At 69.1% G+C, this 57,494-nt stretch carries 45 protein-coding genes (1 of these 45 running past the window's edge); 11 read left to right on the top strand and 34 right to left on the bottom strand.

Features of this window, described 5'->3' with window-relative positions; translation table 11 throughout:
- Together FN976_RS17810 and FN976_RS17805 are read right to left on the bottom strand one after the other, a co-directional pair.
- A protein-coding gene (locus FN976_RS17810) for a beta strand repeat-containing protein (protein WP_145894400.1) crosses the window boundary here: on the bottom strand, window positions 1–1,653 show its 5' end (the start). 3,276 nt of this gene lie to the left of the window's left edge; the window shows 1,653 of its 4,929 coding nt (coding positions 1–1,653); it begins with the start codon at window positions 1,651–1,653; its stop codon lies off the left edge, out of view.
- Between the two features lie 87 nt (window positions 1,654–1,740).
- Window positions 1,741–6,600 carry a beta strand repeat-containing protein gene (locus tag FN976_RS17805; RefSeq protein WP_186510959.1) on the bottom strand — a complete coding sequence of 1,620 codons (4,860 nt, stop codon included), beginning with the start codon at window positions 6,598–6,600 and terminating at the stop codon, window positions 1,741–1,743.
- 300 nt (window positions 6,601–6,900) lie between these two features.
- On the opposite strand from FN976_RS17805, the gene FN976_RS17800 reads away from it, so the two are divergent.
- The gene (locus FN976_RS17800) at window positions 6,901–7,848 is read left to right on the top strand and encodes a GlcNAc-transferase family protein (protein ID WP_186510957.1); all 948 of its coding nucleotides are present in this window, start codon (window positions 6,901–6,903) and stop codon (window positions 7,846–7,848) included.
- On the opposite strand, the gene FN976_RS17795 is transcribed toward FN976_RS17800, so the two are convergent.
- The 3 genes from FN976_RS17795 to tsaB all read right to left on the bottom strand — a co-directional run bounded on the left by FN976_RS17795 (window position 7,845) and on the right by tsaB (window position 9,783).
- On the bottom strand, window positions 7,845–8,399 hold the full coding sequence (locus FN976_RS17795; protein WP_432417874.1) for a uracil-DNA glycosylase: 555 nt from the start codon (window positions 8,397–8,399) through the stop codon (window positions 7,845–7,847). The genes FN976_RS17800 and FN976_RS17795 overlap by 4 nt on opposite strands.
- Before the next feature lie 233 nt (window positions 8,400–8,632).
- Window positions 8,633–9,097: a ribosomal protein S18-alanine N-acetyltransferase gene (gene rimI / locus FN976_RS17790; protein WP_145894397.1), complete on the bottom strand. Its 465-nt coding sequence runs from the start codon at window positions 9,095–9,097 to the stop codon at window positions 8,633–8,635.
- A complete protein-coding gene (gene tsaB, locus FN976_RS17785) occupies window positions 9,097–9,783 on the bottom strand; it encodes a tRNA (adenosine(37)-N6)-threonylcarbamoyltransferase complex dimerization subunit type 1 TsaB (protein ID WP_145894396.1) in 687 nt (228 codons plus the stop codon). The genes rimI and tsaB overlap by 1 nt, the downstream gene beginning before the upstream one ends.
- A gap of 34 nt (window positions 9,784–9,817) precedes the next feature.
- Here tsaB and dacB point away from each other — a divergent pair, with 34 nt between their 5' ends.
- Both dacB and FN976_RS17775 read left to right on the top strand, forming a co-directional pair.
- The gene (gene dacB / locus FN976_RS17780; RefSeq protein WP_255440548.1) at window positions 9,818–11,206 is read left to right on the top strand and encodes a D-alanyl-D-alanine carboxypeptidase/D-alanyl-D-alanine endopeptidase; all 1,389 of its coding nucleotides are present in this window, start codon (window positions 9,818–9,820) and stop codon (window positions 11,204–11,206) included.
- Complete coding sequence (locus tag FN976_RS17775) at window positions 11,203–11,466, top strand: SemiSWEET transporter (protein WP_255440547.1); 264 nt, start codon at window positions 11,203–11,205, stop codon at window positions 11,464–11,466. The genes dacB and FN976_RS17775 overlap by 4 nt, the downstream gene beginning before the upstream one ends.
- A gap of 2 nt (window positions 11,467–11,468) precedes the next feature.
- On the opposite strand, the gene FN976_RS17770 is transcribed toward FN976_RS17775, so the two are convergent.
- The gene (locus tag FN976_RS17770) at window positions 11,469–11,837 is read right to left on the bottom strand and encodes a response regulator (RefSeq protein WP_145894393.1); all 369 of its coding nucleotides are present in this window, start codon (window positions 11,835–11,837) and stop codon (window positions 11,469–11,471) included.
- Between the two features lie 308 nt (window positions 11,838–12,145).
- Between FN976_RS17770 and FN976_RS17765 the strand changes: the two genes are divergently transcribed.
- Window positions 12,146–13,453: a lipase family protein gene (locus FN976_RS17765; protein WP_145894392.1), complete on the top strand. Its 1,308-nt coding sequence runs from the start codon at window positions 12,146–12,148 to the stop codon at window positions 13,451–13,453.
- Between the two features lie 92 nt (window positions 13,454–13,545).
- Here the strand turns inward: FN976_RS17765 and FN976_RS17760 are convergent, their stop codons facing one another.
- Genes FN976_RS17760 through purE form a run of 4 tightly spaced genes read right to left on the bottom strand, consistent with a single transcriptional unit; the run spans window position 13,546 to window position 17,241 of the window.
- Window positions 13,546–14,511, bottom strand: a complete 966-nt coding sequence (locus tag FN976_RS17760) for an SGNH/GDSL hydrolase family protein (RefSeq protein WP_145894391.1) — start codon at window positions 14,509–14,511, stop codon at window positions 13,546–13,548.
- A gap of 54 nt (window positions 14,512–14,565) precedes the next feature.
- Entirely contained in the window at window positions 14,566–15,555 is a 990-nt protein-coding gene (locus tag FN976_RS17755; protein ID WP_145894390.1) for an L-threonylcarbamoyladenylate synthase, read from the bottom strand.
- A gap of 11 nt (window positions 15,556–15,566) precedes the next feature.
- Window positions 15,567–16,724, bottom strand: a complete 1,158-nt coding sequence (locus FN976_RS17750; protein ID WP_255440545.1) for a 5-(carboxyamino)imidazole ribonucleotide synthase — start codon at window positions 16,722–16,724, stop codon at window positions 15,567–15,569.
- Between the two features lie 10 nt (window positions 16,725–16,734).
- A complete protein-coding gene (gene purE, locus FN976_RS17745; RefSeq protein ID WP_145894389.1) occupies window positions 16,735–17,241 on the bottom strand; it encodes a 5-(carboxyamino)imidazole ribonucleotide mutase in 507 nt (168 codons plus the stop codon).
- Window positions 17,242–17,291: 50 nt separating this feature from the next.
- Here purE and trxA point away from each other — a divergent pair, with 50 nt between their 5' ends.
- The gene (gene trxA, locus FN976_RS17740; protein ID WP_145894388.1) at window positions 17,292–18,197 is read left to right on the top strand and encodes a thioredoxin; all 906 of its coding nucleotides are present in this window, start codon (window positions 17,292–17,294) and stop codon (window positions 18,195–18,197) included.
- Between the two features lie 86 nt (window positions 18,198–18,283).
- Here the strand turns inward: trxA and FN976_RS17735 are convergent, their stop codons facing one another.
- From FN976_RS17735 to def, 9 genes are all read right to left on the bottom strand, one after another.
- Window positions 18,284–18,718: a hypothetical protein gene (locus tag FN976_RS17735; protein WP_145894387.1), complete on the bottom strand. Its 435-nt coding sequence runs from the start codon at window positions 18,716–18,718 to the stop codon at window positions 18,284–18,286.
- A 128-nt stretch (window positions 18,719–18,846) separates the two neighbouring features.
- Window positions 18,847–19,752, bottom strand: coding sequence for a phosphoribosylaminoimidazolesuccinocarboxamide synthase (locus FN976_RS17730; protein WP_145894386.1), 906 nt, complete (start codon window positions 19,750–19,752; stop codon window positions 18,847–18,849).
- The gene (gene fba / locus FN976_RS17725) at window positions 19,749–20,813 is read right to left on the bottom strand and encodes a class II fructose-bisphosphate aldolase (RefSeq protein ID WP_145894385.1); all 1,065 of its coding nucleotides are present in this window, start codon (window positions 20,811–20,813) and stop codon (window positions 19,749–19,751) included. Before fba ends, FN976_RS17730 begins: the two co-directional genes overlap by 4 nt.
- Window positions 20,814–20,912: 99 nt before the next feature.
- Window positions 20,913–22,346 carry a pyruvate kinase gene (gene pyk / locus FN976_RS17720; RefSeq protein ID WP_145894384.1) on the bottom strand — a complete coding sequence of 478 codons (1,434 nt, stop codon included), beginning with the start codon at window positions 22,344–22,346 and terminating at the stop codon, window positions 20,913–20,915.
- Between the two features lie 78 nt (window positions 22,347–22,424).
- Complete coding sequence (locus tag FN976_RS17715; RefSeq protein WP_145894383.1) at window positions 22,425–23,618, bottom strand: phosphoglycerate kinase; 1,194 nt, start codon at window positions 23,616–23,618, stop codon at window positions 22,425–22,427.
- Window positions 23,619–23,673: 55 nt separating this feature from the next.
- Window positions 23,674–24,012 carry an AzlD domain-containing protein gene (locus FN976_RS17710; RefSeq protein WP_145894382.1) on the bottom strand — a complete coding sequence of 113 codons (339 nt, stop codon included), beginning with the start codon at window positions 24,010–24,012 and terminating at the stop codon, window positions 23,674–23,676.
- On the bottom strand, window positions 24,009–24,749 hold the full coding sequence (locus FN976_RS17705) for an AzlC family ABC transporter permease (protein WP_145894381.1): 741 nt from the start codon (window positions 24,747–24,749) through the stop codon (window positions 24,009–24,011). Before FN976_RS17705 ends, FN976_RS17710 begins: the two co-directional genes overlap by 4 nt.
- Window positions 24,749–25,708 (bottom strand): methionyl-tRNA formyltransferase, encoded by a 960-nt coding sequence (fmt, locus tag FN976_RS17700; protein ID WP_145894380.1) that lies wholly within the window; start codon window positions 25,706–25,708, stop codon window positions 24,749–24,751. The genes FN976_RS17705 and fmt overlap by 1 nt, the downstream gene beginning before the upstream one ends.
- A gap of 7 nt (window positions 25,709–25,715) precedes the next feature.
- Window positions 25,716–26,228, bottom strand: a complete 513-nt coding sequence (gene def / locus FN976_RS17695; RefSeq protein ID WP_145894379.1) for a peptide deformylase — start codon at window positions 26,226–26,228, stop codon at window positions 25,716–25,718.
- 149 nt (window positions 26,229–26,377) lie between these two features.
- Here def and FN976_RS17690 point away from each other — a divergent pair, with 149 nt between their 5' ends.
- The 3 genes from FN976_RS17690 (at window position 26,378) to FN976_RS17680 (ending at window position 29,317) form a co-directional block, all read left to right on the top strand.
- Complete coding sequence (locus tag FN976_RS17690; RefSeq protein WP_145894378.1) at window positions 26,378–27,604, top strand: LysM peptidoglycan-binding domain-containing protein; 1,227 nt, start codon at window positions 26,378–26,380, stop codon at window positions 27,602–27,604.
- Window positions 27,605–27,610: 6 nt separating this feature from the next.
- On the top strand, window positions 27,611–28,729 hold the full coding sequence (gene dprA, locus FN976_RS17685; protein ID WP_145894377.1) for a DNA-processing protein DprA: 1,119 nt from the start codon (window positions 27,611–27,613) through the stop codon (window positions 28,727–28,729).
- A 96-nt stretch (window positions 28,730–28,825) separates the two neighbouring features.
- On the top strand, window positions 28,826–29,317 hold the full coding sequence (locus FN976_RS17680; RefSeq protein WP_145894376.1) for a Smg family protein: 492 nt from the start codon (window positions 28,826–28,828) through the stop codon (window positions 29,315–29,317).
- Between the two features lie 6 nt (window positions 29,318–29,323).
- On the opposite strand, the gene FN976_RS17675 is transcribed toward FN976_RS17680, so the two are convergent.
- The 5 genes from FN976_RS17675 to FN976_RS17655 form a co-directional block, all read right to left on the bottom strand.
- Complete coding sequence (locus FN976_RS17675; protein ID WP_186510956.1) at window positions 29,324–32,107, bottom strand: DUF1631 family protein; 2,784 nt, start codon at window positions 32,105–32,107, stop codon at window positions 29,324–29,326.
- A 54-nt stretch (window positions 32,108–32,161) separates the two neighbouring features.
- Window positions 32,162–33,115: a protein translocase subunit SecF gene (secF, locus tag FN976_RS17670; protein ID WP_145894375.1), complete on the bottom strand. Its 954-nt coding sequence runs from the start codon at window positions 33,113–33,115 to the stop codon at window positions 32,162–32,164.
- Window positions 33,116–33,121: 6 nt separating this feature from the next.
- A complete protein-coding gene (gene secD, locus FN976_RS17665) occupies window positions 33,122–35,005 on the bottom strand; it encodes a protein translocase subunit SecD (protein WP_145894374.1) in 1,884 nt (627 codons plus the stop codon).
- A gap of 58 nt (window positions 35,006–35,063) precedes the next feature.
- The gene (gene yajC / locus FN976_RS17660; protein WP_145894373.1) at window positions 35,064–35,396 is read right to left on the bottom strand and encodes a preprotein translocase subunit YajC; all 333 of its coding nucleotides are present in this window, start codon (window positions 35,394–35,396) and stop codon (window positions 35,064–35,066) included.
- A 110-nt stretch (window positions 35,397–35,506) separates the two neighbouring features.
- Complete coding sequence (locus FN976_RS17655) at window positions 35,507–39,070, bottom strand: indolepyruvate ferredoxin oxidoreductase family protein (RefSeq protein ID WP_145894372.1); 3,564 nt, start codon at window positions 39,068–39,070, stop codon at window positions 35,507–35,509.
- Between the two features lie 183 nt (window positions 39,071–39,253).
- On the opposite strand from FN976_RS17655, the gene FN976_RS17650 reads away from it, so the two are divergent.
- Entirely contained in the window at window positions 39,254–39,745 is a 492-nt protein-coding gene (locus FN976_RS17650; RefSeq protein WP_145894371.1) for an Lrp/AsnC family transcriptional regulator, read from the top strand.
- A gap of 28 nt (window positions 39,746–39,773) precedes the next feature.
- Complete coding sequence (locus FN976_RS17645; RefSeq protein WP_145894370.1) at window positions 39,774–40,553, top strand: class I SAM-dependent methyltransferase; 780 nt, start codon at window positions 39,774–39,776, stop codon at window positions 40,551–40,553.
- A 25-nt stretch (window positions 40,554–40,578) separates the two neighbouring features.
- On the opposite strand, the gene FN976_RS17640 is transcribed toward FN976_RS17645, so the two are convergent.
- The 7 genes from FN976_RS17640 to FN976_RS17610 form a co-directional block, all read right to left on the bottom strand.
- A complete protein-coding gene (locus tag FN976_RS17640) occupies window positions 40,579–42,426 on the bottom strand; it encodes a sulfatase-like hydrolase/transferase (protein ID WP_145894369.1) in 1,848 nt (615 codons plus the stop codon).
- Between the two features lie 7 nt (window positions 42,427–42,433).
- Window positions 42,434–43,102, bottom strand: coding sequence for a class I SAM-dependent methyltransferase (locus tag FN976_RS17635; RefSeq protein WP_186510954.1), 669 nt, complete (start codon window positions 43,100–43,102; stop codon window positions 42,434–42,436).
- Window positions 43,081–44,268 carry a murein transglycosylase A gene (mltA, locus tag FN976_RS17630; protein WP_145894367.1) on the bottom strand — a complete coding sequence of 396 codons (1,188 nt, stop codon included), beginning with the start codon at window positions 44,266–44,268 and terminating at the stop codon, window positions 43,081–43,083. The genes FN976_RS17635 and mltA overlap by 22 nt, the downstream gene beginning before the upstream one ends.
- A gap of 170 nt (window positions 44,269–44,438) precedes the next feature.
- Complete coding sequence (locus FN976_RS17625; RefSeq protein ID WP_145894366.1) at window positions 44,439–45,065, bottom strand: response regulator transcription factor; 627 nt, start codon at window positions 45,063–45,065, stop codon at window positions 44,439–44,441.
- Window positions 45,066–45,070: 5 nt separating this feature from the next.
- Window positions 45,071–47,101, bottom strand: coding sequence for an ATP-binding protein (locus tag FN976_RS17620; RefSeq protein WP_255440540.1), 2,031 nt, complete (start codon window positions 47,099–47,101; stop codon window positions 45,071–45,073).
- Window positions 47,098–47,907 (bottom strand): carbon-nitrogen hydrolase family protein, encoded by an 810-nt coding sequence (locus FN976_RS17615; protein WP_145894365.1) that lies wholly within the window; start codon window positions 47,905–47,907, stop codon window positions 47,098–47,100. Before FN976_RS17615 ends, FN976_RS17620 begins: the two co-directional genes overlap by 4 nt.
- Before the next feature lie 12 nt (window positions 47,908–47,919).
- Window positions 47,920–52,029, bottom strand: coding sequence for a YhdP family protein (locus FN976_RS17610; protein WP_145894364.1), 4,110 nt, complete (start codon window positions 52,027–52,029; stop codon window positions 47,920–47,922).
- 20 nt (window positions 52,030–52,049) lie between these two features.
- Here FN976_RS17610 and glnE point away from each other — a divergent pair, with 20 nt between their 5' ends.
- On the top strand, window positions 52,050–54,836 hold the full coding sequence (gene glnE, locus FN976_RS17605; protein ID WP_145894573.1) for a bifunctional [glutamate--ammonia ligase]-adenylyl-L-tyrosine phosphorylase/[glutamate--ammonia-ligase] adenylyltransferase: 2,787 nt from the start codon (window positions 52,050–52,052) through the stop codon (window positions 54,834–54,836).
- A 468-nt stretch (window positions 54,837–55,304) separates the two neighbouring features.
- Here glnE and FN976_RS17600 read toward each other — a convergent pair whose 3' ends face one another.
- The 3 genes from FN976_RS17600 to FN976_RS17590 form a co-directional block, all read right to left on the bottom strand.
- A complete protein-coding gene (locus FN976_RS17600) occupies window positions 55,305–55,727 on the bottom strand; it encodes a hypothetical protein (protein WP_145894363.1) in 423 nt (140 codons plus the stop codon).
- A gap of 83 nt (window positions 55,728–55,810) precedes the next feature.
- Complete coding sequence (locus FN976_RS17595) at window positions 55,811–56,365, bottom strand: hypothetical protein (protein WP_145894362.1); 555 nt, start codon at window positions 56,363–56,365, stop codon at window positions 55,811–55,813.
- Between the two features lie 106 nt (window positions 56,366–56,471).
- Window positions 56,472–57,029: a hypothetical protein gene (locus FN976_RS17590; RefSeq protein ID WP_145894361.1), complete on the bottom strand. Its 558-nt coding sequence runs from the start codon at window positions 57,027–57,029 to the stop codon at window positions 56,472–56,474.
- Between the last annotated feature and the right edge of the window lie 465 nt (window positions 57,030–57,494).

Raw genomic sequence — 57,494 nt, 5'->3', positions numbered from 1 at the left:
GCTGGTCGACTTGTCGGACTGGATGGTGATGTTGCCGTTATTGCTCGTCAGGGGCCCGGCGACGAGCACCTTTCCTTCGGGGGGAAGGGCAGGAGATCCGCTATGGCCGGCGTGCAATGTGATGGCGCCGCCCAACGTCGTGATGGCTCCGTTGGTTGTGACGGTCACGTTGCGTCCGGCCTCGGCCAGGAAACTCTGCCCGGTGTTCGTGAACACCACAGGTTCATTGACAGTGATGTCCAGAGAGGCGCGCAATTCCACATTGCCAGGCTGCCCCGTCAGCGCGTCCGCATCGATGACGAGAGCGCCGGTGCTGCCATCAAACAGGATGGGCCCACTGTAGGTGCCGGGGCCCAGGTTATCAACGGTAATGGTGTCTGGGTCGAGCAGGAGGGTCCCCAGCTTCCCCTTCGGCGCCGAAGTATCGACCTTGGCGCCGAATTGCAAGCCGTTCTTGCCCGAGACCTCGACGAAGCCGCCGTCTCCTCCCTGCGGGCCGCCACGAGCACTGATCGTGCCGTGGCCCTGCGTGGTGTTGTCAGCCCACACGATGACCTTGCCGCCGTCGCCCTGCGCCGTGGCGTCGGCCTGGATGGAAGCCTGGGGATCGACGTAGGTCCGCTGCGCGTTCGGCACCTCGGCGTTCTTGCCCTGGTAGTCGCCACCCACGCGCACCGTGCCGCCGCCGGCCGCGCCGCTGGCGTCGAGCGAAGCGCCGGCCAGCAGGCCCACGCGGTTGCCGAGCACGTCGATGCTGCCGCCTTTGCCGGTGGCGGACGTGGCGCTGACGGCACCGTCGACCAGGGCGTCCCCGGCCGCGGCCTTCAGCACGACGCGGCCGCCTTCGGTGGCGGCGGCATTGGCCTGGATCAGGCCGCTGTGCTTGAGCGTGTCCGCGAAGATGCCGACGGCGTCGCCCTTGAGCGTGCCGAGGTTGCGCGCTTCGCTGCCCGCCTGCACCTCGAGGCGGATGCCTTCGAGGCCGCGGCCGGTGATCTCGACCTTCTGGCCGGCCGCCAGGATGGTGGAGCCGCCCTCGGACTGGACGACCGCGTTGGCGCCCGTCTGCACATTGGGGGCGATCAGGACGACATCGCCGTTCTTCGCCACGATCCGCCCGTCGACCTGCAGCGCGCCGGAACCGCCATCACCGAACACCAGCCGGCCGGCCAGCGCGTCGGCATCGCTCATGCGCAGCGTGGAAGCCGTGAAGCCCGCGGTGTCGACCACCGCGCCCGCGCCCACCGTGATGCCGGCGGGGTTGACGAGCACCAGCCGGCCGTTCGAGGACAGCGTGCCGAAGATGGCGGAAGGATCGGAGCCGACGACGCGGTTGACCGACAGGCTGGAAGCCGTCGGCTGCTTGAACTGCGTGACGCTGCCCGCGGGCACCGAGAAGCTTTGCCAGTTGATGGCCGAATGGCCCGTCCCCGCGCCGTTGGTGGTGGTGACCACCAGGTTGTTGCCGTTGCGCGCCAGGCTGGCCGCGCCGTGGATCGCCTGGGCACCGGCGGGCTGCGCCAGCAGCGCGGGCGCATGCAGGCTGAAGGCCGCGGCAACCGCCAGCACCCCCACCGCGGGTCGGAAACCTGCCGCCGCGGGACTGGCCGCGGGACGACGGCCGCGGGTGGACGGGATGGGACGCTTGGACATGTGACGGCTCCGCTCGCGCCCAAGGGGCGCACTTCGAGATATTGTCCTTGAATACTTACAAGTCTCAAGGGTTGAAACAACACCTCATCAGGGTTTGCGTGGAGTTTTGGTCAGATCGCACGAATTTGCTGCGATGTCCAGCGGCCGGTTCGGGTTCGGGAGGACGCAGCGGCGCTGCCGGGCCTCCGAAATGACGCAGGCGTCCGCGGCTCCGCCGCCATTGGCGGCGGGGGCACAAAGCACTTCAACGCGCTGGCATGGTTCACAGCTCTGTGGCGCGGCGTGCACAACCAGTTCGGCCGTCGACGAAGTGTCGCTTTCTTGCCGCACCCGCACCGAGTTGTGGAACGACTCGGCGAACCGAACGGCATCGTTGCCCGGCGGCGGACTGCCGCCCGAGGTGGGTGCAGGTGCAGGTGCAGGTGCAGGTGCAGGTGCAGGTGCAGGTGCAGGTGCAGGTGCAGGTGCAGGTGCAGGTGCAGGCGCTGGGGCAGGCGCAGGGCCGGGTGCTGGCGCGGGGGCCGGAGCTGGTGCCGGGGCAGGCGCTGGCGCTGGCGCTGGCGCTGGGGCTGGGGCAGGCGCCGGCGCGGGGGCAGGCGCTGGCGCTGGCGCGGGGGCAGGCGCTGGCGCTGGCGCGGGGGCAGGCGCCGGTGCGGGGACCGGGCCGGGCGCTGGTGCCGGAGCCGGCGCGGGTGGGGCCGGCGGCACCGTCAGTTCCAGCGAACCGAAACTCAGCGACGACCCGGCGGGCGCGCCTTGCAGCAGTGGCAGGACGCCGTTGCCCTGGCCCGTGACGATGACGTAGGTTCCGGGGTCGGAGGGGCCCAGTTCGGTTACCTGGACCTGGCCGCCGAGATAGTTCGCCGCGCCGCTGATCCGGATCTGGTCCCGCGAACTCTGGTCGAGGTCGATCTTGAGGATGGTGGTCGCGCCGAAGTTGATCGTGGCCGCGTTCAGGAACAAGGTGCCGATTGCGCCGGTATTGCCCGGATCGATGGTGCCGTTGTTGTTCAGCGTGCCGTTGATCATGCGCAGCGTCCCCGACCCGCCGATGGTCCCCGCCGCGCTGTTGGTCAGGTTGCCGCTGTTGGTGTCGAGCGTGCTGCCGCCCGCGATGAGCACCCGGCCCTGGTTGGTGGGGAACGTGAAGCCGCCGAATGTGACGTTGCCGGCCGCCAGGTTCAGCAGCGCGCCGCTCGAATTGGTGAAGTTTCCGAGGAAAGTCAGGGTCCCGGCGCCGGTCTTGTTGAAGGTCCCGGCATTCGCGAACACGCCGGACTCCCCCGCCAGGGTGAAGCCGCCCTGGGCCTCGAACGTCGCCCCGGCCTGGTTGGTAAGCGTCCCGTCCAGCTGGAACGCGGTGCCATTGGCGACGGTGAGCGTGCCGGCATTGGCGACCTGCAGCCCCAGGCGGACGTTGCCGGAGACGTCGGTCGCGCCGCCCAGGGTCACGCCGCCGTTGGCCTCCAGCGATCCACCGCTCCACGCGAAGCTGGTGGGAACCGAGAGCGAGCCGGTGCCGCTGATGACGCCGCCGGTCATGTCGAGGCGCGGTACGGTCGCCGTACCAGCCACGTCCAGGGTTCCGGCGCTCACCTTCAGAACAGGCCCGGTCGCATCCAGTGAGGTGCTCAACCGCATCGTGCCGCCCACCAGTTCGGCAGCTCCCCCTGCGGTGAGCTTGGCGCCACCCGCGCCGGCCAGGCCGGAGCTGCCGGCGAAACGGATGGCGCCGCTGGCCACCAGCTCGGCGCGGCCGTTCTCGGCATTGACCAACCCGTTGACGAGCAGGTCGCCCCCCGCCGACTTCACCGCGACGCCGTTACCGCTGACGGCACCGGCCGACGTGATGGTGAGCCCGGCGGCAGACTCGATGTCGGCCCGCCCGGTGCCCGCCTCGACGGGACCCGCGACGCTGAGCGGCCCGGTGTTTCGAAAAGTGATGTTGTTGCCGCTCGCGCGCATTTGCGTGACCTCGTCGATCTGGTTCGCCGCGTTCGAGAGTGCGATGCCGCCGGTGCCTATGGCGCTGAAGCGCGTTTCGGTGATGGAGCCCGTCTGCGTGATCGTGCCATCGGTGACCAGGCGCAACGCCGTCGTACCCGTCGGGGCGATGTTGCTGTCGATGGTGATGCCGGCCGTGTGGCCCGCCATGCCGACGACCAGCGCCGTGCCGGAAAGCAGGTTGACTTCGGCCGCGGTCAGGTTCAAGGCACCGGCTTCGTCCGTGCCGCCCAGGGAGATCAGCCGCCCGGTGCTGGCCGGCTGCACCAGCACCTGGCCGCCGGTCGAACCCACGGGCCCGGCCAGTGCCACCACGTCACCGATGACGCGGGCTTCGCCGACGCTGCTGGCCGAGGAGCCGGCTGCCACGTCCACGCGCTTGCCGGCCGTGGTGGCCCGGAGCTGGAGTGCGCCCGCTCCGTTGTTCGTCAGGGTGCTGGCGTTCTTCAGCACCAGGTCGCCGCCAATGGCCCGCAGGTCGAGCGATGTCGATGCGGTGATCGTTGCGCCGTCGAGTTCGATGGCCGGGGCGGCCGCCGCGGTCTCGCCGGTGACGGTGACGACACCTCCCTGGACGGTGGCGCCCTTGACCTCGACGCGCTGGGCTGAACTGACCGTGAAGGCCCCGCCGCCTGTGCCGAGGTTGCCACCCTCGATCAGCACGCCGACGGCGCCGCCGCTCGTTCCGGCCAGGCTGAAGCTGCCGGTGCGCGTCACCAGCGAATCGATCAGCACGACACCGGGGGCATCGCCCCGCGTCACCGTGCCGTCCACGATCATCGCCCCCGTGCCGCTCAGAACGCCGCACGAGCAGTCGATTCCGACCCCGGCGCCGGTGACGCCGGTGGTCGCGCTCGGCAGCTCCATCAGCCCGGTCACCCGCGTCGTGACAGCGGTCAGTTCGGTCGGACCAATCAACAACACCCCGAAAGAGGCGTCGCTCGAGGTGCGGCCGCTCAAGGTGATGTTGCCGGCGGCGGCGCGGACGGTGGACTCGACGACCTGGACGCCGTCGAAGGCGGGCGCGGCATTGGCCTGCCCGCCCCGCACCGTGATATTGCCGGCTGACGACGTCAGAGTGGACAAGGCGACCAAGGCGGATTCCGCGCCTTCGATCGTGATGTTGTTTTCCGCCTCGACGACGCTGCTGGCCATGAGTGCCAGGCCATCGGCCCCCGAAGCGCTGAGCGTGACGCTGGCGCCCTTGATCAGACCAGCGTTGATGACCGCGACCGGCCCGGGGGCTTCCAACCTGAGGGCACCGGCGGTGCCGGCGTTCAGGCTGGCGAGCACGGCGATGCCGGTCGAGGAAGTCGCCGCGGGCGCGACGACCAGCGAAACCGGCGCACCGCCAGGGAATCCCCCGCTGGTGGTGTCGATGGCGGCGGTGACGGTGATGCCCGCCGACGCGGATGCCGCGCCGGACGCGGGATCGCCGGCCGTCAGGGAGACAGCACCGCCGCGCGTCGTGATGGTGCTGCCGACGGTGATGCTGCCTCCCGCCTGCGCCGTGATGCCAATGCCATCGTTGACCATGGCCACTGCGTCGCTGAAGGTGATGTCGCCCGTGGCCAGCAATTGCACCTGGACTCCCGCGTTGGCGAGCGAAGCCGCGCTGAACGTGAAGTCGCCACCGCCGAACGGCTCCACCGTGTATGCGTTCGCTCCCGTGATCTCGATGTTGTCCGGGTCGAGCAGCAACGTGCCGATCTTGCCCCGCGGCGCCGACGCATCGACTGCCGACGCGAACAAGAGCCGCTGCTTGCCCGAGACCTCGACGAAGCCGCCGTCGCCGCCGCGCGGCCCGCCGCGGGCCTGGATCGCACCCAGGCTCTGGGTCTGTTCGTCCGCCCAGACAATGACGCGGCCGCCGTCGCCCTGGTCGGTGGCGTCGGCGCGGATGGACGCGTCGGCATCGAGGTAGGTCCGCCGCGCATTCGGCACGCCGGCATTCTTGCCCTGGTAGTCGCCGCCCACGCGGATGTTGCCGCCGCCTGTGGCGCCGCTGGCGTCGAGCCGCGCGCCGGCCATCAGCCCGACGCGGTTGCCCAAGACGTCGATCGCGCCTCCGCGGCCCTGCAAATTGGTGGCGGCGATGGTCCCGCTGACCAGGCTGTCCCCCGCGCTGGCCTTGAGCACCACCTTGCCGCCTTCGATGGCGACGGCGTCGGCCTGGATGTGCCCGCTGTGCTTCAGGGTGCCGGCGAAGATGCCGACCGCATCGCCGGACAGCCGGCCCAGGTTGACGGCTTCGTTGCGGGCCTGGACCTCGAGCAGGATGCCTTCGAGGCCGCGGCCCGTGAGGTCGGCCTTTTGCCCGGCCAGCAGCAGCGTCGCGCCGCCCTCGCTGCGGATGACGGCGTGCTCGCCGGTGCGCACCTGCGGCGCGAGCAGGACGACATCGCCGCCGCGCGCCAGGATGCGTCCTTCCACGCCTAGGGCCGCGACGCCGTCCTGGAAGCGCAAGCGCCCGGCCATGGCGTCGGCGTCGCTCATTTTCAGCGTCGAGGCGGTGAATCCGGCCGTGTCGACCACCGCGCCCTGGCCGACGGCGATGCCTGCCGGGTTGACGAGCACCAGCTTGCCGTTGGAGCTGAGCGTGCCGAACAGGGCGGACGGGTCCGGCCCGGTGACGCGGTTGATCGAGGTGCTGGCCGCCGAGGGTTGCTGGAACCGCGTGACGCTGCCCGCGGGCACCGAGAAGCTTTGCCAGTTGATCGTGGAGTGCTGGGTCCCTGCTCCGTTTTGCGTGGTGACGAGCAGGTTGCGGCCGTTCGACGAGAACGCGGCCTGGCCGTGAATGACATGCGCGCCCGCCGGTTGCGCATGCACGGATGGGAGGCCGAAAGCGGCCGCCACCGCGAGCGCTGCCAGGGCGGGGTGGAATCCCGCGGCGGCCGGCGTTGCGGCGAGCCGGCAATGGACCGTGCGGTGAGAAGTCATGGTGACCGGCCTCGACGGAGATGCAAGTGGTTCGCCGTTGCTTACGTCCGGATACAGACAGCATTCACAACGGCACGAGCCCGCAGTGTTGGCAAGTCGCGCGCCAGAATCACATTTGATGTGCGTTTTCAGTCTGAATGGACTGGGTGCGAAATCCCGATGTGTGGCGTGTGCCGGACACTTGTCGCGCGCTTGGTAACATGCCGTGAACTTGTGCCGCGCTGCCGGCGCAGGCGCTCCGTTCGCCGGTCGCCGAATGCGTCCGCCTCCCGACATTTGTGTCGCCACGAAGTCAGATTCATGTCCATCTTCGTCAACATCGCTTCGTACTGCGACCCGGTGCTGCCCTTCACGCTGGACCGCGCCATTGCGATGGCCGCGCAGCCGGACCAGCTGCACTTTGGCGTGGCCGACCAAAGCCCGGCAACTGCACCGCGGGTCGTGCAGCTGGCGCAGGGCGCGCGCCTGAGCCTGGTGCGGGTGGACCCGCTGGACGCGCGCGGCCCCTGCTGGGCGCGCGCGCTGGCCAATTCGCTTTACAACGGGGAAGACTGGTATCTGCAGCTCGATTCGCACATGGATTTCGAGCACCACTGGGACCGCAAGCTGATCGAACAGACCCAGGCGCTGCAGGCGCGCAACCCGGGCGTCGTCGTCTCCTCCTATCCCAACTCGTTCGCCTTCGAGAACGGGCAGCCGGTGCGGCGCGGCGTCACCGACAAGGTGCTGGTGCACGTGGTGAAGCCGGCCGAGACCTTCCAGCTGGACCACCTGGTGCTGCATTTCGAGGGGCATCCGGTGGAGCAGGACACGCCGGTGCGCGGCTTCCACGTGGGCGCGGGTTGCCTGTTCGCGCCCGGGCGCTTCGCGTACCAGTTTCCGTACGACCCCTGGTACTACTTCCATGGCGAGGAGCAGGCGCTGTCATTGCGCCTCTACACGCACGGCTGGGACATCTTCCACATGCCGGGCCTGCCCATCTACCACCTGTACAACAACGCGGAATCGGGCGCGCCGCCGCGGCCGATGCACTGGGATTCGGCGCTCGATGCGCAGCGCAAGGTCGGCTGGTGGGACCTGGAACAGCGGGCGCGCGCGCGGCTCGCCACGCTGGCCGCGGGCGGCGACCTGGGCGTCTTCGGCCTGGGCAGCGTGCGCACGGTGGCGGAGTATTCGGCGTTCAGCGGCATCGATTACGCGGCGCGGACCATCGCGCCGGAAGCGTACAAGCCGAAGACGGAAGGCTAAGCCTCGGCGCGCAGCAAAGCCTGCGCCATGCACAGGTCGGCCCAGGCCTTGGCCTTGTCGGGCAGGTTGCGCAGCAGGTACGCCGGGTGGTACGTGACGATCACCGGAACGCCGTTGTAGACATGCGTGCGTCCGCGCAGCTTGCCGATCGGCTCGGTGGTCTGCAGCAGTGTCTGCACCGCGAAGCGCCCCATCGCGAGGATCACGCGCGGCTGCACCAGGGCCACCTGGCGGCGCAGGAACGGCTCGCACTGCGCCACTTCGTCGGGCTCGGGGTTGCGGTTGCCCGGGGGCCGGCACTTCAGGACATTGGCGATGTAGACGTGCTGGCGGCGATTCAGGCCGAGCGCGGCCAGCATGTTGTCCAGCAGCTTGCCCGCCTGGCCGACGAAGGGCTCGCCCTGCAGGTCTTCGTTCTCGCCGGGCGCCTCACCGATCACCATCCAGTCGGCGCGCTGCGGCCCGACCCCGAACACCGTGTTGCGGCGGCCGTCGCACAGCTTGCAGGCGCGGCAGGCGGCGACCGTTTGCGCGAGGGAGTCCCATGCCATCTCTTCCACACCGCCGGGTCGCGCCTGTCGAACGGGAGCGACCTGCACGTCCGGAGATCCAGGGCGGCGATTCGGCATGGCCGATCCTGCGGGCCGCAGGTCCGCGGCCCCACCCGCTTGGCGGGGGGCGTTGGGGGGGGTACCGTCAACTCGCCCAGGATGGGAGTTTGGGTCGAAGACCCGAACTCCCATTTCTTCGAGCATGGCCCGCTGGCGCTCGTCGAGTTCCAGGCTCACAACTTCAAGCTCATGACGATCGCGTCCTCGCGGCCGTGGTCGGCGGGGTAGTAGTTCTTGCGCTCGCCGACCCGGCGGTAGCCGTAGCGCAGGTAGATCTGCTGCGCGCGGGCATTGCTGGTGCGCACTTCGAGCCAGAGCCACTGCGCGCCCTGCGCGCGCGACCAGAGCGTCAGTGCGTCCAGCATCACGCGGCCCCAGCCCTGGCCCTGGTGCTGCGGTGCGACCGTGATGTTGAGCAGGTGCACTTCATCGACGCCCTTCATGGCAACGAAGTAGCCAAGCACCGTGGCGCCGCCGCACAGCAACTGCGCCTGGTAGCCCGAACGGATGGAGTCGGCGAAGTTGCCGCGCGTCCAGGGGTGGCGGTAGGCGCGGCCTTCGATGGCCACGACTTCGTCCAGCCGGGCCTCCGTCATGGGCTCGAAGCCCGCCTCCACCGCCTTGAAGACTGCGCTCATCATTTGCTGGCGCGGATGGCCGCGCGTTCAGCGCTAGTTTGCGCGACTTTGTCGCGCACGTAGAGCGGAAGCGCCTGGGCGGCAGGCGCCGCCAGACCGGCGGTCAGCAGGGCGGGGGCGAGCCGCAACAGGGCCGCGGCGGTCGGCCAGGCCTCGACCCGACCGCCTTCCGCCGTCAACCGGGCGGCGTGCAAGGCCAGCGCATTGCCGGCCAGCGTGGCCCCGGACGGCACTTGCACGTCCTCTGGAGCGCCGAGCAGCGGGCCACCCGATGCTGCCCAGGCACCGGCGCTCCAGGCGTACCTGGCCCAGTACACCTCATCCATGCGCGCGTCGAGGACGGCCACCACCTGGGTCGCGCCGCTGGCCGCACGCGCCTCCTCGGCGACGGCCAGCAGCGTGTCGACGGCCAGCACCGGCACGCCCGAGCCGAAGCCCAGGCCCTGCGCGACCGAACAGGCGGTCCGCAGCCCGGTGAATGAACCGGGCCCCCGGCCGAAGACGATGGCGTCGAGCTGGCCCAGAGCCAGCCCGGCCTGCGCGAGCAAGTCCTGGATCGCCGGGATCAGGCTGGCCGACGTCTGCGCGCCGCCACCGCCTTCAAAGCCGAGCACCGGCCCGGCCAGGCCGGCGCGGACGGCGACGGACATGCGCTCGGTGCTGGTGTCGAAGGCGAGGAGGTTCAACCCGCCATTATCGAAGCTTCTCCATAATCCAGCCATGCCGCGCCGTCTTCGCCATGCCTGTGCCGCGCTGCTGCTGGCCGCGGGCACGGCCGCGGCCCAGGGCCTGCCGGCCGAGGTGGAGGCGGCGCTGGCACGCGGCAAGCTGCCCCGCGATGCCGTCGTGATGCTGGTCGCGCCGGCGGGTGGCGGCGCGCCCCGGGTGGCGCATCGCGTCGACGCACCCGTCAACCCGGCGTCCGTGGCCAAGCTCACGACCACCTTCGCGGCCCTCGAGCTGCTGGGTCCGACGTACACCTGGAACACGACCGTGGCCGTCGACGGGCCGGTGCGCGACGGCGTGCTGCAGGGCAACCTCTATCTCAAGGGCCAGGGCGACCCCAAGCTCGTGATCGAGCGCTTGTGGCTGCTGCTGCGCCGTGTGCAGGGGATGGGCGTGCGGTCCATCAGCGGCGACATCGTGCTGGACCGCAGCGCCTTCGAGGTGCCCGCGGTGGACCCGGGCGCTTTCGACGGCGAGCCGCTGCGGCCCTACAACGCCGCGCCCGATGCGCTGCTGGTCAACTTCAAGTCGGTGGTGCTGCACTTCACACCCGAGGCGGGCCAGGCGCGCGTGCAGGCTGAACCGGCCCTGGCCGGCGTGCAGTGGCCGGCCAGCATCGCCTTGGCATCAGGCGAATGCACCGACTGGCGCGCCGGCCTGCGGGCCAACTTCGCCGATCCGGCGCGGCCCCGCTTCGAAGGCGTGTTCCCGGCCGCTTGCGGCAGCCTGAGCTGGCCCCTGGCCTTTCCGCAGCCCGCGAGCTACGCGGCGCGCGCGGTCGCCGGCACCTGGCAGGAGATGGGCGGCCAGCTCACCGGCCAGGTCCGCGAGGGGCGCATGCCGTCCGGCGCCAGGGTGGCTTTCGAATGGCCATCCCTGCCGCTCGCGGAGATCGTGCGCGACGTCAACAAGTTCAGCAACAACGTGATGGCGCAGCAGCTGTTCCTCACGCTCAGCCTGCAGCAGCGCGGCAAGGGCACTTTCGAGGGCTCGCGCGAAATCATCCGAACCTGGTGGACGGACCGCTTCGGCGGCGAAGCGCCGGTGATGGACAACGGCTCCGGCCTGTCGCGCAGCGAACGCATCACGGCGCGCCAGCTGGGCCAGCTGCTGCAGGCCGCCTGGGCCTCCCCCTTGATGCCCGAGCTGGTGAGCTCGCTGCCGGCGGCGGGACTCGATGGAACGCTCAGGCGCGGCCGCCGCAACGTCGGGCTGGCCCACCTGAAAACCGGCAGCCTGCGCGACGTCGCGGGGGTGGCCGGCTTCGTGCACGGGGCCCAGGGCCGCCGCTACGTCGTGGTGGCGCTGGCCAATCACGGCAACGCTGTAGCGATCCGCCCCGCGATCGACGCGCTGGTGGAATGGACGGCGCGCGAACCTTGAACGCGGCGCAATGGCAAGACTGGGTGGGCTCCGCGGCGGCCATCCTGACCACCTGCAGCTTCGTGCCGCAGGCCTGGCTGACATTCCGCACACGCGACGTGCGCGGCATCTCGCTCGGCATGTACAGCGTCTTCACCGCCGGCGTGGCACTGTGGCTGGTCTACGGCTGGCTGCTGGGGGCCTGGCCGGTGATCATCTCGAACGCCGTCACGCTGGCGCTGGCCTGCGGCATCCTGGTGATGAAAATCCGGTTCGGTTAGGGTCAGACGCCGGTGACCCGCCTGCGGGTGCGCAGCGACACCAGGTACTGGAGCATGCCCTCGGTGCCGGACTTCTGGAAGACGGCATCGGCCCCCAGGTCCATGCAGCGCTGCTTGACCTCCGGCGTGACGAAGCCGCTGTAGACGATCACCGTCCGGCCCGCCGCCGCCTTGAGCTTGGGGATGAGGTTGAATCCCGAACCACCCTTGAGCATCAGGTCGACGATGGCGATCTCCCAGCCGTCGTCGTGGCCGGTCAGCCACTCCGTCGCTTGCGATTCGCTGGCGGCCATCCCGGCAAGTTCGAAGCCCGGCATGGCCGACAGCAATTCGGCGAACGTCTCCCGGACTGGCTCGGAGTCCTCGACCATGAAAACGGATAGCGGTACGGTGGCTTGGATCAATCTCGCGGGGTTCCGTTGTGCGTTTGCTCAAGCATGACTGTAAACGCGTGCCTGGTCTGTAGGCCCGGCCTTCGGCCCCTGTGGGAATGCGCCTACCGCTAAACGAGTAATCCGCCCATCGCCAGGGCTGTGTTTCTGCGGCAGGCCCGTAGCCGAGGAGATGGCGCCAGCGGGAAAACCCCGGTGCCGGCAGCTGTGCGCCGCCTGCGCCCGGCGGCTACGATGGAAAGCCCAAAAAAGAACGACCGTTCTATTCACTCCAAGGAGAACACGGCATGCAAAGAAGACTGATGTTGACGGCCGTCGCGGCGGCCGCCCTGCTGGCCGCCTGCGGCGGCGGCGATGACGAATACCGGGGCAGCCTGGTCGAGGATCCGGTGACCATCACCACGCTCACCGCCGCACAGATCAACGCCGGCACCGCCTCCAGCGGCCTGCAACCCATCACCGGCCTGGCCAAGTGCGACGTGCGCGTGGTCGCGCTCAACTACCGGACGCCGGGCGCCAAGGGCGAGCCGTCCAATTCGTCGGGCGCGCTGCTGGTGCCGGCCGGTGCCTGTGCCACGCAAAGCCACCCGCTGGTGGCCTACGCCAAGGGCACGGACGTGCAGAAGCCGCGCACGCTGGCCAACCCGGCCGACGGCGAGACCTTCCTGCTGGCCGCGATGTACGCCGCCCAGGGCTATGCCGTGGTCGCCACCGACTACCTGGGCTTCGCGAAGTCGGCCCACACCTACCACCCCTACCTGCACGCGGAGTCGGAAGCGACGACCGTCATCGATTCGATCCGGGCCGCGCGCCGCGCCGCCGGCATCCAGGGCGCCACGCTGAATGGCCGCGTGATGCTGACGGGCTATTCGCAGGGTGGCCATTCCTCCATGGCGGCCCATCGCGCCATCGAGGCGTTCCATGCCGGCGAGATCAACGTCGTCGCGGGCGCCCACCTGGCGGGCCCGTACAACCTGTCGGGCTCCTTCAAGCTGCCCGACGCCATCGCGGGCTACCAGTTCTTCGTGCCCTACCTGGTCACGGGCTACCAGAAGATCTACGGCAACATCTACGCCGACCCGACCCAGGCGTTCAAGGCCCCCTACGCCTCCTACATCGAGTCGCTGCTGCCCAGCCCCGACCTGACGTACACGACGCTGGTCACCACCGGCAAGCTGCCGGGTGGGCCGGGGGTCACGCCGAACCAGGCGCGGGATGCGATCTTCCAGCCGGGATTCATCAGCGATTCGCAGACCAACCCGAACAACAACCTGTTCCTGGCCGCGAAGCGCAATGACTTGCTGGGCTGGACCCCGAAGGCGAAGACGCTGCTGTGCGGCGGCGCCGGCGACCCGACCGTGCCGCCCGCCGTGCACATGACGGTGGCCAAAGCCGACTTCGACGCGCGCGGCGTGACCACGGTGTCCGTGGTCGATGTGGACCCGGCGATCCGCGCCGCCTTCGGTGTCGGCGGCGCCGCCCCGACGAACCCCGCCAGCGCGGAGTTCGCCACCTACTACGGCAACTACCACGGCACCTACGAGCCGCCGTTCTGCCATGCGCAAGCACGCGGCCTATTTGACACCGTCAAATAAGGACGAAACAAGGCCCGCCTAGGGCGGGCCTTGTCCTTGCGAGGTGAGGAAGGGCGCATGCGCGCCCTTTTTCGCTGGCGCGCCAGCGCCCCCTACCAACGTTCGCGGATCCGGTTGAACGCGTATTCCCCGAACAACCGGTGCCCGCGCGGCGTCGGGTAGATCCGGTCCGCGAACAGGTATTCGTCGCGCGTCACGTTGGCCGCCAGGCTCAGCGTGTTCGTGTTGCACAGGTTGGAATTCACCTGGTTCGTGCCGGTGCCGATGCCGGGACCCGGGTCCACGGAATTGCAGGCCGGGTCTTCGTCTTTCTCGATGTCGTACGACGCCGGCGATGACGTGACGAGGTTGAAGTAGAGCGCCGCGTCCACGTACAGCACGTTCGCGCCGAGGTCCACAACCGACACCAGCAGCTGCTCGTTGAAGCGCGACGAAGCGGCCTCCAGCAGCGACGTGGCCTGGGTCACCTTCACGCCCCAGGGCGAACGCCCCAGGTTGTAGGGGCCGACCACGACGACATGGTTGGCCCCGGCTTGGACGAGCCGGCGCACCTGGGCGCCGAGATCACGACCCGCCTGGCCGACCGCCGTCAGCATCTGGTCGCGCGTCTGCGTGCCCGCGACCGCCGAGGCCGCCTGCACGATCACGTCGCTGGTGCCGGCATTGACGATGACCAGGTCGGTGGTGCCCAAACTGTTGGCCGCCAGGAAGGTGTCGATCTGGTCCTTGACCGTCGGCGTCGCCGCGTTGCCCGCCGCGTCCGGCTTCTGGAGCACGCGGGCGTTGCCGGTGGCGTACGACAGACCGCCCGTCGACGAGGCCGAAAGGCTGCGCCCGAACGCCGTGGCGACGAACGTCGTCCAGTTGTTCACCGTGCCGTCGTTGATGGTGTAGCGCGCGCCGTTCTGCCCCTGGTCGGCGAACGCGTCGCCGAAAGCCACGAGGCGGGACGGACTGAGCTGCGACTCGATGCTGCCCGAGCCGCAGGACGCCAGCAGCCCGGCCGCAGCGCACGCGGCCAGCCAGCGCGAAGCGCGGCGCAACCACTGAGGTGCCATGAAATGATCTCCGGATGAAAAGGGTAGTTTAACGAGGGCCGGAGAGCCCCCGGGTCAGCTGGCCGCGGCCCGCCGCAGCCGGTCGCGCACGCCTTCCCAGGCGTCGTCCTCCGGGAGCGTCTCGACCCAGATCAGCTTCACCCCCTGGCTGTCGAAATCGCGCAGCACCGAAAACAGCTGGCGCGCGGTCTCGACGGCGTCGTCCGGCATGCGGCGCAGGCGCGCGGAGCGCGAGCGCATCACCGTGCGCGCGTACACGGCGATGCTGCCGGCGTCTTCGCCCAGCACGTTCAGCGCCGTCTGCAGGCTGCGCGCGTCCATCATGCGGACCTTGGCGTTGGGCGCGTAGTGCGCCTCCAGCGTGCCGGAGGCGCGCGGGGCTGCGCCGTCCACCTCCTCGGGCAAGCGCAGGCGCTGGCCGCAGGCGGCTTCGATCTTTTCGCGCGCCAGCGTGCCTGGCCGCAGCAGCACCGGGGCGCCGCGCGTGCAATCGACGATGGCGGACTCGATGCCGACCGGGCAGGCGCCGCCGTCGAGCACCAACAGCTCTTGGCCGAATTCGTCGGCCACGTGCTGCGCCGTCGTCGGGCTGACGCGCCCGAAGCGGTTGGCGCTGGGCGCAGCCACGCCGCGCACCGGCGGGTCATTCGCGGCGGCGGCCACCAGCAGGCGGTGCGCGACGGGGTGCGCGGGGCAGCGCAGGCCGACGGTGGCATGGCCGCCGGCGGCCGCCTCGGCCATGCCGTCGCGGCGCGCCAGGATCAGCGTGAGCGGCCCGGGCCAGAACGCATCCATCAGCTTGCGCGCGACCGGCGGGATGTCCGCGGCGAATGCCTCGGCGGACGCGGCGTCGGGCACGTGGACGATCAAGGGATGGTCGCTGGGGCGGCCCTTGGCGGAAAAGATGCCGGCCACCGCGGCGTCGCTGGCGGCGTCCGCGCCCAAACCATAGACCGTTTCGGTGGCAAAAGCCACCAGGCCGCCTGCCGCCAGCACCTGCACCGCCTGGGCGATGGCCGCTTCGTCGGAGCCGTTGACCACCATCTGCAGCCGCCTCAGAACGCCGGAAGACCCAGCAGTGCCGCCGCCCGCAGCGCGCCGGCGCGCGCGGTTTCCGCGTCGGCCGCGACCATCGTCAGATGCCCCATCTTGCGGCCGGCGCGCGCCTCGCGCTTGCCGTACAGGTGCAGTTGGGCGCCCGGCAAGGCGAGGACACTGGCCCAGTCGGGCTCGCTGGGCGTGGCGGCGCTGCGGAACCACAGGTCCCCCAGCAGGTTCAGCATGACGGCCGCGCTGTGCTGGCGCGGCGCGGCCAGCGGCAGGCCCGCGAGCGTGCGCACCTGCAGCTCGAACTGCGAGATGTCCGCGCCGTCCATGCTCCAGTGGCCGCTGTTGTGCGGCCGCGGCGCCATCTCATTGACGACCAGCGAGCCGTCGGCCAGCCCGAAGAACTCCACGCACAGCACGCCGACATAGCCGATGCCTTCGGCGATCGCGCGGGTGGCGGCGACCGCCTTGGCACCCAGCGCCGGCGGCACGTTGCCTTCGTAGACCTCGGTCACGGCCAGGATGCCGTCGCGGTGCAGGTTGCGCTGCACCGGGAGCTGGACCATCACGCCGTCGCGGCCGCGCGCGACCACCACGGAGCACTCGAAGGCGAGCGGCAGCAGTTTCTCGAGCACGCAGGGCACGCGGCCCACGCCCTCCCAGGCCGTGGCCAGCTCGCTGGGCGTCGCCACGCGCACCTGCCCCTTGCCGTCATAGCCCAGCCGCGCGGTTTTCAGGATGCCGGGCAGCAGATCGGCCGGCACCGCGGCCAGCTGCTCCCTGGTTTCGATCACGGCGTGCGGCGCGCAGGGCACACCGCAACGCACGAAATGCGCCTTCTCCAGCGCGCGGTCCTGTGCGATGGCCACGGCCTCCCCGGCCGGTGCCACCGGGCGATGCTTCGCCAGCTGCTGCAGCGCGGCGGCCGGCACGTTCTCGAATTCGGTGGTGATGGCCTGGGACAGCTCGGCGAGTTGCGCCAGCCCGCGCGCGTCGGTGTAGCCGCTGCGCACATGGTGATGGCTGACCCGGCCCGCGGGACTTTCCCCGTCCGCCTCGAGCACCGCCGTCTGGTAGCCCATGCGCTGGGCCGCGTGCACGAACATGCGGCCGAGCTGGCCGCCGCCCATCACGCCAAGCGTGCTGCCGGGAAGCAAAGGATTCAAGCCAGCCCCTTCATGCCGCCGGGCCGCTCTCGGGCGGCACGCGCATCTGCCGCGCCACCTCGGTCTGGCGGGCGCGATAGGCCTCGAGCTGGGCACGCAAGGCCGGGTTGTCGCCGGCCAGCAGCGCGACGGCGAACAGCGCGGCATTGGCCGCACCGGCGGCGCCGATGGCGAAGGTGGCGACCGGGATGCCCTTGGGCATCTGCACGATGCTGTGCAGCGAATCCACCCCCTGCAGGTGCTTGCTGGCCACTGGAACGCCCAGCACCGGCACCGTCGTCTTGGCCGCCAGCATGCCCGGCAGGTGGGCCGCGCCGCCCGCCCCGGCGATGATCGCTTTCAGGCCGCGGCCCACGGCCGATTCCGCATAGGCGAACATGTCGTCCGGCATGCGGTGGGCCGAAACCACGCGGGCTTCGTGGGCGACGCCGAATTCCTGGAGAATCTGTACCGCGTGCTGCATGGTCTCCCAGTCACTGCTGGACCCCATCACCACGCCGATCTGGACTGAGCTCAATCGCGCGCTCCCAAAGGTTGAATTTTACTTTTTTCATTGAGTTGGCCCCGATGATCGACGTCACGATAGAAAACTTCGAGCAGGATGTGATCGCTGCATCCAACGAGCAGCCCGTCCTGGTGGACTTCTGGGCGCCCTGGTGCGGGCCCTGCAAGGCCCTGGGCCCGATCCTGGAAAAGCTGGAGACCCAGTACGGCGGCGGTTTCAAGCTGGCCAAGATCAACTCGGACGACGAGCAGCAGCTCGCCGGCGCCTTCGGCATCCGCAGCATCCCCACGGTCGTCCTGCTGAAGGGCGGCCAGCCCGTCGACGGTTTCCAGGGCGCGCTGCCGGAGGGCCAGGTGCGCGAATTCCTGGCCAAGAACGGCGTGGAGGCGCTGGCACCCGAGGAGGAGGAGTCGCCGGCGGCCCAGGAGGATCCGCAAGCTCTGGACCCCGCCGCGAAGATGGAAAAGCTGCAGCACGCCGTGGCGACCGACCCGGCGAACGACGACGCCCGCTTCGAATACGTCAAGGCCCTGCTGCTGGCCGGCCGGGAGGCGGACGCCCGCCGCGCGTTCGAACCGGTGGCCGGCAAGGCGCCTGTGGTGCGGCAGCTGGGCGCCGTGGCGCAGTGGCTGGATGCGCTGGCCTTCGTGGGCCAGCAAGGCGACCCAGCGGCCGCCCTCGCCGCGGCAGACGCGAAGATCGCCGCCAACCGGCGCGATTTCGAGGCCCGCTACGGCCGCGCCCGCCTGCTGCTCGCGCAGCAGAAGTGGACGGACGCGATGGACGAATTGCTGGAAGTGCTGATGCGCGACAAGGCCTGGAACGACGAAGCGGCGCGCAAGCTCTACATCGCGATCCTGGAACTGATCGAGCCGCCCAAGGTGAAGGTGGCGGACGGGCAGATTCCGCCGGATGATCCGACGATTGCGACGTACCGGCGCAGGTTGTCGAGCGTGGTGCTGTCCTAGGCCTGTCATTGCGGACTTGATCCGCAATCCATGGCAGCGTCCTGCCGCGCCAGGATGGATCCCGGGTCGAGCCCGGGATGACATGATCAGCGCGTCAGCATGACGACCCGCTCCGCCGGCACGCGCACGCGCAACTCCACCAGTTCGCCACCCGTGCGCAGCCGCGGGTAGGCCACAGCCTCCACGTCCACCACCCCGGCGCTGAGCGCCGGCACCGGCGTCTTCGCGCGCGGCAGATCTTCATCGGCACGCGCCAGCGGCTGGTTGCCGTCGCAGCGCGAGAGCAGCGCGGGGGCCGAGAGGCGCGCCTGCCGGACGCCGGCGAGCGCCTCCTTGCCGCCGCCGCGCAGCGCCTTGCCGTCAGCACCCAGCAGTTCGACGCCTTCGAAGCGCGGCGCCCAATGGCCGTCTTCGGCGAGACGGCCGGCGAGGATGCAGCTGCCGTCGCCCTGGGCATGAACGGAGACGCAGGCGAATGCCAGCGTGGCAGCGGCGAGGGCGCGAAGGGACACGGAAGACATGAGTGACAGCTCCTGGGTGCAGGTTGGAATGAACACCCCCAGGATAGCCATGCGATCCGCGGCCGTGTGGCCTTGTGAAGAAACCTTCCGCGCCCGGAGGCAAAGTCTCCGGCCGGGTCCGGCCTGGCTCAGCCGGTCAGCCGTTCCAGCGCTTCGCGGTACTTGGCCGCCGTCCTGGCGATGACTTCATGCGGCAGATGCGGTGCCGGCGGCGTCTTGTCCCAGGGCTTGCCGTCGATCCGCACCTGTTCCAGCCAGTCGCGCACGAACTGCTTGTCGTAGCTCGGCGGGTTCGCGCCGGACTGGAAAGCCGCGTCGTAGCCTTCCACCGGCCAATAGCGCGAGGAATCGGGCGTCAGCACTTCGTCCATCAGCACCAGCGTGCCCGCATCGTCCAGCCCGAACTCGAACTTCGTGTCGGCAATGATCAAGCCCTTGCCCAGCGCGAAATCCGCCGCTTCGCGGTAGATGGCGATACTGATGTCGCGAATCTTCGCGGCCAGTTCGGCGCCGACGATTTCCACCACGCGCTCGTACGGAATGTTCTCGTCGTGCTCGCCCATGGCGGCCTTGGCGGCGGGCGTGAAGATCGGTTCGGGGAGCTTGCTGGCGTTCTTCAGGCCGGCCGGTAGCGGCACGCCACAAACGGATCGCGACTCCTGGTATTCCTTCCAGCCGCTGCCGGCCAGGTAACCGCGGACCACGGCTTCGACCGGGATCGGCTTCAGCCGTTTCACCAGCATCGAGCGCCGCTGCACCTGCTCCACCTCGGCGGGCGTGACCACGCTTTCCGGCGCGTCACCGGTCAGGTGGTTCGGGCACAGGTGGCCGAGGCGCGCGAACCAGAACAGCGCCATCTGGGTGAGGATTTCGCCCTTGCCCGGGATCGGCTCGCCCATGATCACGTCGAACGCCGAGAGCCGGTCGCTCGCGACCATCAGGATGCGGTCGGTGCCCACCGCGTAGTTGTCGCGCACCTTGCCGCGCGCGAGCAGCGGCAGGGAACTGATCTTCGAGGTGTGCAGGGCGCTCAATGAACGACCTGGGCCAGCTCGCCCTTGGAGTACTTGGCGGCCACGACCTGCAGGTTTTCGCCCTTGATCTTGCCGGCCTGGCCTTCGCAGCCGAACTCGATGTAGCGCTGCTTGCAGATCTGCTTGGCGGCTTCACGCGCCGGCTTCAGCCATTCGCGCGCGTCGAACTTCTCGGGGTTCTCCGCCAGGAACTTGCGCACCGCGCCCGTCATCGCCAGGCGGATGTCGGTGTCGATGTTGATCTTGCGCACGCCGTACTTGATCGCGTGCTGGATCTCCTCCACCGGCACGCCGTAGGTTTCCTTCATGTTGCCGCCGTACTTGCGGATGACCTCCAGCAGGTCCTGCGGCACCGAAGACGAGCCGTGCATCACCAGGTGCGTGTTCGGGATGCGGCGGTGGATCTCCTTGATGCGGTCGATCGCGAGGATGTCGCCGGTGGGCTTGCGGGTGAACTTGTAGGCGCCGTGGCTGGTGCCGATGGCGATGGCCAGCGCATCGATCTGCGTGCGCTTGACGAAGTCCGCGGCCTGCTCCGGGTCGGTCAGCAGCTGCTCGCGGGTCATCGTGGAATCGGTGCCGTGGCCGTCTTCCTTGTCGCCCTTCATGGTCTCCAGGCTGCCGAGGCAGCCGAGTTCGCCTTCGACCGTGACGCCGTACTTGTGGGCCATGTCCGCGACCTTCTTGGTCACGTCCACGTTGTAGTCGTAACTGGCGATGGTCTTGCCGTCGGCTTCCAGCGAGCCGTCCATCATCACCGAGGAAAAGCCCAGGTCGATCGCCCCCTTGCAGACATCCGGACTCTGGCCGTGGTCCTGGTGCATCACCAGCGGGATCGTCGGGTAGGCCTCGATGGCCGCCTGGATCAGGTGCTTGATGAAGGCCTCGCCGGCGTACTTGCGGGCCCCGGCGCTGGCCTGCAGGATGACCGGCGCGCCGGTTTCCTTCGCCGCGTCCATCACGGCCTGGACCTGTTCGAGGTTGTTGACGTTGAAAGCGGGGATACCGTAGCCGTTGGTGGCGGCATGGTCCAGCAGTTCGCGCATGGAGACGAGAGGCATGGCAGTTCCTGAGGAAGGGGACGGAAGCGGCCTTGGTAACCGCCTGGTAACTGCCTCAATTTTAACCGGTGGCCAGGGGCCTCCCGGCCGGCCCGGCTCCTATTCCGCCCGCACGATCTTCAGCATGTTGGTGCCGCCCGGCGCCCCCATCGGTTCGCCGCAGGTGATGGCATAGATGTCGCCTGAGGCCATGATGCCGCGCTTCTTGAGGTGGGCTTCGGCGTCGGCCAGCGCCATGTCGCGCTCGGCGCTCTGGTCCATCAGCAAGGGCCGGACGTTACGGTAGAGCGCCATCTTGCGCTGGGTCACCAGCTTGGGCGTGAGCGCGTAGATCGGGATGTGGATGCGATGCCGGCTCATCCACAGCGCCGTCGAGCCAGAGTCGGTCAGCGCGACGATCGCCTTGCAGCCCAGGTGGTAGGCCGTGAACAGGGCGCCCATGGCGATCGAATGGTCGATGCGCGAGAACGACATGCCGGTGAAATCGGCGTCCAGCTTCACGTCTTCGGCCATCTCCGCTTCCGCGCAGATGGCGGCCATCTGCTCCACCGTCTCCACCGGGTATTTGCCCGAAGCGGTTTCGGCGCTGAGCATCACGGCATCGGTGCCGTCCAGCACCGCGTTGGCCACGTCGCTCACCTCCGCGCGGGTGGGTACCGGGGCGGTGATCATCGACTCCATCATCTGGGTGGCGGTGATCACGACCTTGTCGTGCTCACGGGCCAGCCGGATCATGCGCTTCTGCAGCGCCGGCACGGCGGCATTGCCGACTTCCACCGCCAGGTCACCGCGCGCGACCATGATGCCGTCGCTCGCCTTCAGGATCGATTCGAGGTTGGGGATGGCCTCGGCCCGTTCGATCTTGGCGATCAGGGCCGGCTTGTGCCGGAATTCCGCGGCGGCCACGTTGCACAACTGGCGCGCCATCTCCATGTCGGTGGCGGTCTTGGGGAAGCTGACGGCCACGTAGTCGGCCTGGAAGCTCATCGCCGTGCGGATGTCTTCCATGTCCTTGGCCGTCAGGGCCGGCGCCGTCAGGCCGCCGCCCTGCTTGTTGATGCCCTTGTTGTTGGACAGGATGCCACCCAGCTTGACGGTGGTATGCACCTGGTCGCCCTTGACGCGGTCGACGGTCAGCACGATCAGCCCGTCGTTCAGCAGCAGGACGTCGCCCGGCTTCACGTCGCGCGGCAGTTCCTTGTAGTCCAGGCCCACGCCGGCCAGGTCGCCCGGCTCGGTACGGGAGGCGTCCAGCACGAATTTCGTGCCGGGTTCCAGCATCACCTTGCCGTCCGCGAACTTGCCGACGCGGATCTTCGGGCCCTGCAGGTCGGCCATGATGGCCACCTCGCGGCCGGCGCGCTGGCTCACCTCGCGCACCAGCGCGGCACGGTCGATGTGGTCCTGCGCCGTGCCATGGCTGAAATTCAGCCGCACCACGTTGACGCCGGCCCGCAGGATCCGCTCCAGCGTGTCGGGATCGCTCGATGCCGGGCCGAGGGTGGCAACGATCTTGGTGGCGCGTCGGGCCATGAGGCGTGTCTCCTGTAACTTAGTTTCCGATTTTCACACGGATCGGTTACGGGCCGGTTACCGCCCGCGAACCAGCACTCAACCCTTGGCGCGTTGCGCCAGGATTTCGAAGGCCGGCAGGGTCTTGCCTTCCAGCACTTCCAGGAAGGCGCCGCCGCCCGTGGAGATGTAGCCGACGTCCTTTTCGATGCCGTATTTGGCGATGGCTGCCAGCGTGTCGCCGCCACCGGCGATGCTGAACGCATCGGATTCGGCGATCGCGCGGGCGATGGTTTCGGTGCCGTGCGCGAACGCGTCGAACTCGAACACCCCGACCGGACCGTTCCAGACGATGGTGCCGGCCGACTTGAGCTGCGCCGCGAGCAGCGCCGCCGTCTCCGGGCCGATGTCGAGGATCAGGTCGTCGTCGGCCACGTCGCGCGCCGCCTTCACCGTGGCAGGCGCATCGGCCGCGAAGGTCTTGGCCACCACCACGTCGGTCGGGATCGGCACCGCGGCGCCACGCGCCTGCATGGCTTCGATCACGGCCTTCGCCTCGCCCAGCAGGGCCGGCTCGGCGAGCGACTTGCCGATCGGCAGGCCGGCCGCCAGCAGGAAGGTGTTGGCAATGCCGCCGCCCACGATCAACTGGTCGACGTTCTTCGCCAGCGACTGCAGGATGGTCAGCTTGGTCGACACCTTGGAGCCGGCGACGATGGCGGCCAGCGGCCGCTTCGGGTTCGCCAGCGCGCGCGAGATCGCGTCGATCTCCGCGGCCAGCAACGGGCCGGCGCAAGCCACCGGCGCGTATTGCGCGATGCCGTACGTCGAGGCTTCCGCCCGGTGCGCGGTGCCGAAGGCGTCGTGCACGAAGATGTCGCACAGCGCCGCCATCTTCTTCGCGAGTTCCGGATCGTTCTTCTTCTCGCCCTGGTTCAGCCGGCAGTTCTCCAGCAGCACCACTTCGCCGGGTTGCACGTCGACGCCATCGACCCAGCCGGACTTCACCGGCACCGGGCGCCCGAGCAGCTCGGCCAGCCGTTCGGCCACCGGCGCCAGCGAGTCTTCCGGCTTGAACGCACCTTCGGTCGGCCGTCCGAGGTGCGAGGTGACCATCACCGCCGCGCCCCCAGCCAATGCCATCTGGATGCAGGGCACCGAAGCGCGGATGCGCGTGTCTTCGGTGATGCGGCCGCTGTCGTCCTGCGGCACGTTCAGATCGGCGCGGATGAAGACGCGACGGCCGCGGGCGCGGCCTTCGTTGCAGAGGTCGGAAAAGCGCAGGACGTTCATGGCGGATGCAGGCGTTGGGGCGAACCGGGGATTCTAGGAGCCGGGCACCGCCGGGCTACCAGCCCAGCGCCAGATGCAGGGGCAGGTACACCGCCATGCCGCCCACCAGCGTGAGCAGGACGCTGCGCCGCCAAAAGTAGAGAGCGGCGCCGGCGGCCGCGGCGAACAGGCGCGCGTCCATCCAGGTCGCCACCAGTTGGCCGTTGCTCATCACCACTTCGGGCGCCACGACGCCGGCCAACGCCGCCACCGGGGCGTAGTGCAGCGCCTTGTGGGCCCACGCCGGCAACGTCCAGGCGCGGTCCAGGATGAAGAAGAAGCAGCGCGTGACCACGGTCACGCACGCCAGCCCCGCGATGACGCCCAAGGTCCAGAAGTCGGTGCCGCCTGTCATGCCGCGCGCTCCCGTTGCTGCGGTGGGGGCAGGCGGCCCTCCAGCCAGAAGCAGGCGAGGACGGCAACCGCGATCGCGGCCACGATGTTCAGCTTGAGCGGCAGCGCGTAGGCCGCCACCGCCGCCGCGCCCGCGATCAGCGCCGCGAGGATGCGCAACGGCGTGTTGGCCAGCGAGCACAGGATGCCGACCAGGCAGAGCACGCCGGCGTAGCCCAGGCCCCAGGCGGGCGGAATCCAGTTCCCCAGCGCCACGCCCAGCAGGCTGGCGCCCGTCCAGGCGATCCAGGTGACGCTGTAATTGCCGGCCAGGTAGGCCTCCTGCGCGGCACGGGCTGGCGCGTCGTCGGCCGGCTTCGGAAAGCGGCTGGTGAAGAGCGCATAGCTCAGGTCGGCGGTGAGGAAGCCGTTGACCAGGCGGCGCCAACGCGGCATGTGCATCAGGTAGCTGCGCAGGTGGAGGCTGAAGACAACGAAGCGCAGGTTGACGCAGAACCCGGTGGCCCAGACCACCCAGGCGGGGGCGCCGGCGATGAGCAGCGGGATCGCGGCCAGCTGCGAGCTGCCCGCGTAGACCAGCACCGTCATGGCGACGCCCTCGATGACGCTCATGCCGGACTTCACCATCGCCACGCCGGTCATCAGGCCCCACGCCGCGATGCCGGGGGCCACGGGCATCGATGCCCGCATGCCGGCGCGGAATTCAGCTTGCCGGCGGACCGAGGCCAGGAAGAACATCAGGTCACCGCGCAGCGCATCCCGGCCGTCACCGGGAAGCCGCGCAGGAAGTCGCCGGCCGCCAGCCGCTTGCCGCCAGCGCGCTGCAGTTCGGTGCAGCGCAGCGCGCCCTCGCCGCAGGCGATGAGGACGCCCGAAGCGTCGGCCGCGAGCACCGTCCCGGGTTCGGCCGGGGCGGCGCCGGCCGCCACCTCGCCCCGCCACACCTTGAGCGGCTCGCCGCCCAGGCTGGCCGTGGCGCCGGGGAACGGATCGAAGGCGCGCAGCCGCCGCTCGATCGCCGCCGCTGGCGCGCGCCAGTCGATGGCGGCCTCGGCCTTGTCGATCTTGTGGGCGTAGGTGACGCCCGCCTCGGGTTGGGGCTCGGCGCGCAGGCCGCCGCAAGCCGCCAGTTCCAGCGCCTCCACGATCAGGCGGCCGCCCAGCGGTGCCAGGCGGTCATGCAGGCTGCCGGTGGTGTCCGTGGCGGCGATGGCCAAGGTCTCCTTCAGCAGCATCGCGCCGGTGTCGAGCCCGGCATCCATCTGCATGATGGTGATGCCGGTGTGCGCGTCACCCGCTTCGATGGCGCGATGAATCGGCGCGGCGCCGCGCCAGCGCGGGAGCAGCGACGCATGGATGTTCAGGCAGCCCAGGCGCGGCAGGTCCAGCACCCATTGCGGCAAGATCAGGCCATAGGCGGCCACCACCATCACGTCGGCTGCCGCGGCTTCCATCGAAGCGCGCGCCGCCGCGGCGTCCCCGGGATACTTGCCGTCCAGCCGCAGGCTGCGCGGCTGGGCGACGGGGAGGCCGCGTTCCAGCGCAAGCTGCTTCACCGGCGAAGGCTGGAGCTTCATCCCGCGGCCGGCGGGCCGGTCGGGCTGGGTCAGGACCAGCGGCACCTCGAAGCCGGCCGCCAGCAGGCGCTCCAATGCGGCGCGGGCGAATTCGGGCGTGCCCGCGAAGATCAGGCGCATCCGCCCCTCAAGCCTTCTCGGTGTCTCGGCGGGCCTTCAGCATCTTGGTCTTGATGCGGTTCCGCTTGAGCGGCGACAGGTATTCGACGAACACCTTGCCCAGCAGGTGGTCCATCTCGTGCTGGATGCACACCGCGAGCGTTCCCTCGGCCTCGATCTCGCGAGAGCGGCCGTCGCCGTCGAGCGCACGCACCTTGATCGCCGTCGACCGCTCGACGCCGTCGTAGATGCCAGGCACCGAGAGGCAGCCTTCGTCACCCACTTGCTTCTCTTCGCTGGCCCAGATGATCTCGGGGTTGATCAGCACCAGCGGGGTGTTGCGTTGTTCCGACACGTCGATGACGACGACGCGTTCATGCACATTCACCTGGGTGGCGGCCAGGCCGATGCCGTCGGCCTCGTACATGGTCGCCAGCATGTCCGCAACGAGAGTGCGGATGCGTCCGTCGACCGCCTCCACGGGCTTGGCCACGGTGTGCAGGCGCGGATCGGGGAAACAGAGGATGGGGAGAAGGGCCATGGGCTGGGGGACGTGCGAAGCGACCGGGAGGTGTGGCTATTTTCGCCACTTTTGCCGTTGCCAGCAGCCCACAAAGGCAATAAACATTGCCCAATCAAGGGCTTGAGCGCAGAATCGCCAGTAACTTGTCAAGAGCGGACGAAAACGAGATGGTTCCATCCAAGGCAGCTTTTGGCCCCGTTTCGCGTGTGATGGCGGCGTGGGCCGTTCTCGCACTCGGCGGGCTCGCAACGGTTCCGGCCGCCGCGCAGAACCTCCCGATCACGCCGGCCCAGCGGTCCACCGCCGAGCAGGTCGCGGTGGGCGGCATTCCACTGGCGGAGCTTTCCCCCGACGCGCCGGACAACTACACGGTCAAATCGGGCGACACGCTGTGGGGCATCTCCGGCCTGTACCTCAAGCAGCCGTGGCGCTGGCCCGAGCTGTGGGGCATGAACATGGAGCAGATCAAGAATCCGCACCGTATCTTCCCCGGCCAGCAGCTTTACCTGGAAAAGGCCGATGGCCTGGCGCGCCTGCGCATGGGCCAGGCCCCGACCGGCGCGCCCACCGACACCGTGCGGGTCTCGCCCCGCGTGCGCATCGCCGGCCTGCCGGACAACACCATCCCCACACTGCCGGCCCACCTGATCGAGCCGTTCCTGAATGAAGCCATCATCGTGGGCGCGGGCGAGCTCGATGTCGCCCCGCGCATCGTGGCCGGCCCGGACGACCGCGTCATGGTCACCCGCGGCGACCGCGCCTACGTCCGCGGCCGCACCGGCACGCCCCTGGTCGAACGCGACCCGCGCAAGATCGACGAGTACCGCATCTTCCGCTCCGCCACGCCGCTGAAAGACCCGCTGACTGGCACCGTCCTCGGTTACGAGGCCCAGTACCTCGGCGCCGCGGAACTGGTGCGCAGCGAGTCGATCCAGCAAGTGCGCAACGCCAAAGGCGGCACGGATTCGGCCATCGTGCCCGCCACGATCGACATCACCCGGGCCAGGGAAGAAATGCGCATCGGCGACCGGCTGCTGCCGGAGCCGGCGCGCCAGCTCACCAGCTACGTGCCGCGCGCCGCGGCGCCGGGCGTCGAAGGCACCATCGTCTCCATCTATGGCAATGCCGTGGCCCTGGCCGGGCAGAACCAGGTGGTCGCGATCAACAAGGGCGCCGCGGACGGACTCGAAAGCGGCCAGGTGCTGGCGATCCTCTCGGCCGGCCGCCGCGTCGACGACCGCTCGATCAACAGCGAGCGCACGCTGCTGAAGCTGCCCGATGAGCGCAACGGCCTGATGATGGTGTTCCGCACCTTCGACAAGCTGTCCTACGCCCTGATCCTCGAGATCACCGACACCGTCAAGATCGGCGACCGCGTCGCGTCCCCGCGCTGACGCTTCGTGGAGCGCGAGGAGCTCGCCGCCTGGTTGCGGCTGGCGCTGACGCCCCAGATCGGCAACGGCACCGCGCGCCGCCTGCTGGCGGCCTTCGGACTGCCGCAAGGCATCTTTGAGCAACCGGAGCCGGCGCTCGCCGAAGTCCTCACGCCCGCGCAAGTGCGTGCACTGCGCACGGTCCCTGGCGACCTCGAGGCCCAGGTCGAACTCACCTGGGCGTGGCTGTCCGAAGATCCGGAACGCCGGCGCCTCTGCACGCTGGGCGACCCGGGCTATCCGGCTTCCCTGCTCCACATCGAAGACCCGCCCCTCCTGCTTTACCTGATGGGCCTGCCGCTCGCCAGCGGCACCCCCGCCGTCGCCATCGTCGGCAGCCGCAATGCCACGCCGCAAGGACTGCAGAACGCGCGCGCCTTCGGGCAGGCGCTGGCCGGGGCAGGCGTCACGGTGGTTTCCGGCCTGGCGCTCGGCATCGATGGCGCGGCCCATGAAGGCGCGCTCGACGGCGCCGCGGCCGGCCAGCTCGCCACGGTGGCGGTGGTCGGCACCGGGCTCGACCGGGTGTACCCGCGCCGCCACCTGGCGCTGGCGCGCCGGATCGCCGAGCGCGGCCTGCTGGTGAGCGAATACTTCCTCGGCACGCCACCGCTCGACTCGAACTTTCCGAAGCGCAACCGCCTGATCTCGGGCCTGAGCCAGGGCACGCTGGTGGTGGAAGCGGCTTTGCAATCCGGGTCGCTCATCACGGCCCGGATGGCCAGCGAGCAAGGCAAGGACGTCTTCGCGATCCCCGGTTCGATCCACTCGCCGCAATCGCGCGGCTGCCACGCGCTGCTGCGGCAGGGCGCGAAACTGGTGGAAAGCGCGCAGGACGTGCTGGAGGAATTGCGGCTGGCGCCGCCGGGTGCGCCTCGTGCAGCCGCGGCACCCGATGCCTCCGCTGCCTCCGATGATCCCCCGCTGCTCGAGGCCCTGGGCTTCGACCCCGTGGTCATCGATGCGCTGGTGGCCCGCACCGGCATCCCGCCCGCCGCACTGCAGGCCGCGTTGCTGGAGCTGGAGCTCGCCGGCGCCGTCGCGCGGTTGCCGGGCGGACTGTTCCAGCGCCAGGGCAGCGCCTGATCCTGCCGCTCGCGCGTGGAACACGCGCGCGACGCGAGGGCGCAACATTCACGAAGCGCTTGCAGTGCGCGCGTGGTTCTAGGCTATATTGGCCTCATGTTTGAAGTGCTGGTGTACGTTTACGAAAACTACTGGCGCGGCGATGCCTGCCCCGAGCTCCACCAGCTGGAGCGCAAGCTGAGCGCCCATGGCTTCGAACCCGACGAGATCCACGAGGCCCTGGTCTGGCTGGATGGACTGAACGTCGCCGCGGAGAACATCACCCTCCCACCCGACACCGAGGAAGCCTGGGAGGCCGATGGCGCCGAGGCCGACGCCACCAGCATGCGCGTCTATTCGGTCGCCGAGCAGGACCGCCTGGGCGCCGAGTGCCTGGGCTTCATCACCTTCCTGGAATCGTCCGGCGTGCTGCCGGCGGCCCTGCGCGAGATCGTGGTGGACCGGGCCATGGCGGCCCCGGGCGACCCGGTGCCGCTGGACGCCCTGAAGATCATCGTGCTGATGGTCTACTGGCGCTTCGGCCATGAGCCCGATGCGCTGGTGCTCGACGAGCTGTGCGACGACAGCTCGGAGCGCCTTCCGCACTGAACGGCGTTACTGCAAGAGCCGTTCCGGGTTGGCGTCCAGCTTGGCCAGCGCATCGCGCGTCGCGCGCACCGTGAGGGTTTCTTCCTCGGTCGGCACCAGCAGACCGGCCTGCAGATAGGACGCCAGGCGCCGCAACTGCACCAGGAAACTGCGGCCATCGCCGGAAGCGAACAGGTGCAGCTGGCCGCGGTCGCTGCGCCACGCGTACTGCACCTGGTTCATCTTGCCGTTGTGGTCCAGCGAGAACCAGTGGCCGGGCTGCAGTTCCTGCGCCCAGCCCAGCATCGCCGCGGTCGGCTGCGAGCCTCCGGAGCTGATGACCTCGATGTTGGAGGCGTCGATGCCCAGCATCATCTCGATGGTTTCCTTGTCCAGCGGCAGGTCGGAGGTGCCTTCGTCGGAGACGAAATCCTCCAGGTTGGCCAGCCGCTTGCCCATGGCTTCGATCTGCGCCTGCGGGATCGCCTCCGTCTTGGAGAGGAAAGCGTCCGCCAGCGTGTCGCTGATCACCTTGATGTGTTCTTCCTGCGCCGCCGCCTGCAGGCCCATCAGGGCCATGCCCTTGCGCAGGCGCGCCAGCAGCGCCGGCAGGTCCTGGATGACCTTGGCGCGGTCGTTGCGGTTCGGCTTGGCGCTGGCGGCCCAGACCAGGTCGGCGGCGCATTTCTTCAGGGCGAGCGTGTCGGCGTGCTGCGGGCCGTTCTTGACGCCCGCGACCGCCAGCACCTCGGCCCAGACCTTGAACAGGAACTCGCGGATCTCGTCGCGCACGGGGACGTCCGACAGCATCTTGCGCAGCTCGATGGTGTACTGGATCGCCATCGTTTCCTTCTGCTCCACCTGCTGCGCGACGCTCACGAGCTTCTGGGCCGAGCCCTTCTCGGTGAGGTACTTCGAGAGGAACTTCTGGAACTCCTCGTAGACCAGCTGGAAGACCCGCCGGCCCGTTTCCGGGTATTGCTCGATCACCTGGACGACGCGCTTGATCTCGGTTTCCATGGCGCTGCCGGAAATGGAGGCCGAATCGAACCCGAGCACGCACGAACCCATGCGGTCGATCAGCTGGCGGGCCGGGTGCTCGAGCGAGCCGAAGAACTCCGGCTCGGACAGCGCCACCCGCAACACGGGCATCTGCAGCCGGGCGAACCACACACGCAGCGCGGGCGGGATGCGGTCCTCGGCCAGGATGCTCTGGAACATCAGGGCCACGATCTCGATGGTGGCCTTCTCGCTCTGCGTCTCGGCCTTGCGTTTCAGGTCCTGGGTGCGGCTGCGCAGGTCGAGTGCCACCTTTTCGACGGCGTCGTCGTCGAAGATGATGATGTCGTCGCCGGTCGGCGCCTGGTCGACCCGCGTCTGCACGTGGCCGCGCACCTGCTGGGCATGTTGCGACACCGCCGCGGCCAAAGCCGGCGAAGCCGCACGGCCGACCGAGCCTTGCTGCGTCTCGAAGCCGGCCACCTTGTCGGTGAGCAGGCGGCGCAACTGGCCGATGACGCCACTCGCCTTGGCGCGTGCGCGCGCCAGCGGCGTGGTGGCCGTCATCATGCGCGTTTCGTCATGCACCCCGCCCTGGCCCCCATGGCCGCTCGGGGCACCGCCGCCGGCACCGCCCCGACCACCCTCGCCCGGGCCGCCACCAGCATGGCCCGGCCCGCGGCCACCGCCGAGGCCCTGGCCCGGAGGAACCGGCGAACCGACGCCCAGCGTCATGGGTCCGGAGGCCGAGCCACCGCCGGCGCCACCGCCTCCACCGCCATAGCCGCCCCGTCCCTGGCCACTGGCACCGGCTGCGCCCGGCACGCTCCCCTGGGACCCGGCACCTCCGCGGCCGCCGGCGCCCGCGGCTCCGCCGTAACCGCCGCCACCGCCCTGGCCGCCCGCCGGACCGGCGCCGCCACCCGGGCCTCCGTGCCCGCCGCCGGCTCCACCGCCAGCGCCCGCGCCGGCGGAGCCGTACCCCCCGCCTCCGGGACCGCCGCCGCCGGGTCCTCCGAGTCCGCCGGGGGCACTGGCCCCGAAGCCGCCACCGCCGGCAGCACCTGGTCCGCCCGGACCGCCACCCGCCCCCGCTCCACCGCCGGGGCCGCCAGGACCGCCCCGTCCGCTGTCGGGTACGCCAGGTGCCCGCGTCGGGCTGTTCTGGGGCCGCTTGACGCGCGCGCTCAGGTCGATCTCCCGCAACACGCCGCGCTCGATCAGGAAGTCGTTGGCGCGCTGGTAGGCCTCGACGGTGCGCGGAACCATCTGGGCGTGGATCACGTCCTTGGCCGCCAGCCAGGTTTCACGCGGCAGCTTGTTGGTGGTCCACTGCTCCAGCATCACCTGGCACAGGGCCTCCGGGCGCAGGATGTCCTCGGAGGCGATCTCGTCCCCGCCTTCCAGGTGGGTGACGCGCAGCTTCAGGTCGTTCAGGCTCCAGACGGCCTTTTCGGTCACGGCCATGGCGAGCCGCGACGCCAGGATCTTGTTTTCGACCACATCGTCGCCGATCAGCGACAGGTTGGCCAGGTCCATCCGGGTGCGGGTCGTGAGCGTCGGCGGAATGATCGCGCGGCGCCAGGCGCGGGCCGTGGAGTCCATCCAGCGGGGGCCTTCGCGTTCGAAATCCACCAGGGCGTCGCGCGCGTTCTGCATGTCGCGGCTGCTCTTGGCGGTGTTCATCTGGTCCACCAGCGCCGCGAGAATCGCGTCGGTCAGCGCGGGCAGCAGGCCCTCCATGTGGCCCACGAACTGCTCACGCGCCTGCCGCGCCAAAGGCGCCGCGGCGGAGGGGGGCAGTGTGGCCATCCGCGGAGTCTAGACTGTCCAGCTAGGGACGGTTGAAAAATAGCGTGAACAGCCCTAGACCGTGGCACCCGCGTTCGGGTCGTTGGGGTCGCCTTCCTTCTTCGTCTGCCCCTTCACGAGGTCTTCCCGCTTGACCCCCAGCCACATGGCGATGGCGGCGGCGACGAACACCGAGGAATAGATGCCGAAGCAGATGCCGATGGTGAGGGCCATCGCGAAGTAGTGCAGGGTGGCGCCGCCAAAGAGCAACATCGACAGCACCATGATCTGGGTGGAGCCGTGCGTGATGATCGTGCGGCTGATCGTGGAGGTGATCGCGTGGTCGATGGTCTCCGACGTCGACATCTTGCGGTAGCGCCGGAAAGCCTCCCGGATCCGGTCGAAGATGACGACCGACTCGTTCACCGAATACCCCAGCACCGCCAGCACGGCGGCCAGCACGGCGAGCGAGAACTCCCACTGGAAGAAGGCGAAGAAGCCGAGGATGATGACGACGTCGTGCAGGTTGGCCAGGATCGCCGCCACCGCGAACTTCCACTCGAAGCGCATCGCCAGGTAGATCATGATGCCGACCACCACCATGCCGAGCGCCTTCAGGCCGTCGGTGGCGAGCTCCTCGCCCACCTGCGGGCCGACGAACTCGGTGCGTTTCAGCGTCACCGACGGGTCGGCCGCCTTCAGCGCGGCCAGGGTCTTGTCACTCTGTTGCGCGGAGCTCACGCCCTTCTGCGCCGGCAGGCGGATCAGGATGTCCTTGGCGGTTCCGAAGTTCTGGACCTGCACGTCGGTGAAGCCGAGCGCCGACACGGTGCCGCGCACCTTTTCGACATCGGGCGCCTGCGCGTAGGCCACTTCCATCACCGTCCCGCCGGTGAACTCCACCGACAGGTGCAGCCCCCGGGAAAACAGGAAGAAGACGGCCAGGAGGAACGTGAGCACCGAGATCACGTTGAAGATCAACGCGTGGCGCATGAACGGGATGTCCCGCCGGATCTTGAAAAATTCCATCTTGTTCTAGCCTTGCTTCGTGACGGCGCCGTCGGAGTCGGGGCGCCAGACCGTGCCGATGGACACCGACTTGAGCTTCTTCTGCCGGCCGTACCAGAAGTTCACCAGGCCGCGCGAGAAGAACACGGCGGAGAACATCGAGGTGAGGATGCCGATGCAGTGCACCACCGCGAAGCCGCGGACCGGGCCCGAGCCGAAGATCAGCAGCGCCAGGCCGGCGATCAGCGTGGTCACGTTGGAGTCCAGGATGGTCGCCCAGGCACGCTCGTAGCCGGCATGGATGGCCGCCTGCGGCGAGGCGCCGGAGCGCAGCTCCTCGCGCACGCGTTCGTTGATCAGCACGTTGGAGTCGATGGCCATGCCCAGCGCCAGCGCCATGGCGGCCATGCCGGGCAAGGTCAGGGTCGCCTGCAGCATCGACAGGATGGACACCAGCAGCAGCAGGTTGACCCCCAGTGCAATGCTGGAGAACACGCCGAACAGGTGGTAGTAGACGATCATGAACAGGCAGATCGCCGCGAAGCCCCAGGCCACGCTGTTGAAGCCCTTGGCGATGTTCTCGGCACCCAGCGACGGGCCGATGGTTCGTTCCTCGATGATCTCCATCGGCGCGGCCAGCGAGCCGGCGCGCAGCAGCAGGGCCACGTCGTTGGCCTCGGTCGTCGTCATGCGGCCCGAGATCTGGACCCGGCCGCCGCCGATCTCGCTGCGGATCACCGGGGCGGTGACGACTTCGCCGCGGCCCTTCTCGAACAGCAGGATCGCCATGCGCTTGCCCACGCTCTCGCGCGTGACGTCGCGGAAGATGCGCGAGCCCTTGCTGTCCAGCGTCAGGTGCACGGCCGGTTCCTGCGTCTGGCCGTCGAAGCCGGCCTGCGCGTCGGTCAGGTTCTCGCCGGTCAGCACGACCTGCTTCCTGACGATGACGGCACGGCCTTCGCGGTCCATGAAGCGTTCGGAGCCGAAAGGCACCGGGCCAGCGCCCATTTCGGCGGAGCGGCCTTCCGTGGATTCGTCCACCATGCGGACTTCCAGCGTTGCCGTGCGGCCCAGGATGTCCTTCGCCTTGGCGGTGTCCTGCACGCCCGGCAGCTGCACCACGATCCGGTCGGCGCCCTGCTGCTGGATCACCGGTTCGGCGACCCCGAGCTCGTTGATCCGGTTGTGCAGCGTGACCATGTTCTGCTTGAGGGCCTGCTCCTGCACCTTGCGGGCGGCCTCCGGCTTGATGGTGGCGGTCAGCTTGGTGTCGGTGCCTTCGACCGCGTCAGCCACCTGCAGGTCGGGGAACTGGTCGGCGAGCAGCGCCTTGCCGGCTTGCAGGGCGGCGGGTTCGCGGAAGCGGATCTCGACGGTCTGGCCCGCGCGGCTGATGCCTGCGTGTCGGATGTTCTTGTCGCGCAGGGTCTGGCGGATGTCACCGGTGAAGGATTCCGCCTTCTTGGTGAGCGCCGCCTGCATGTCCACCTGCAGCATGAAGTGCACGCCGCCGCGCAGGTCGAGTCCCAGGTACATCGGCGCCGCGCGCATGGCGGACAACCAGGACGGGGAACTGGACAGCAGGTTCAACGCAACCACGTAGCCGGGGTCGGTCGGGTCCGGCACCAGGGCACGCTGGATGGCGTCCTTGGCCTTCAGCTGCGCATCGGTCGAGTCCAGGCGGACCTTGATCGACGTGCCTTCCAGCGTGATCGCCGTCGGCTTCACGCCGGCCCCCGTGAGCGCCTGCTCGACGCGCGCCTGGGTGGCGGCGTCGACCTTGATGGCGGACTTGCCCGAGGACACCTGCACCGCCGGGTCTTCGCCGAAGACGTTGGGCAGGGCGTACAGGGCCCCGACGAGCAGCGCGATCACGAGGATCGCGTATTTCCAGATTGGATAGCGGTTCATAAGCCCCTGGAGGGTCGGCAAATGGGCAGGTGCGCGCGAAGCGCCCACGCGCCCTTTCTTACTTGAGGGTGCCCTTGGGCAGGACCTGCACGACGGCCGTGCGCTGCAGCTGGACTTCGACGCCTTGCGCGAGTTCCACGCTCACGTAGTTGTCGCCCAGCTTGGTCACCTTGCCGATCAGGCCGCCGGCGGTGGCGATCTCGTCGCCCTTGGCGAGGGCATCGATCATGGCGCGATGCTCCTTCTGGCGCTTCATCTGCGGGCGGATCATCACGAAATAAAGAACCACGAACATCAGGATCAGCGGCAGCAGGGATCCGATGGCGCCGAAGGGGCCGGAATCGGCGGCGGCGGCCGGCGCCGTCTGGGCGTGGGCGGAAGAAATGAACACGGTGTCTCCAGGGCCGGGGGCCGCTATCGAAAGAACGACAAACACCCAGAAGCCAGCCGGCGCATCGAGGCCGCGGCTCCTGGGAGAGAAGTGCGATTGTAGACCGGGCCTCAGGCGGCGCGGAGGGCCTCGCCGCCCGAGCGCCAACGGGCCAGGAGTGCGTCCCACTGGGGCCGCACGGCCGCCAGGTTGCGCGCCTTGACGTGCCCATAGCCCTTGATCTGCTCCGGCAGCCGGGCAAGGTCGAGCGCCAGCGCATGGTTGCCGGGGTTGAGGGCGTCCAGCAACTCGAGCACGGTCTGGCGGTACTGCTCGATCAGCGCCCGCTCGGTGCGCCGCTCTTCCGTCCGGCCGAAGATGTCCAGCGCGCCGCCGCGCAGGCCCCGCAGCTTGGCGAGCAGGCGGAACGCGAGCACCGTGGACGGGCCGAACTTGCGCTTGACCAGTTCGCCCTTTTCGTTGTGCTTCGCGATCAGCGGCGGCGCCAGGTGGTAATGGATCTTGAAGTCGCCCTCGAACTGCTCGGCCACGCGCTCCCGGAACCCGGTCTCGGTGTGCAGGCGGGCGACCTCGTACTCGTCCTTGTACGCCATCAGCTTGAACAGGGATCTGGCGACGGCCTCGCTCAGCGAGGTCTTGCCCAGCGGCATCTCGGCCAGCCGGACGCGCTCGACGAACGTCTTGTAGGTTTCCGCGTAGTTCGCATCCTGGTAATCGGTCAGGAACTCCACGCGCCGCGCCACGATGCTTTCCAGCGTCTCGCGCTTCTTGAACGCGATCACCTGGGCCTGTGCGTACAGGGCCTCGACCGAAGCCGGGTCGTGCGCCGCGCGGCGCCCCCATTCGAACGCCGCCTTGTTGTTCTCCACGGCCACGGCGTTCAGCTCGATCGCCCGCAGCATGGCCTCGCGGCCCAGCGGGATCCAGCCCTTCTGCCAGGCGTAGCCAAGCATCATGGGGTTGGCATAGATGGTGTCGCCCATCAGCTTGCTCGCCGCGGTGTCGGCGTCGAAGCTGGCCAGGCCCTGCGGGCCGACGGCCTTGCCGATTTCGACGGCGCAGGCATCGGCGGGGTTGGTCCAGTCGGCATTGCGGACGAAGGCGGCCGTGGGCGCGCTGTGGGAATTCAGCGCGACGTGCGTGCGGCCTTCGCGCATGCGCATCACGGTCTCCTTGCCGCCGGTGACGATGGGGTCGCAGCCGATGATCAGGTCGGCGCCGGCCATGCCCACGCGGGTGGTGCGGATCGCGTCCGCGTGGTCGGCGATCAGCACGTGGCTCCAGGTGGCGCCCCCCTTTTGCGCGAGCCCCGCCGCGTCCTGCGTGACGACGCCCTTGCCTTCGATGTGCGCAGCCATGCCAAGCAGTTGCCCGATGGTGATGACGCCGGTGCCGCCGACGCCGGCGACGACGATGCCGTAGGCTTCGTGCGACGTCGGGATGCGCGGCTCGGGCAGTTCGCCCATCGTGAATGGCGAAGGCGCTTCCTTCTTCGCCTTCTTCTTCAGCGAACCACCTTCCACCGTGACGAAGCTCGGGCAGAAGCCCTTCAGGCAGCTCGTGTCCTTGTTGCAGGTGCTCTGGTTGATGGTGCGCTTGCGGCCGAACTCGGTCTCCAGCGGCTCCACCGACAGGCAGTTCGACTTGACGCCGCAGTCGCCGCAGCCTTCGCACACCAGGTCGTTGATCATCACGCGCACGGCCGGGTCCACCATGGTGCCGCGCTTGCGGCGGCGCCGCTTCTCCGTGGCGCAGGTCTGGTCATAGATGATGACCGTGACGCCCTTGATTTCGCGGAACTCCCGTTGCACCGCATCCAGGGTGTCGCGGTGCTGGATCGCGATGCCGTCCGGCAACCCGCGCACGCCTTCATACTTTTCCGGCTCGTCGGTGACGATGGTGATCTTTACCACGCCTTCGGCGCGCATGCTCTGCGCGATCTGCACCACCGAATGGCCTTCGGGCCGCTCGCCGACCGGCTGGCCGCCCGTCATGGCGACCGCGTCGTTGTAGAGGATCTTGTAGGTGATGTTGATGCCGGCGGCGATGCTCTGGCGGACGGCCAGCGAGCCGCTGTGGAAGTACGTGCCGTCGCCCAGGTTGGCGAACATGTGCTGGTCGGTGCTGAAGGGCTGCTGGCCGACCCAGGGCACGCCCTCGCCGCCCATCTGCGTGAAGCCGACGGTCGCGCGGTCCATCCACGTGGCCATGAAGTGGCAGCCAATGCCGGCCATGGCGCGCGAACCCTCGGGCACCACGGTGGACGTGTTGTGCGGGCAGCCGGAGCAGAACCAGGGCTGGCGGTCGCCCTTGACCTCGATCACCTGCATCGCGGTCTCCTTGGCCTGCAGGATCGCCAGCTGCGCATCGATGCGCGCGCTGGTGTCGCTGTCCAGGCCCAGCTTCTTCAGCCGCCTCGCGATCGCCCTCGCGATCAGCGCCGGCGACAGGTCCGCATTGGCGCGCAACAGCGTGTTGGCCGTCGGGTTCGGCATCGACCATTCGCCGCCGGAGAAATCGCCGTCCTGCTCCTCGAACTTGCCCAGCACGTTGGGCCGCACGTCGGGCCGCCAGTTGTAGAGCTCTTCCTTCAGCTGGTATTCGATGACCTGGCGCTTCTCTTCCACCACCAGGATCTCGCGCAGGCCCTGCGCGAATTCGCGCGTGATCTGCGCCTCCAGCGGCCACACCACCGTGACCTTGTGCAGCCGGATGCCGAGGCGGTTGCAGGTCGCGTCGTCCAGGCCCAGATCCAGCAAGGCCTGGCGCGTGTCGTTGTAGGCCTTGCCGCTGGCGATGATGCCGAAGCGGTCGTTCGGGCCCGAGACGACGTTGTGGTTCAGCCGGTTCGCGCGGATGTAGGCGAGCGCGGCATACCACTTGTAGTCGAAGAGGCGCGCCTCCTGCTCCAGCGCGTGGTCCGGCCAGCGGATGTGGACGCCACCGGCCGGCATCTGGAAGTCCTCGGGGATGACGATCTGCACGCGCTCCGGGTCGATCATCGTCGTGGCGCTCGACTCCACGATCTCCTGGATCGTCTTCATGCCGGCCCAGACGCCGGAGAAGCGGCTCATGGCGAAGGCATGCACGCCCAGGTCAAGGATTTCCTGCACGTTGGTCGGGAAGAACACCGGCAGGCCGCAGGCCTTGAAGATGTGGTCGCTCTGGTGCGCGGCGGTGGAGCTCTTGGCCACGTGGTCGTCGCCTGCCACCGCGATCACGCCGCCGAAGGGCGTGGTGCCCGCCATGTTGGCATGCTTGAAGACGTCGGAGCAGCGGTCCACGCCCGGGCCCTTGCCGTACCAGATGCCGAAAACGCCGTCGAACTTGTTGGTGCCGGGCGGCGCGAAGCCCAGTTGCTGCGTCCCCCACAGCGCCGTCGCCGCCAGCTCCTCGTTCACGCCGGGCTGGAAGACGATGTTCTGCGCCTGCAGGAATTTCTTGGCTTTCCACAGCGCCTGGTCGTAGCCGCCCAACGGCGAGCCGCGATAGCCGCTGATGAAGCCCGCGGTGTTCTTGCCGATCAGCGCGTCGCGCTGGCGCTGCAGCATCGGCAGCTTGACCAGGGCCTGCACCCCGCTCATGAAGGCCCGGCCGTAGTCCAGCGAATACTTGTCGTCCAGCGTGACGGTTTCGAGGGCCTTGCGGATGTGTTCGGGCAGCGGTGCGTTCATCGTTCCTGGTCTCCGTGGACTGGGTGGGCCGGCTTCGTGGGCTGGCGGCGTGCCAGGCCGCGCCCGGGTAGGGCCCAGCCTCTAGGCTGCCGGAGAGTGTATGCCCGGCCTCCAGATAAGTCATTGCTTTCTATGCCCGTAAAACGCTAGGATGAGCAAGGATCTTGCGCAAAGGCGGCCGAAATGGGAAAACTTGACAGGTATGACATCCAAATCCTTACCGAGTTGCAGGCCGATGCGCGGCTGACCAACGCGGAACTTGCGCAGCGCGTGGGCCTGTCGGCCGCGCCGTGCTGGCGGCGCGTGCGGGCGCTGGAGGAGTCGGGCTACATCAAGGGCTACCGCGCCGAGATCGACCGCCACAAGATCGGGCTCGGGGTGCTCGCATTCGTCCGGCTCGATGCGCAGCGCAACACGGGCGAGCTGACGCGCGAGATGGAGGAAGCCATCCGCCAGATCCCCGAGATCGTCTCCTGCCACTACATCAGCGGTGCCGGCACCTTCGAGCTGCAGGTGGTGTCCCGCGACCTCGACACCTTCTCGCAGTTCGCGCGGCAGGTGCTGATCAACCTGCCCAACGTGAAGGACCTGCACACCAGTTTTTCGCTGGGCGAAGTGAAGGCGAGCGCCAGCTGGCCGCTGTCGCAACTGGAGGGCGGCGCCGCGCTCGGCTAGGATAGGTCTCCCCAGAGGCGAAGCCCATATGAGAAGAAGAGCACGCATCCTCCAGATCGTCAACGACCACGCCCGCAAGCCGATGAACCACCTGCGGGTGCTCGACATCGCCTCGCTGGAAGGGGACTATTCCGTCGAGTTCGCGTTGCGCGGCGCGCAGGTGCTGGGCGTCGAAGGGCGCCGGACGAACGTGGAACGCGCGTCGGCGCGCTTCGACATGCCCAACCTGAAGTTCGTCCAGGACGACGTGCGCAACATCAGTCGCGCGAAATATGGCGAATTCGACGTGGTGTTGTGCCTGGGCATCCTGTATCACCTGGATGCGCCGGACTGCTTCAAGCTGCTGGACGCGATTGCCGATGTCTGCACCGGCGTCGCCGTGATCGACACCCACGTCAGCGCCCGCCGCAGCGAGACAGTGCAATACAAGGGACGCGAATACAGCGGCTGGCGCTACCGCGAATATGTCCAGGCCCCCTCCGCCGAGGAAGAGGAGTCCAGCACCTGGGCTTCCATCGGCAACGTGCACAGCTTCTGGCCCACCCGGCCGTCACTCGTCAACGCGATCGCTGAAGCCGGCTTCACCTCGGTCACCGAATGCCAGTATCCGGCCTGGAACGACATCCCGGCCGACCGCGTGGCGATGGTGGCCATCAAGGGGGAGCGCCAGAAGGTCCTGGGTTCGCCTTTCGACGAGGCGCTGCTCGCCGAACGGGTCGACGAGGTTCCCCGGGTCAGCGCCGTGGCCCCGCGGGCGGCCATCAAGATGCAGGCCAAACGGGTCGCCCGCTGGTTCGGCGTCCGCTAGAGCCGGCCGCCGCAGTCGCCGCCGGTCAGGGCGACCGGAACGACGAGAGGTCGTGCACGAGGTAGGAGAAATACGCGTCGCGCACGGCGGCCTCCTTGCACTCGGCGAGCAGGCCGGCACAGCGTTCGCGGACAGCGCGGTTGGCCACCAGCCAGTCGTCCATCGGGGCGCCGGCGGCCTCGGCCAGGAGGCTGGGCAGGAACACGATGTCCATCATGCGCGGGCTGGCCTGGCGCGGCGCCCCGACGTTGGCGGCGACGTGGTACCAGGTCTCGAACCGGGCCGGAAACCCGGGATCCGCGCCGCCGAAATGCTGCATGTTCTGGCGCAGCTGCGGGGCATTGCCGAACGGCGGCTGGTGATCGCCGAACCAGGCCAGCACGGCCGGGCGCGTGCCGCCCAGGAGCTGCTGCGCCGTCCGCTCCATGGCCTGCTCGAACAGTTGCGAACGCCAGATGAAATCCGCCACGTTGCGCGCCACCGCCGGGTCGGCGAAGCTCGCGCCCGCGCGCTCCAGCAGCGGCGGCGGCACCCGGTGCATGCGCACCCCGTGCTCGGCGTGGTTGAAGATCGTCAGCGCGAACAGGAACACCGGGCGCCCGTGCTTCTGCTCCTCCCGCAACACGCGCAGCGCCGCGTCGTGCACCTGCTGGTCCGAGGTCTCGAACGTGCCGTCCATGCCCAGCTCGGCGGAATCGTAGAAGCGGTCGAAGCCGTAGGCTGCGTAAGCCTGGCGCGCGTTCATCATGTTGCCCAGCACCGGATAGACCGCCACCGTGCGGTAGCCGGCCGCCCGCAACGAGCGCACGAAGGAGCGGCGGACCGCCGGCGCGACATTGAAGGGGGCGAAATCTCCGCCCGCGCCGAACAGGGTATGCGGCACGCCGGTGCTGAGCGCGAACTCCGACAGCCATGTGCCGCCGCCATGCAGGTGCACCCGCATCGGCCCATGGGCCGTCGTGCGGGGTGTCGCCGAAAACGCCTTCATGGCACAAAGCGCCGCGGGACACCCGGCGATGGACATCGGGTTGAACTGGCTTTCCTGGAGGAACACCACGATGTCCGCTGGCCGGCCGGCCGGGGCGGCTTCGCCCTTCTGGCGGCCTGCCAGCTCGTGCAGCCAGCGCGCGTCGGTCCGCGGCGCGGTCGCCTCGGCCTGGATGCGCATGGTGGAAACGAAGGTGGAGACCGGCCGGTCGCGCCACCGCTCGCTCCAGGTCCAGACGCCCCTGCGCAGCGCGAGCTGCCCGTGGTCGGAGAGCAGCTCGGCGCTCCAGGCGGTGATCAGCAAGGCCAGCACGGCGACCGGCCAGCGGGGCATCGGCCGGGCCTGCCGGAGCGCGAAGCGCCCGTCGACCTTCCACATCAGCACCCCGCCGATGGCGATCGTGGCGACCACGGCCGCGATGTAGACCAGGAGGGTGGGCTGGGTCGCGGCCACCGCGATGTTGTCGTTGAACTCGCGGAAGAAATAGCGCAGGTCCTGCCAGGTCAGGAAGCTGCCGCCGAACTGCTCCTTGAGGTAGCCACCACCGACGACCAGGCCGTAGACCGTGGCGCCGAGGAAAGCCGAAAACAGCGGCCGCGCCGTGAAAGCGAGCACGGGGAGCGTGACGCACGCCATCAGTTGCGTGCCGGCGGGGTCCTCCGGCCAGCCGGCGACCCAATGGAGCGCGGCCATCACGGCGGCGTCGGTCCAGCGGCCGCGGCTCAGGTAGCCCACGAGCGCGGCGGCCGCCACGATCACGGGCGAGAAATGCCGCAGCATGGGCAGCATGGGCAGCAGCAGGGCGCCCATCACGCCGGCGAGCAACAGGGCCAGCGCCAGCTGCCAGCGCTTCCCGGCGCGCAGGCGCGCCAGCAGACCGCTCATCGACCGCTCATTGATAGACCCAGACGTGGGCCGGCGGCAGGCTGCGGGGCACGAACGACGCGCGGCGGTGCTGCCGGAACCCGCTGCCGGCGAGCGGATCGCGCAGCCCGTACGTGTAAAGCACGCAGAAGCGCAGCACGCCGTCAGCGTAAGCCTGCTGGAGCAGCGACTTGAGCTCGTTCGATTGCGGGTTGTTCAGCAAGGGGATCGACGTGACCAGGCCGACCGGCTCGCGCAAGCCCCGCAGCGTATCCGCCGCGCACTCGTTGAGCACTTCCAGGCCGGGGAAGCGGGTCCGCAGCAGCGCGGCCCAATCCTCATTGCGTTCGACCAGCACCGGATTCATCCGTTTCAGGTCCCTCGTGAGCGCGCCGGTGCCGGCGCCGAGCTCGATGAGCTTGAGGCGCGAACCGTGCGCCTGCCAAGCCTCGTGCGTGACCCGCGCGACGCTGGCGGCAAGCGTGGGCGTCGCCGGTGCCAGTGCGCCCGTGCCGCAGGGGTCCCGAAGGAAATTCGCGAGAAAACTGCTGCGGCTCGCCGCGATCGGGTTTCGTTCCATGCGTCTCTTGAGCCCCAGGGCCAGCGAGGAGCGGACCAGTTTAGCGCAGCACACCCGCCCGGCTTCGCGCAAAAATTCCGGTCCGGCGAAGCGTTTCAGCGAGGCCAGAGCACCCACAGGGCCAGCGGCTGCTTCAGCCGCCCCGCGATCTCGCCCGCGGCGTCGCCCCAGCCGACGAAATAGTCGGCCCGCACGGCACCGACGATGGCGCTGCCCGTGTCCTGCGCCAGCACCAGCCGTTGCAGCGTGACCTGCGGCCCGGCGGAGACCAGCCACACCGGCGTGCCGTAGGGAATGCTCTCGCGGTCCACCGCGATCGAGCGGCCGGGCGTGAGCGCCACACCCTGCGCCCCGCGCGGCCCGGAAGCCGCATCGAAGTCGCTGAGCGGCTCTTCGCGGAAGAAGACGACGCGGGGATTGATCCAGAGCATCTCCTGGACCCGCTGCGGATGGCGCGCGGCCCAGGCCTTGATGCCGGGCCAGGTCGCGTCCCGCAGGCCCTGCTGCAGCAACCAGCTGCCCACGCTGCGGTACGGCTGTTCGTTGGTGCCGGCGAAGGCGACGCGGACGGTGCGCACGCTGCCGTCCGGCTCGGCCACGCGCAGGCGGCCCGAACCCTGGATCTGCAAGGCCAGTGCGTCCAGCGGGTCCGACAGGTACGCGATCTCGCGGCCGCGCAGGGCGGCACGGGCCTGCGGCAGCGTGTCGATCTCCTGGCGCGAGTACCAGGGGCGGCGCGTCGCCAGGTCGGCGGGCGGCCGGTACAAGGGAACGGCGCTGCCGGCCGTGGGCTGGCGGGTGGCATCCAGGACCGGTTCGTAGTAGCCGGTGAGCAGGCCTTCCGCCTGGCCTTGCAACGCATCGACGCGGTAGGGCTGCAGCCGCTGCCGCATCCAGGCCCGCTGCTCCTCGGCCGAGGCGATCGACAGCCGCCGCACCTCCGGACACAGCGCCGTCCACGGCGGCGCCGGGCGCTCGCAGCTCTTGAGCCACGCGTTCCAGGCTTCATGCAGGGCGTCGGCCTCGAAGCCGGGCAGGTCCGACCAGCGCACCGGTTGCCAGCGGCTCTTGCCTTGCGTGATGACGCCCGGCGGCACGCCGTCATCCGGTGCCGGGCCGGTGGACGGCGCCGGCGGCGGGCGGACAGGCGCAGGCTCGGGCGGCAACGGCACGCTGCCGCACGCGGCCAGCGTTCCTACAATGGCCAGCAACCACAGGACACGAAAAGACATGTTGCTGATTCTGCTTGAAGCCCTGCTGGCGCTGGTGCTGCTGGTGGGCATCGTCTGGTGGACGATGTTTTCAGGGCGCAAGCGCGGGGAGTTGCCGGGCGACGAGGACGAAAAGTAGGCTGGGTTCGCGCAGCGACCGTAGGCTGGGGTGAGCGCGCAGCCGAATCCCAGCGGTGCAGGTGCCACGCGAAGCTGGGGTTCGCTTGCGGGCTCACCCCAGCCTACGCCAGGCGCAACAGGTTCGCCAGCTCCACCGCCGACTTCACGTCCATCTTGTCGAACACGCGGGCGCGGTGCACTTCGACCGTGCGGACGCTGATCGTCAGCTGGTCGGCGATCAGCTTGTTCGGCAGCCCCTTCGCCACCAGCTGCATCACGTCGCGCTCGCGTTCCGTCAGTTCACCCAGGCGGTCGGCCAGCCGGCCCTGTTCGTGCTGTTCGGCCAGGACGGCGGCCGAGCCGCGCAGGGCTTCCTCCACGCGGTCCACCAGGGCGTTGTCGGAGAACGGCTTCTCGCAGAAGTCGAAGGCGCCGCGCTTGACCATGTCGACGGCCGTGGGGACGTCGGCGTGGCCGGTGAGGAAGATCACCGGCACCGCGCGCGCCAGGCCGCGCTCGACGATCTTCTCGAACAGCGCCAGGCCGCTCATGCCCGGCATGCGCACGTCCAGCAGCAGGCAGGTCGGCTGCGTGGGCGCGAAGCCGGCACGCAGCATTGCATCGAACTCCTCCGCGCTGGCATAGCTTTCCGACAGCAGGTGGCGCGAGCGCAGCAGCCAGGCGAGCGCCTCGCGCACGCCCGCGTCGTCGTCGACGATGAACACGATGGCGTTGGCGGCGGGTTGCATGGAGATCAGTCGGTGGCTTGCGCGGGCAAAGTGAACCGGAAAATCGTACCCTGCGGCGCCTGCGGTTCGAACCCGAGAAATCCCCCATGCTGTTCGACCACCGTGCGGCACAGGCTCAGGCCCAGCCCCATGCCCTCGGCCTTGGTGGTGAAGAACGGCGTGAACAGCTGCTGCTTCACTTCCTCGGGAATGCCGGGCCCGCAGTCGGCCACCGAGAACTCCACCCAGGGCCGGCCGCCGCCACGCTCGCTGCCCGCGGCCAGGCGGACCTGGAGCTGCAGCGCGGGGTCGGCCACACGCGCCTCGTCCATCGCCTGCATGGCATTGCGCGCCAGGTTCAGCAGCACCTGCTCCACCATCGTGCGGTCGCACAGCACCAGCGGCAGGGCCTCCGGGACCCGCACCTCGACGCGCACGCCGAGCTTGCGCGCCTGCAGGTTGACCAGCGGCAGCACCGCATCCACCAGCGCGCGCGGGTCCACCGGCTGGCGGTCCTGGTCACGCCGGCGCACGAAGTCGTGCACGCTCTTGATCACGCGGCCCGCGCGCTCGGCCTGCTCGCCGATGCGGCGCATGGCCATCTCGATGTCGGCCAGCGCATGGGGCGTCGACTGCTTCAGCAGGTTCACCGAACCGGTGGCGTAGCTGGCGATGGCCGCCAGCGGCTGGTTCAGCTCGTGGCTCAGCAGCGAGGCCATCTCGCCGACGGTGGCCAGCCGCGCGGTCGCCTGCAGGCGGTCCTGGCTGGCGCGCGAGAGCTCTTCGACCCGGCGCTGCTCGCTGATGTCGAGCACCGCGCTCATCCAGCCGGTCTGCACGCCATGCGCGTTGATGAGCGGCGCCTCGATGATCAGCACCGGGAAGCGCGTGCCGTCCTTGCGCATGAAGACCGACTCATGGCCCTCGCGCGGCGGCACGTGGCGCCCGGACAGGCGCACGTCCTGGCGCTTCTGGTAGTCGTCCGAGAACTCGGGCGGCCAGTAAGGGGCTGGCGAGCCGCGTCCCAGCAATTCATCGGGCATGAACCCCACCATCTGGCAGAACGCCGGGTTCACGTAGGTCGTGCGGCCCTGCAGGTCGCGCGCGCGCAGGCCCGTCACCAGCGAGTCCTCCATCGCCTTGCGGAAGGCCAGCGCATCGGCGAGGTCCTGTTCCACCCGCAGGCGCCGCCGCGTGTCGTGCGCGAGCAGGAACAGCACGGTGACCAGCGCGATCGACATCGCCGTCACCAGCGCCGTCAGCACGTTGGGGAACACGTCCGGCTGCGAGCGCCAGCTGTCCATGCGCAGCACCATGGTGTTGCCGGGCAGGTCCAGCAGCTGCTGCGCCGTGAAGGACCGGGTGCCGCGCCGCGCCAGCCCATGCATCGCCAGCCGGGTGCCGTCGGCTTCGGTGAACGAGATTTCCTGGCTGCGCCCCAGCTGCGGCCCGATCAGGCTGGCGAGCAGCTCGGTCAGCGAGTAGGTCGCCACCACGTAGCCGGTGAGCTGGCCCGCCGTCACCAGCGGCAGGCACAACTCCATCAGCTCCAGCCCCAGGCCGTCGGCCTGCGGCACGAAGTAACTGCGGGCGTAGGCGGGTCCGCTGATGCGCCTGGCATTGGCGCAGGCGAGCTGCACTTCGGCCTGCGAGTTGCGGCGGCCGAAACGCGCGAACACCGGCGCCCGGTAAGGCGTTTCGGCCGTCAGCACGGGCTCCAGCAATGCGTCGCGCCATTCGATGGTGACCCATTCGCGGTGCCGGCGCAGCAGGCGGTCGGCCTCGGCCACCCAGGTCTCGCGCGCCGGGGGCCCGGCCTGCAGCGCCTGCAGCGACTGCACGTTGCGGGTGAGCGCCGAGCGGATGTCGCTGAGCGCATCGGCCGCGTCGCGTTCGACGTGGCTCTGCGCCTGGCTCGCCTCGTAGCGGCCCGCCAGCCAGACCAGGGTGGCGAGCAGCGCCACCACCAGCACACCGAGCGAGATCCACAGCGACCAGCGCAATGGGGCCGAAAGGCGGCGCGGCGGCAACAGCGCCGCTGGCGCGACGGCGCTCACAAGACCCGGTGCTCCAGCGCTGGCAGGTGCGAGCGCACCTCGGCCAGCCGGGCCGCGGAAAGTTCCGCCAGCACCACGCCGGCGCCTTCGTCCGTGCGCTCGGCGAGCACCGCGCCCCAGGGATCGACCACCATCGAATGACCCCAGGTCCTGCGGCCGTTCTCGTGCGTGCCGCCCTGCGCCGGCGCGATCACGTAGGCAAGGTTCTCCACGGCGCGTGCCCGCAGCAGCAGTTCCCAGTGGGCCTGGCCGGTGGTGTGCGTGAAGGCGCTGGGCACCAGCAGCACGTCCGCGCCCAGGGCCCGGTAGAGCTCGGGAAAACGCAGGTCGTAGCAGACCGACTGGCCGACCCGCCAGCTGGCACCGTCGCGCGATGCCAGCGTGAACGCGCGGGTGTCCGAGCCGCGCTCGATCACGCGCGACTCGTCGTAGCTTTCGCGGCCGTTGTCGAAGCGGAACAGGTGGATCTTGTCGTAGCGGTTCGCGCATTCGCCGTCGGGCGAATACACCAGGCTGGTGTTGCGCACGTGGTCGGCGTCCGCGGCTTGCAGCGGCAGCGTGCCGCCGACGATCCACAGGCCCAGCTCGCGCGCGGTGGCGCCAAGAAAGGCCTGCACCGCGCCGCTGCCGAAGGCCTCGCGCACGGCCAGCTTGTCGCTGTCGCGCCGTCCCATGAGGCAGAAATATTCGGGGAGCACGGCGAGTTCGGCGCCCGCCGCCGCGGCCTGCGCGAGCAATTCGCCGGCGGCGGTGAGATTGCCCTCGACCGAGACGCCCGACACCATCTGGATGGCTGCGACTTTCATGGGGTGCTCCTGTCAGCGAATGGGCGCAGGCGGCGGAACGGGCCCCGCCGTGGTGGCGGGCTCGCCCGAGCGGCTGACCCGCGTGACACGCGGGTCGCCCCAGGTGCCGTCGATGTGGAATTCCTGGGTGGCTGCCTTCATGAGCGGCTGCCGCAAAAACATCTGCGCCAGGAAGGACCCGAGGCCGAGCGCAGGGTTGATGACGGTGAAGACCAGCGACGCCGTGCCCGCGTTGATCTCGGGCACCACGACCACTTTCAGGTCCTGCGTCTCGCGGGCGATGTCGGCCTTGCCGTCCATCAGCACCGCCGCGTTGACGCCCTTCATCTGCAGGTTGTTCGTCGATGCGATGCCCTGCTCGATGACGATGTCGCCGCGCATGAAGTCGAACGAGAAGCCCTCGCTGAAGACGTCGCGGAAATCGAGGGCGAGCCGGCGCGGCAGCGACTGCAGGCTCAGCACTCCGAGCAGCTTGGCCAGCCCCGGCTCGGCCTTGAGGAACTGGCCCGATTCGACGTTGACCTTGAAGTTGCCCGTGAGCGTCGGGTAGTCGAACGCCAGCGGCGAGCCCAGCCAGGCCACGTTGCCCTCCATGCTGCCGCGGCCGCGCCGCACCACATTGCTCATGCCGAAGCGCGCCAGCAACGCACCCGCGTCGGCGATGTCCAGCTGGAACTTCATCGCGGTGCGCCGCCGTTCCGCGGCGGCCCGCGGGCCCGGCCGGGCGTCAGGCTGCGCGCCGAGGGCGGCCCAGTTGCCCGAGGCGGTGAACACGGCCTCCGGCGTGCTCAGGCTCAGCTTGCTGAGCCGCCATTCACGCACGCCGCCTTCGCGCGCCACTGCACCCGCGCCACGATTCACGGCCTCGATCTCGAGCCGGCCCAGCTTGCGGCCCTTCAGCTCGAAGTCGTCCACCACGATGTCGAGCGCGGGAATGCTGCCGGGTTGCTGCTCCAGCAAGGCTTCCACCTCGCCGGCCGCCGCCGCGGCCATGCTCAGCCGGGCCAACCGCGCATGCAGGCGGCCCGCCCCGGTGCTCAGGGGTTCGCGGTACTCGACGTAGCCGTTCAGTTCATCGGCGGCAACGTTCGCCCGCCAGGTCCGCCCTTCGCGCGAGACGCCGACCACCACGTTGTGCAGGGTGCGCCCTTCGGCGCTGAGTTCCCGGGCACGCACGGCCATCGAGGTCGGAAGATAGGCGGTCGCCGCCGCGCTTTCGGCACGCGGCCGCGCCTCGGGCGCCGCAGCGCCGTCGGCGCCGGCGGCGCGCGCGATCACGTCCTCCCAGGGGTCGACGCCGAAGGTGTCGAACTGCACGTTCGCCAGCACCCCCTCTTCCGGCAGCGCCACGGCTTCTCCGCCCGCCAGCCCGATGCCGATGGCGCCACGCAGCACCTGCGGCTCGGCGCCGCTGACGTCCCGCAGGTAGTTCACGGTGGCGAGACGCCCCAACTGGATGGCGAGAGTGTCCTGGGCCCGCGCGCCCGGCGGCGTGTCACGCACCAGGGCGTTTTCGTAGCGCAGGGGCAGGGTGGTCTCGGCCGACTTGTTCAGCGGCGCGGGCAGGTTGAGGGCCAGGCCTTGCAGGCTGCTGGTGAGCAGGATCTCGGGGCGCCCCGTGCGAATGCCGAGCGCCAGCTGGTACGGCGTGCTGCCGGTGAAGTCGCGGGCCAGCCGCGACAGGTAGCCCAGCTCCCGGGCCTGCCGCAGGCCTTCCGCCGTGGCCGTGCCCTGCACGCGCAGCAGCACCGGCGGCGCGTCGGCCGGTGCGCCCGCGGCGCGCGTGCCGCCTTCCAGCCGCACATCGCCGCCGAACGCGCGCGCCTGCGCGCCCAGCACCTGGAAACCCTTGTCGGTGAACGTCACGACACCGCGCGCGCGCGTCAGCGGGGGACTGTCCGGCGTGATCTGGATGTCGTTGCCGGCCAAGGTGACGGTGCCCAGTACTTTCGAGCGCTCCATGGCCGCGATGGGCAGATTCAGCGACAGGTCGAGATCCGCGTTGCCGTTGCCCGTGGACTTCGCGAGCGCCTGGTTCATCCAGCCCGCCAGGGGCGCGGCGTTCACCACGGCCAGCGAATCCGCCAGCGGCCCGCGCACGCGGCCCTGCACCTCGACTTCGGTCCTGCGGTATTCGGCGATGCGTGCATCGGCCTTCACCTGCAGGCGCGGCGCGCCCACGAAGCTGCCGCTGGCGCCCTTGATGCGCATGCCGTTGCCTTCGAACTCCAGCTCGGCCGACAACTGGTCGAGCGCCGGCCAGGTCTCCGGGCCGCGCGCCGGCGTGGGCGGCACGTAGGCGAAGGTGACGTCGCGGACCTGCGCCGTGATCAGGAACTGGCCGTCCTTGCCGTCGGCAAAGGGAAACCGCCGCAGGTCGCCCTTGACGCGGAACTTCGTGCCGGTGGACACACCGGCCAGCACCGAGTCGCGCACGTAGTCCCGCGCCGGCTTGTTCACCCCCAGCGGCAGATAGCGGAACACGCGCGTGCCATTGGCGCGCGACAGGCTGCCTTGCAGGTCGAGCACGCCGGGCAGGCGCGTCGCCCCTGGCACTTTCGCCGGGTCGCCGGTGCGCCAGGTGGCCTGGCCCTCGCCTTGCGCGTCGGCGTTGCTGAATTTGAGGTTGGCGACGCTCAGCGACAGCTGGTCACCGGCGCGCTGCCATTGCACGTCGGCCGCCAGGCTGTCGACGGGAACGGCGCGCTCCTCGAAGACCCCGGGAAGGTCGAGTTCGCCGCGCTCGATGGCGAGCCTGGCCTTGCCGCCGTCCTGGGTGAAGTCGAAATCCACCGCTGCGCCTTCGATGCCGGGTGAACCGGCCTTGCCCTCGGGGCCGGGCCGGGCCGCCAGCCGCAGGCCGCTCGCACGGCCACGCGCTTCGTATTTTTCGACGGCGCCCGCGCCACCCTGCCAGCGTGCCTGCAGCGACTCCACCAGGCCCTGCGGCGCATAGCCTTGCAGCGCCGCATGGGTCGCCGTGGACAGCGGCAGCCGCGTGGCGATCGCGCTCAGCGCGCCCAGGTCCAGCTTGTCGGCCCGCAACGTCCCCTGGGCGGGCTGCTTGCCCTGCGCCTGGTTCCAGGTCAGCATGACGTTGCCGCCGGGCCAGCGCTGGCCCTCGACGGTGACGAACTGCAGGGCCTGCGTTTCGAACGAGAAGCCATGGGCCAGGCGCTTGCCGCCCAGGCGGCCCGACATTGACTGCAGCGCCAGCGGCTCCAGGGCCTGGCCCAGCCTGGCGTTCACTTCGGTCAGCACGACGTCCGCGGTGCCGCCGATCACCTGTCCCCGCTCCACGTCAGCCCACGCGCGCAGGCGGCCGCGTCCCTGGTTGATCTCGAAGCCCAGGTTGGCGTGCTGGCGCAGCTGCGAGAGATCGACGGCGCCGAAATCCGCGTGCACCTGGCCCACCCAGGTCTGCCAGCCGCTGCCGGCGGCCAGGAACGGCTGGCGGAACCTGCCGGTCAGGGTGAAGCGGCTGCCCCATTCGGGCGGCGGTGTGGCTTCCAGCCGCACCGCATGCTGGCGCGCCGTGTTGCGCAGCACGATCTGAACTTCACGCAGCGCCAGCGGCGGCGCGCGCCGCAGTTCGTCCGTCCAGTGGAGCGTGCCGCCCCGGATGACGAATTCGGTCTGGCGGAACAGCCAGTCGGCCGCCCGGCCGTCGTTGGCGCTGGCGCGGGAAAAATCCAGGCCCGCGACATGGATGCGGCCGTCGGGGCTGCGGCGGATGTCCAGTTCGGGGCGGTCGATGTAAAGCTGCTCGAAGCCCAGGTTCCACAGCGAGCGCGGCGACAGGCCCGCCACCACCAGCGGCAGCCGCAGCGCGGCCTGGCCTTGCGGGCCGACCAGCATGACGTCGCGCAATTCAAAAGTGGGGATCAGGCCTTCGCTGCGGGCGGTGATGCCGCCGATGCGCACCGGCACCCCCAGGACGCGTCCGGCTTCCGATTCCAGCGCGGGGCGGAATTCGCCGATTCGCGGCACAATCCACGCATGCAGCGCTCCCCACGCCAATGCCAGCACCAACCAGGCGGCCAGCAGCAACCACAGGGACCATTTGACGGCCGCGGCAAAAATCTTCAGCGTCCGTGATGGGATCGGCGGCGGCGCGTTCATGAAAGTCTGACGTGGCAATTATGACCCTGGGCGTTGTGCCCGGTTCAGCGGAGGACACAGGCTTTTCCGTGCAAAACGGCGTGGCCGGCGCTGCGGACGACGCATCAACCAGTTCTTTACCTCTTTCGGCCCACTCGCGCTTCGCCCAGCGCCTGCGCCGGCGCTACGCGGCCGAACTCGACCTGCTGCCGCCCGGCGAGCCCCGCCTCGCCGCGATGCGGCAGACCTACGAGGCGCTGCGCGCACGCGGTTTCGACGTGCCCTCCGCGCTGCGGGTGCTGCGCCAGCTGGTGCTGGAGCGGCTCATGGTGCTCGATTGCGACCAGCAGGCGGCGTTGGGCCCGGTCACCATCGCCGTGACGGAATTGGCGGAGTTCGCGCTCGACTGCGCCTGCCGCCAGGCCTTCGCCGACCTCGACGCGCTGCACGGCGAACCGCGCGCGCCCGGTGACCGCCGGGCCCAGCTCTGGGTGGTGGGCATGGGCAAGCTCGGCGCGCGCGAACTCAATGTGTCGAGCGACATCGACCTGGTGTACGTGTACGACCACGACGGCGAGACGGCCGGCACCACGGACGGCCGCGGGCGCATCAGCAACCACGAATACTTCGGCAAGGCGGTCAAGGCCATCTTCGGATTGATCGGCGACGTCACCGAGCACGGCTTCGTCTTCCGGGTCGACCTCGCCTTGCGCCCGAACGGCAATTCAGGCCCGCCGGCCGCGTCGCTGGGCGCCCTGGAGGAATACTTCCAGGTGCAGGGCCGCGAATGGGAACGCTTCGCCTGGCTGAAGAGCCGCGTGGTGGCGCCGCTCGCCTGCATCGAGGATGGCGGCGCGAACGAGCTGCGCACCGCGGTGCTGCCTTTCGTGTTCCGCCGCTACCTCGACTACGGCGTGTTCGACGCGCTGCGCGTGCTGCACCGGCAGATCCGCGAGCATGCGGCCAAGCGCGCCGCCGGCCGGCCGGAACGCGCCAACGACGTCAAGCTGTCGCGCGGCGGCATCCGCGAGATCGAATTCATCGTGCAGCTGCTGCAGGTGGTCCGCGGCGGCCAGTACCCGGAATTGCGCACGCGCCCGACGCTGCAGGCACTGGACCGGCTCGCGGCCGCCGGCCTGATGCCTCGGGCGACGGCCGACGGCCTGGCGGCGGCCTACACCTTCCTGCGCCGCACCGAGCACCGCATCCAGTACCTGGACGACCAGCAGACCCATGTGCTGATGGGATGCGACGACGACCTCGGCTGGATCGCCCGCACCATGGGCTTCTCCGACTGCTGCCCCTTCCTGCATGAGCTCGACGGGCACCGCGAATTCGTCGCGCAGGAATTCGACACGCTGCTGGGCGGGGGCGCCGGCGAATGCAAGGGCTGCGCTGGGCCGAAAGGCGCCAAGGCGGCGCCAGCCGACCTCGACGCCGTGCTCGAACAGCTGCCGCCGCTGCTGCGCGAGCGCGTCACGCAGTGGCGCGACCACCCCCGCGTGCAGGCGCTGCGCGACGACGCGCGGCAACGCCTGTCGCGGCTGGTGGCGCGCACCGCGCAGTGGCTGGGGCAAGGCCGCGTCACCGAGGAAGCCGCGCTGCGCATGACGGACTGGATGGAGCCGCTGTTGCGGCGCGAGAGCTATCTCGCGCTGCTGGTCGAGCGGCCCTCGGTGCACGAAAGGCTGCTGCGCCTGCTGGGCGCCGCGCGCTGGCCGGCCCGCTACCTGATGCAGCACCCGGGCGTGATCGACGAGCTGGCCAGCGACGGCATGCTGGCCGATCGCTTCAGCCCGGACGACTTCGACCGCGAACTGGAACACCGTCGCCGCGCCCTGCAGATCACCGGCGAGGACGACGACGAGGCGCTGCTCAACCTGCTGCGCCGGGCCCACCACGCCGAACTGTTCCGCACGCTGGCACGCGACGTCGAAGGCGTGCTGACCGTGGAACAGGTGGCCGACGAATTGAGTGCGCTGGCCGACGTCACCCTGCGCGTCACCGCGCGCTGGTGCTGGCAGCGCCTGAAGCAGCAGCACCGCGAGACGCCGCAATTCGCCATCCTCGGCTACGGCAAGCTGGGCGGCAAGGAGCTCGGCTACGGCAGCGACCTCGACATCGTGTTCGTCTACGAGGACGAAGACGAAGGTGCGCCGGAGGCCTATGCCGCTTTCGTGCGCAAGCTGATCAACTGGCTGTCGACGAAGACCGCCGAGGGCGACCTGTTCGAGATCGACACGGCGTTGCGCCCGAACGGCGGCTCAGGACTGCTGATCACCACCTTCCAGGCCTACGACAACTACCAGCAGCGCCGGGGCAGCAACACGGCGTGGACCTGGGAGCACCAGGCCATGACGCGCGCCCGCTTCGTGCTGGGCCTGGAGGCGCTGCGCCCACGATTCGAAGCGACGCGCGAGGCGGTGATCACGGCGCCCCGTGACGTCGATGCGCTGAAGCGCGAGATCGTCGCCATGCGCGACAAGGTGCGGGCCGCGCACCCGGTGAAGGCCGGGCGCTTCGACCTCAAACACAGCCCGGGCGGCATGGTGGACGCGGAGTTCGCGGTGCAGTTTCTGGTGCTGTCGCAGGCGGCCAGCCATCCTGATCTGATCCCCAACGTCGGCAACATCGCGCTGCTGCAGCGGGCCGAGGCGGCCGGGCTGCTGCCGGCCGGCGTCGGACAGGCGGCGGCCACCGCCTACCGGGAACTGCGGCGGCTGCAGCACCAGGCGCGGCTGAACGAGGAATCGACCCAGCTCGCGCCGGACCAGCTGCCGCAGGAGCGCGCGGCGGTGCTGGCGCTGTGGCGGCACGTGTTCGGCTGACGACCCAACGACCTGTCATCGACCCACGACCTGTCATCCCGGGCTTGACCCGGGATCCATCGCTGCGTGGCACCGCGGCACGATTCCCGCGCTACCTCCCGTAGCCGCTCCTTCGCCCCCTCCCCCACCCGCCCCCGGCTCATGCTGTGGCGGCTTGCGCTCCGCCTTCGGCTCGCTCCAGCTTCGCTGCGATGTACGGCCTGGGGCCGGTCCGGCAGAACTCACTGCGCTCCTACGTCGCTCCGTTCAGACAACTGCCGGAAGCATGATGACGATGCGCGCTACGCGCGCTCCGGCCCCAGACCGAACATCGCAGCCGCCCCAGAAATCGCCGGGGGCGGGTGGGGGAGGGGGCGAAGGAGGCAACTGGATTGACTCTGGGCCGTCGCCTGCTACCAAGAAGTTCGTCGGTTAGCTCAATGTGTCAACTAAACCAGGGCAAGCTCCGCGTCCGTGTTGAACGACATGTTAGATCGCACGGTCACCGCCACCAAGTTCCTTGAACCGCTGCATTTCACTCGCCACAATGAGCGGACCGGCAAGGACGATCAAGCCGAGCAAGACGAACCTGAATCCAAGCAGCTGGACGACGTCGACGGAGTTGCGTGTGACGTACACAGCGCCTCCGAAGAATACGACCGCCCAGAACGCGAGCCAGACCCTCAGCCACGGCGACCTGTTCACCACGCCGTCGATGCGAGCGCGCCCCTCGAATTCGAGCTGCGCCCGTGAGCGACTCTCCTGCGCGAAAGCAATCAAGAGACCACCGAAGGCGACCCAGCGCAGCCAAGCGGCGTTTTCGGCGAAGAAGTCGTCGAACAGGACCAACGCGCCAAGCACGGCGAAGCAGATCACCCACTGTCTCAGCTGCTTGATCTGAGCGGAATTCATGCGATCTAACGCAGAGTTACCGGTGAGTTGCCAGGGCGCGGCGAAACCGCGGAACGCCGCAAGGCGTCCGTGTTGAGCGCAAGTTAGACAGCACGCTGGGCCTCGCCTAGCGCCGCAAATGTGCGGGCCCACATTGTTTTGAGACGCGAATCAAACTCCTCCTCGAGGGTCGCGATCTTTTCGTTCGCGTCGTCGCCGATGATCCTGTATGGATCCTCATGCGGATTGAGCGTTATCCAACTCTTCTTGGGCGAGGTTGGCATCACTAGAGCAGCAAGCTCGCATAGTCGTTCGATCGCAGCGCTCAGTTCAGCATCCATCCGCTTGAATACCTCGCGCGAATGCTGTAGGTCGGAGCCGCTGACGTTGTAGATGGCCGAGAGCATCCCCTCCCCCGCGACTTCTCCTTGGAACGTCGATGCGGTTTGGAAGTAGTCCAACGCGTAGTACAAGGACTTGAGCGAGCCAGGCAGCTTGGACAGCGATTCGTCCATGTGAAGGTGTATTCGGTGGCGCTCTCCAAGCACTTTCTCGATAGTGAACTCAAGATCGCCCACATCGTCCCAGGTTAGTGCCTCCGCCGCAGGCAATGAGCGTTGCAGTTCTAGCAGAAGATGTTCGAGGGTCTTGCGCGCCATGGAGTTCTTGCTGCTGTCTAACGTCAAGGTAACCGGCGACTTGCACAAGGAGTGCGCGCCGCGCACGGACGCCGCAAGGCGTCCGTGTTGACCGACATGTTAAGTCTCACTTGTCACCACGCTCGTACTTCTTAGTCACGATCTTGCCTCCGATGAGGCCCGTAACGGTGACGGTCAGCTTTACAGGCGTTGGCGGTGATTCTTTGAGGTCGATCGCGTCGTTTTTTTCGACTTCCTCTACTGCGTCCCCGCCGGCGAGCAACTCCCGGGTCTGCTTGATCAGGGTGGCGGCCGGAATGGGCTCATCGCCTTCATATGAGATGACAGCTTCAAAGGCGTGAGCGTACGCAGCACTTACACCCATCACGCAGATTAGATCGTCGTGACTGCTTCGCCAAACTAGGCTGATGCAGTAATCTCGACCAGCCGCAATGGCACTGAATTCCTCATCGTCCTCCACGATCTCTTTCGTTGCGTCGTAGAAGATCTCGAACCCTACTTCAGACCTCCCGTTAAGAGTGCATGGTGAGAATCCAAGATCATCGAAGGGAGTGAACTCTGGATCCAGTTGGATAGGAAAGGCGAGCGAGTCAATGGCAGCTTGCAACTGATCACGGTCCGGGATCTTGGAACGCTCGATGAAGACGTACTGAGTGTTTGACATCAATGGCCTCGGAGGTGAGATTTAACTATGTGTTGACCGCACAGCAGTCCGGCCACGTGCAACCATTTCCGACCAGCGGTGGGCACTTGTGGATAGATGTGGAATCCACATCCATCAAACTCGCGAGCGTCTGCATATAGCCATTTTGCAGCACCCCAGTCAGTCGCACCTTCTTCGCGCGCACCGAGTCTTGGATCTCCTTCGCCCCCTCCCCCACCCGCCCCCGGCGATTTCTGGGGCGGCTGCGATGTTCGGTCTGGGGCCGGAGCGCGCGTAGCGCGCATCGACATCATGCTTCCGGCAGTTGTCTGAACGGAGCGATCAGCAGATCGCGCAGTGAGATGGTATGGACGCCTCCCACCCCTGCCGCGCCGCCACCGCCAGTCGGGCGGGGCCTCGCATCAAACGGCATCGAGTGCCAAAGTGGAGGTCTGTTCAACCACTGACGATGGAGGCCCCACGTGA

The organism is Caenimonas sedimenti, assembly GCF_007833165.1.
In the GTDB taxonomy this organism is placed as follows: Bacteria; Pseudomonadota; Gammaproteobacteria; order Burkholderiales; family Burkholderiaceae_C; genus Ramlibacter; species Ramlibacter sedimenti.
Note: the sequence above shows the minus strand (reverse complement) of the source record. Positions and strands in the feature narration are given on the sequence as shown.

Excerpts from the sequence above, each read along its gene's own strand:
- FN976_RS17805 (WP_186510959.1), bottom strand. The coding sequence starts at position 6,600 with ATGACTTCTCACCGCACGGTCCATTGCCGGCTCGCCGCAACGCCGGCC.
- FN976_RS17800 (WP_186510957.1), top strand. The coding sequence starts at position 6,901 with ATGTCCATCTTCGTCAACATCGCTTCGTACTGCGACCCGGTGCTGCCC.
- FN976_RS17795 (WP_432417874.1), bottom strand. The coding sequence starts at position 8,399 with ATGGCATGGGACTCCCTCGCGCAAACGGTCGCCGCCTGCCGCGCCTGC.
- rimI (WP_145894397.1), bottom strand. The coding sequence starts at position 9,097 with ATGAGCGCAGTCTTCAAGGCGGTGGAGGCGGGCTTCGAGCCCATGACG.
- dacB (WP_255440548.1), top strand. The coding sequence starts at position 9,818 with ATGCCGCGCCGTCTTCGCCATGCCTGTGCCGCGCTGCTGCTGGCCGCG.
- FN976_RS17770 (WP_145894393.1), bottom strand. The coding sequence starts at position 11,837 with ATGGTCGAGGACTCCGAGCCAGTCCGGGAGACGTTCGCCGAATTGCTG.
- FN976_RS17765 (WP_145894392.1), top strand. The coding sequence starts at position 12,146 with ATGCAAAGAAGACTGATGTTGACGGCCGTCGCGGCGGCCGCCCTGCTG.
- FN976_RS17760 (WP_145894391.1), bottom strand. The coding sequence starts at position 14,511 with ATGGCACCTCAGTGGTTGCGCCGCGCTTCGCGCTGGCTGGCCGCGTGC.
- FN976_RS17755 (WP_145894390.1), bottom strand. The coding sequence starts at position 15,555 with ATGGTGGTCAACGGCTCCGACGAAGCGGCCATCGCCCAGGCGGTGCAG.
- trxA (WP_145894388.1), top strand. The coding sequence starts at position 17,292 with ATGATCGACGTCACGATAGAAAACTTCGAGCAGGATGTGATCGCTGCA.
- FN976_RS17735 (WP_145894387.1), bottom strand. The coding sequence starts at position 18,718 with ATGTCTTCCGTGTCCCTTCGCGCCCTCGCCGCTGCCACGCTGGCATTC.
- fba (WP_145894385.1), bottom strand. The coding sequence starts at position 20,813 with ATGCCTCTCGTCTCCATGCGCGAACTGCTGGACCATGCCGCCACCAAC.
- pyk (WP_145894384.1), bottom strand. The coding sequence starts at position 22,346 with ATGGCCCGACGCGCCACCAAGATCGTTGCCACCCTCGGCCCGGCATCG.
- FN976_RS17715 (WP_145894383.1), bottom strand. The coding sequence starts at position 23,618 with ATGAACGTCCTGCGCTTTTCCGACCTCTGCAACGAAGGCCGCGCCCGC.
- FN976_RS17710 (WP_145894382.1), bottom strand. The coding sequence starts at position 24,012 with ATGACAGGCGGCACCGACTTCTGGACCTTGGGCGTCATCGCGGGGCTG.
- FN976_RS17705 (WP_145894381.1), bottom strand. The coding sequence starts at position 24,749 with ATGTTCTTCCTGGCCTCGGTCCGCCGGCAAGCTGAATTCCGCGCCGGC.
- fmt (WP_145894380.1), bottom strand. The coding sequence starts at position 25,708 with ATGCGCCTGATCTTCGCGGGCACGCCCGAATTCGCCCGCGCCGCATTG.
- def (WP_145894379.1), bottom strand. The coding sequence starts at position 26,228 with ATGGCCCTTCTCCCCATCCTCTGTTTCCCCGATCCGCGCCTGCACACC.
- FN976_RS17690 (WP_145894378.1), top strand. The coding sequence starts at position 26,378 with ATGGTTCCATCCAAGGCAGCTTTTGGCCCCGTTTCGCGTGTGATGGCG.
- FN976_RS17680 (WP_145894376.1), top strand. The coding sequence starts at position 28,826 with ATGTTTGAAGTGCTGGTGTACGTTTACGAAAACTACTGGCGCGGCGAT.
- FN976_RS17675 (WP_186510956.1), bottom strand. The coding sequence starts at position 32,107 with ATGGCCACACTGCCCCCCTCCGCCGCGGCGCCTTTGGCGCGGCAGGCG.
- secF (WP_145894375.1), bottom strand. The coding sequence starts at position 33,115 with ATGGAATTTTTCAAGATCCGGCGGGACATCCCGTTCATGCGCCACGCG.
- secD (WP_145894374.1), bottom strand. The coding sequence starts at position 35,005 with ATGAACCGCTATCCAATCTGGAAATACGCGATCCTCGTGATCGCGCTG.
- FN976_RS17655 (WP_145894372.1), bottom strand. The coding sequence starts at position 39,070 with ATGAACGCACCGCTGCCCGAACACATCCGCAAGGCCCTCGAAACCGTC.
- FN976_RS17650 (WP_145894371.1), top strand. The coding sequence starts at position 39,254 with ATGGGAAAACTTGACAGGTATGACATCCAAATCCTTACCGAGTTGCAG.
- FN976_RS17645 (WP_145894370.1), top strand. The coding sequence starts at position 39,774 with ATGAGAAGAAGAGCACGCATCCTCCAGATCGTCAACGACCACGCCCGC.
- FN976_RS17640 (WP_145894369.1), bottom strand. The coding sequence starts at position 42,426 with ATGAGCGGTCTGCTGGCGCGCCTGCGCGCCGGGAAGCGCTGGCAGCTG.
- mltA (WP_145894367.1), bottom strand. The coding sequence starts at position 44,268 with ATGCCCACCAGCAGCACCAGCGCCAGCAGGGCTTCAAGCAGAATCAGC.
- FN976_RS17625 (WP_145894366.1), bottom strand. The coding sequence starts at position 45,065 with ATGCAACCCGCCGCCAACGCCATCGTGTTCATCGTCGACGACGACGCG.
- FN976_RS17615 (WP_145894365.1), bottom strand. The coding sequence starts at position 47,907 with ATGAAAGTCGCAGCCATCCAGATGGTGTCGGGCGTCTCGGTCGAGGGC.
- FN976_RS17610 (WP_145894364.1), bottom strand. The coding sequence starts at position 52,029 with ATGAACGCGCCGCCGCCGATCCCATCACGGACGCTGAAGATTTTTGCC.
- glnE (WP_145894573.1), top strand. The coding sequence starts at position 52,050 with ATGACCCTGGGCGTTGTGCCCGGTTCAGCGGAGGACACAGGCTTTTCC.
- FN976_RS17600 (WP_145894363.1), bottom strand. The coding sequence starts at position 55,727 with ATGAATTCCGCTCAGATCAAGCAGCTGAGACAGTGGGTGATCTGCTTC.
- FN976_RS17595 (WP_145894362.1), bottom strand. The coding sequence starts at position 56,365 with ATGGCGCGCAAGACCCTCGAACATCTTCTGCTAGAACTGCAACGCTCA.
- FN976_RS17590 (WP_145894361.1), bottom strand. The coding sequence starts at position 57,029 with ATGTCAAACACTCAGTACGTCTTCATCGAGCGTTCCAAGATCCCGGAC.